Annotated in this window: 53 protein-coding genes, 4 tRNA genes, 2 pseudogenes and 3 riboswitches (2 of these 62 only partly in view); of the genes and pseudogenes, 16 read left to right on the top strand and 43 right to left on the bottom strand. The window is 41.0% G+C overall.

Going from position 1 to position 57,671, the window contains the following annotated elements; genetic code table 11:
• Positions 1-498 (bottom strand): annotated as a pseudogene (locus IHV11_RS15520) (MetQ/NlpA family ABC transporter substrate-binding protein); it reaches 312 nt to the left of the window's first position.
• A gap of 28 nt (positions 499-526) precedes the next feature.
• The gene (locus IHV11_RS15525) at positions 527-1,918 is read right to left on the bottom strand and encodes an LLM class flavin-dependent oxidoreductase (protein ID WP_197195421.1); all 1,392 of its coding nucleotides are present in this window, start codon (positions 1,916-1,918) and stop codon (positions 527-529) included.
• A 118-nt stretch (positions 1,919-2,036) separates the two neighbouring features.
• A riboswitch (SAM riboswitch) is annotated at positions 2,037-2,138 on the bottom strand.
• A 154-nt stretch (positions 2,139-2,292) separates the two neighbouring features.
• Positions 2,293-2,405: riboswitch (SAM riboswitch) on the top strand.
• Positions 2,406-2,687: 282 nt separating this feature from the next.
• Here IHV11_RS15525 and IHV11_RS15530 point away from each other — a divergent pair.
• The 4 genes from IHV11_RS15530 (at position 2,688) to IHV11_RS15545 (ending at position 6,757) form a co-directional block, all read left to right on the top strand.
• The gene (locus IHV11_RS15530; protein ID WP_197195422.1) at positions 2,688-3,845 is read left to right on the top strand and encodes an acyl-CoA dehydrogenase family protein; all 1,158 of its coding nucleotides are present in this window, start codon (positions 2,688-2,690) and stop codon (positions 3,843-3,845) included.
• 122 nt (positions 3,846-3,967) lie between these two features.
• Positions 3,968-4,750, top strand: coding sequence for a DUF817 domain-containing protein (locus tag IHV11_RS15535; RefSeq protein WP_231620349.1), 783 nt, complete (start codon positions 3,968-3,970; stop codon positions 4,748-4,750).
• Positions 4,751-4,880: 130 nt separating this feature from the next.
• Entirely contained in the window at positions 4,881-6,059 is a 1,179-nt protein-coding gene (locus IHV11_RS15540; RefSeq protein ID WP_305069365.1) for an oxalate decarboxylase family bicupin, read from the top strand.
• 200 nt (positions 6,060-6,259) lie between these two features.
• Complete coding sequence (locus IHV11_RS15545) at positions 6,260-6,757, top strand: C1q-like domain-containing protein (protein ID WP_197132834.1); 498 nt, start codon at positions 6,260-6,262, stop codon at positions 6,755-6,757.
• A gap of 72 nt (positions 6,758-6,829) precedes the next feature.
• Here IHV11_RS15545 and IHV11_RS15550 read toward each other — a convergent pair whose 3' ends face one another.
• Positions 6,830-7,228, bottom strand: a complete 399-nt coding sequence (locus IHV11_RS15550; RefSeq protein ID WP_197195423.1) for a hypothetical protein — start codon at positions 7,226-7,228, stop codon at positions 6,830-6,832.
• Between the two features lie 106 nt (positions 7,229-7,334).
• Between IHV11_RS15550 and IHV11_RS21530 the strand changes: the two are divergent.
• The 5 genes and pseudogenes from IHV11_RS21530 to IHV11_RS15570 form a co-directional block, all read left to right on the top strand.
• Positions 7,335-7,451 (top strand): annotated as a pseudogene (locus IHV11_RS21530) (VOC family protein); the annotation flags it as partial.
• 157 nt (positions 7,452-7,608) lie between these two features.
• Positions 7,609-8,298, top strand: coding sequence for a response regulator transcription factor (locus IHV11_RS15555; protein WP_197195481.1), 690 nt, complete (start codon positions 7,609-7,611; stop codon positions 8,296-8,298).
• Positions 8,295-9,299 (top strand): sensor histidine kinase, encoded by a 1,005-nt coding sequence (locus tag IHV11_RS15560; RefSeq protein ID WP_197195424.1) that lies wholly within the window; start codon positions 8,295-8,297, stop codon positions 9,297-9,299. The genes IHV11_RS15555 and IHV11_RS15560 overlap by 4 nt, the downstream gene beginning before the upstream one ends.
• Before the next feature lie 99 nt (positions 9,300-9,398).
• On the top strand, positions 9,399-10,160 hold the full coding sequence (locus tag IHV11_RS15565) for an ABC transporter ATP-binding protein (protein ID WP_197195425.1): 762 nt from the start codon (positions 9,399-9,401) through the stop codon (positions 10,158-10,160).
• Positions 10,150-12,096, top strand: coding sequence for an ABC transporter permease (locus tag IHV11_RS15570; RefSeq protein ID WP_197195426.1), 1,947 nt, complete (start codon positions 10,150-10,152; stop codon positions 12,094-12,096). Before IHV11_RS15565 ends, IHV11_RS15570 begins: the two co-directional genes overlap by 11 nt.
• 386 nt (positions 12,097-12,482) lie before the next feature.
• On the opposite strand, the gene IHV11_RS15575 is transcribed toward IHV11_RS15570, so the two are convergent.
• Entirely contained in the window at positions 12,483-13,259 is a 777-nt protein-coding gene (locus tag IHV11_RS15575; RefSeq protein WP_144696624.1) for a 3-hydroxybutyrate dehydrogenase, read from the bottom strand.
• Positions 13,260-13,281: 22 nt separating this feature from the next.
• Positions 13,282-14,568 carry a GntP family permease gene (locus IHV11_RS15580; protein WP_197195427.1) on the bottom strand — a complete coding sequence of 429 codons (1,287 nt, stop codon included), beginning with the start codon at positions 14,566-14,568 and terminating at the stop codon, positions 13,282-13,284.
• Between the two features lie 167 nt (positions 14,569-14,735).
• Between IHV11_RS15580 and IHV11_RS15585 the strand changes: the two genes are divergently transcribed.
• Positions 14,736-15,617: a LysR family transcriptional regulator gene (locus IHV11_RS15585; RefSeq protein WP_197195428.1), complete on the top strand. Its 882-nt coding sequence runs from the start codon at positions 14,736-14,738 to the stop codon at positions 15,615-15,617.
• Positions 15,618-15,726: 109 nt separating this feature from the next.
• Positions 15,727-16,143 carry a carboxymuconolactone decarboxylase family protein gene (locus IHV11_RS15590; RefSeq protein ID WP_197195429.1) on the top strand — a complete coding sequence of 139 codons (417 nt, stop codon included), beginning with the start codon at positions 15,727-15,729 and terminating at the stop codon, positions 16,141-16,143.
• A gap of 392 nt (positions 16,144-16,535) precedes the next feature.
• Here the strand turns inward: IHV11_RS15590 and IHV11_RS15595 are convergent, their stop codons facing one another.
• Positions 16,536-17,150: a hypothetical protein gene (locus IHV11_RS15595; protein ID WP_197195430.1), complete on the bottom strand. Its 615-nt coding sequence runs from the start codon at positions 17,148-17,150 to the stop codon at positions 16,536-16,538.
• Positions 17,151-17,317: 167 nt separating this feature from the next.
• Between IHV11_RS15595 and IHV11_RS15600 the strand changes: the two genes are divergently transcribed.
• On the top strand, positions 17,318-17,488 hold the full coding sequence (locus IHV11_RS15600; protein ID WP_197190295.1) for a hypothetical protein: 171 nt from the start codon (positions 17,318-17,320) through the stop codon (positions 17,486-17,488).
• A 41-nt stretch (positions 17,489-17,529) separates the two neighbouring features.
• Here the strand turns inward: IHV11_RS15600 and IHV11_RS15605 are convergent, their stop codons facing one another.
• Together IHV11_RS15605 and IHV11_RS15610 are read right to left on the bottom strand one after the other, a co-directional pair.
• Positions 17,530-19,092 (bottom strand): UDP-N-acetylmuramoyl-L-alanyl-D-glutamate--2,6-diaminopimelate ligase, encoded by a 1,563-nt coding sequence (locus IHV11_RS15605; RefSeq protein ID WP_197195431.1) that lies wholly within the window; start codon positions 19,090-19,092, stop codon positions 17,530-17,532.
• 268 nt (positions 19,093-19,360) lie between these two features.
• A complete protein-coding gene (locus tag IHV11_RS15610; protein ID WP_197195432.1) occupies positions 19,361-19,696 on the bottom strand; it encodes a zinc ribbon domain-containing protein YjdM in 336 nt (111 codons plus the stop codon).
• Positions 19,697-19,934: 238 nt separating this feature from the next.
• On the opposite strand from IHV11_RS15610, the gene katG reads away from it, so the two are divergent.
• A complete protein-coding gene (katG, locus tag IHV11_RS15615; protein ID WP_197195433.1) occupies positions 19,935-22,154 on the top strand; it encodes a catalase/peroxidase HPI in 2,220 nt (739 codons plus the stop codon).
• 136 nt (positions 22,155-22,290) lie between these two features.
• Here katG and IHV11_RS15620 read toward each other — a convergent pair whose 3' ends face one another.
• Positions 22,291-23,175 (bottom strand): radical SAM/SPASM domain-containing protein, encoded by an 885-nt coding sequence (locus IHV11_RS15620; RefSeq protein WP_197195434.1) that lies wholly within the window; start codon positions 23,173-23,175, stop codon positions 22,291-22,293.
• A 429-nt stretch (positions 23,176-23,604) separates the two neighbouring features.
• Here IHV11_RS15620 and IHV11_RS15625 point away from each other — a divergent pair, with 429 nt between their 5' ends.
• Complete coding sequence (locus IHV11_RS15625; RefSeq protein ID WP_197195435.1) at positions 23,605-24,528, top strand: DMT family transporter; 924 nt, start codon at positions 23,605-23,607, stop codon at positions 24,526-24,528.
• A 219-nt stretch (positions 24,529-24,747) separates the two neighbouring features.
• Here IHV11_RS15625 and IHV11_RS15630 read toward each other — a convergent pair whose 3' ends face one another.
• From IHV11_RS15630 to IHV11_RS15715, 18 genes are all read right to left on the bottom strand, one after another.
• On the bottom strand, positions 24,748-25,227 hold the full coding sequence (locus IHV11_RS15630; RefSeq protein ID WP_197195436.1) for an SRPBCC family protein: 480 nt from the start codon (positions 25,225-25,227) through the stop codon (positions 24,748-24,750).
• Between the two features lie 138 nt (positions 25,228-25,365).
• Positions 25,366-26,712: an amino acid permease gene (locus tag IHV11_RS15635; protein WP_197195437.1), complete on the bottom strand. Its 1,347-nt coding sequence runs from the start codon at positions 26,710-26,712 to the stop codon at positions 25,366-25,368.
• A gap of 130 nt (positions 26,713-26,842) precedes the next feature.
• Positions 26,843-26,921: riboswitch (glycine riboswitch) on the bottom strand.
• Positions 26,922-27,377: 456 nt separating this feature from the next.
• Entirely contained in the window at positions 27,378-27,566 is a 189-nt protein-coding gene (locus tag IHV11_RS15640) for a hypothetical protein (protein WP_197195438.1), read from the bottom strand.
• A 1,040-nt stretch (positions 27,567-28,606) separates the two neighbouring features.
• Positions 28,607-29,086 carry a 23S rRNA (pseudouridine(1915)-N(3))-methyltransferase RlmH gene (gene rlmH / locus IHV11_RS15645; protein ID WP_197195482.1) on the bottom strand — a complete coding sequence of 160 codons (480 nt, stop codon included), beginning with the start codon at positions 29,084-29,086 and terminating at the stop codon, positions 28,607-28,609.
• 80 nt (positions 29,087-29,166) lie between these two features.
• On the bottom strand, positions 29,167-29,331 hold the full coding sequence (locus IHV11_RS15650) for a CxxH/CxxC protein (protein ID WP_137791296.1): 165 nt from the start codon (positions 29,329-29,331) through the stop codon (positions 29,167-29,169).
• A 382-nt stretch (positions 29,332-29,713) separates the two neighbouring features.
• Positions 29,714-30,922: a S1C family serine protease gene (locus IHV11_RS15655; protein ID WP_197195439.1), complete on the bottom strand. Its 1,209-nt coding sequence runs from the start codon at positions 30,920-30,922 to the stop codon at positions 29,714-29,716.
• Between the two features lie 156 nt (positions 30,923-31,078).
• Positions 31,079-31,876, bottom strand: coding sequence for an MBL fold metallo-hydrolase (locus IHV11_RS15660; protein ID WP_197195440.1), 798 nt, complete (start codon positions 31,874-31,876; stop codon positions 31,079-31,081).
• A gap of 16 nt (positions 31,877-31,892) precedes the next feature.
• Positions 31,893-32,732, bottom strand: a complete 840-nt coding sequence (locus IHV11_RS15665; protein ID WP_197195441.1) for a two-component system regulatory protein YycI — start codon at positions 32,730-32,732, stop codon at positions 31,893-31,895.
• Complete coding sequence (locus IHV11_RS15670; RefSeq protein WP_197132772.1) at positions 32,733-34,136, bottom strand: YycH family regulatory protein; 1,404 nt, start codon at positions 34,134-34,136, stop codon at positions 32,733-32,735.
• Positions 34,133-35,962, bottom strand: a complete 1,830-nt coding sequence (gene walK / locus IHV11_RS15675; protein WP_197195442.1) for a cell wall metabolism sensor histidine kinase WalK — start codon at positions 35,960-35,962, stop codon at positions 34,133-34,135. The genes IHV11_RS15670 and walK overlap by 4 nt, the downstream gene beginning before the upstream one ends.
• A gap of 5 nt (positions 35,963-35,967) precedes the next feature.
• Positions 35,968-36,672 (bottom strand): response regulator YycF, encoded by a 705-nt coding sequence (gene yycF / locus IHV11_RS15680; protein WP_066244253.1) that lies wholly within the window; start codon positions 36,670-36,672, stop codon positions 35,968-35,970.
• A 560-nt stretch (positions 36,673-37,232) separates the two neighbouring features.
• A complete protein-coding gene (locus tag IHV11_RS21535) occupies positions 37,233-38,693 on the bottom strand; it encodes a peptidoglycan DD-metalloendopeptidase family protein (protein WP_197195443.1) in 1,461 nt (486 codons plus the stop codon).
• Between the two features lie 201 nt (positions 38,694-38,894).
• A complete protein-coding gene (locus IHV11_RS15690) occupies positions 38,895-39,482 on the bottom strand; it encodes a glycerol-3-phosphate acyltransferase (RefSeq protein WP_197195444.1) in 588 nt (195 codons plus the stop codon).
• Positions 39,483-39,926: 444 nt separating this feature from the next.
• Positions 39,927-40,002: transfer RNA gene (locus tag IHV11_RS15695), tRNA-Phe, on the bottom strand.
• A gap of 7 nt (positions 40,003-40,009) precedes the next feature.
• A tRNA-Asp gene (locus IHV11_RS15700) sits at positions 40,010-40,085 on the bottom strand.
• A gap of 39 nt (positions 40,086-40,124) precedes the next feature.
• Positions 40,125-40,199: transfer RNA gene (locus IHV11_RS15705), tRNA-Glu, on the bottom strand.
• Positions 40,200-40,215: 16 nt separating this feature from the next.
• Positions 40,216-40,291 (bottom strand) — tRNA-Lys (locus IHV11_RS15710).
• Between the two features lie 188 nt (positions 40,292-40,479).
• On the bottom strand, positions 40,480-41,766 hold the full coding sequence (locus tag IHV11_RS15715; protein WP_197132760.1) for an adenylosuccinate synthase: 1,287 nt from the start codon (positions 41,764-41,766) through the stop codon (positions 40,480-40,482).
• A 218-nt stretch (positions 41,767-41,984) separates the two neighbouring features.
• Between IHV11_RS15715 and IHV11_RS15720 the strand changes: the two genes are divergently transcribed.
• Positions 41,985-42,389: a UPF0158 family protein gene (locus IHV11_RS15720; protein WP_197195445.1), complete on the top strand. Its 405-nt coding sequence runs from the start codon at positions 41,985-41,987 to the stop codon at positions 42,387-42,389.
• A gap of 16 nt (positions 42,390-42,405) precedes the next feature.
• Here IHV11_RS15720 and dnaB read toward each other — a convergent pair whose 3' ends face one another.
• The 10 genes from dnaB to IHV11_RS15770 form a co-directional block, all read right to left on the bottom strand.
• On the bottom strand, positions 42,406-43,770 hold the full coding sequence (gene dnaB / locus IHV11_RS15725) for a replicative DNA helicase (protein WP_144696584.1): 1,365 nt from the start codon (positions 43,768-43,770) through the stop codon (positions 42,406-42,408).
• 252 nt (positions 43,771-44,022) lie between these two features.
• Positions 44,023-44,466, bottom strand: a complete 444-nt coding sequence (gene rplI, locus IHV11_RS15730; RefSeq protein ID WP_197195446.1) for a 50S ribosomal protein L9 — start codon at positions 44,464-44,466, stop codon at positions 44,023-44,025.
• The gene (locus IHV11_RS15735) at positions 44,463-46,436 is read right to left on the bottom strand and encodes a DHH family phosphoesterase (protein ID WP_197195447.1); all 1,974 of its coding nucleotides are present in this window, start codon (positions 46,434-46,436) and stop codon (positions 44,463-44,465) included. Before IHV11_RS15735 ends, rplI begins: the two co-directional genes overlap by 4 nt.
• Positions 46,437-46,447: 11 nt before the next feature.
• Positions 46,448-47,392 (bottom strand): YybS family protein, encoded by a 945-nt coding sequence (locus IHV11_RS15740; RefSeq protein WP_197195448.1) that lies wholly within the window; start codon positions 47,390-47,392, stop codon positions 46,448-46,450.
• A gap of 461 nt (positions 47,393-47,853) precedes the next feature.
• Entirely contained in the window at positions 47,854-48,087 is a 234-nt protein-coding gene (gene rpsR, locus IHV11_RS15745) for a 30S ribosomal protein S18 (protein ID WP_066399523.1), read from the bottom strand.
• A 57-nt stretch (positions 48,088-48,144) separates the two neighbouring features.
• Positions 48,145-48,690 (bottom strand): single-stranded DNA-binding protein, encoded by a 546-nt coding sequence (gene ssb, locus IHV11_RS15750; RefSeq protein ID WP_066399530.1) that lies wholly within the window; start codon positions 48,688-48,690, stop codon positions 48,145-48,147.
• A gap of 21 nt (positions 48,691-48,711) precedes the next feature.
• A complete protein-coding gene (rpsF, locus tag IHV11_RS15755) occupies positions 48,712-49,002 on the bottom strand; it encodes a 30S ribosomal protein S6 (RefSeq protein ID WP_066399533.1) in 291 nt (96 codons plus the stop codon).
• A 404-nt stretch (positions 49,003-49,406) separates the two neighbouring features.
• Positions 49,407-50,504 (bottom strand): redox-regulated ATPase YchF, encoded by a 1,098-nt coding sequence (ychF, locus tag IHV11_RS15760; RefSeq protein WP_137791310.1) that lies wholly within the window; start codon positions 50,502-50,504, stop codon positions 49,407-49,409.
• 197 nt (positions 50,505-50,701) lie between these two features.
• Positions 50,702-50,899, bottom strand: coding sequence for a DUF951 domain-containing protein (locus tag IHV11_RS15765; protein ID WP_066244210.1), 198 nt, complete (start codon positions 50,897-50,899; stop codon positions 50,702-50,704).
• Positions 50,900-50,913: 14 nt separating this feature from the next.
• Positions 50,914-51,798 carry a mechanosensitive ion channel family protein gene (locus IHV11_RS15770; RefSeq protein WP_231618389.1) on the bottom strand — a complete coding sequence of 295 codons (885 nt, stop codon included), beginning with the start codon at positions 51,796-51,798 and terminating at the stop codon, positions 50,914-50,916.
• 224 nt (positions 51,799-52,022) lie between these two features.
• Between IHV11_RS15770 and yyaC the strand changes: the two genes are divergently transcribed.
• A complete protein-coding gene (gene yyaC, locus IHV11_RS15775; RefSeq protein WP_197132746.1) occupies positions 52,023-52,655 on the top strand; it encodes a spore protease YyaC in 633 nt (210 codons plus the stop codon).
• A gap of 38 nt (positions 52,656-52,693) precedes the next feature.
• On the opposite strand, the gene IHV11_RS15780 is transcribed toward yyaC, so the two are convergent.
• From IHV11_RS15780 to mnmG, 6 genes are all read right to left on the bottom strand, one after another.
• On the bottom strand, positions 52,694-53,428 hold the full coding sequence (locus IHV11_RS15780) for a DUF554 domain-containing protein (RefSeq protein ID WP_197195449.1): 735 nt from the start codon (positions 53,426-53,428) through the stop codon (positions 52,694-52,696).
• A 155-nt stretch (positions 53,429-53,583) separates the two neighbouring features.
• A complete protein-coding gene (locus IHV11_RS15785; protein WP_197132744.1) occupies positions 53,584-54,426 on the bottom strand; it encodes a ParB/RepB/Spo0J family partition protein in 843 nt (280 codons plus the stop codon).
• Positions 54,407-55,180, bottom strand: coding sequence for a ParA family protein (locus IHV11_RS15790; protein ID WP_191755486.1), 774 nt, complete (start codon positions 55,178-55,180; stop codon positions 54,407-54,409). Before IHV11_RS15790 ends, IHV11_RS15785 begins: the two co-directional genes overlap by 20 nt.
• 460 nt (positions 55,181-55,640) lie before the next feature.
• Positions 55,641-56,504 (bottom strand): nucleoid occlusion protein, encoded by an 864-nt coding sequence (gene noc / locus IHV11_RS15795; RefSeq protein WP_197195450.1) that lies wholly within the window; start codon positions 56,502-56,504, stop codon positions 55,641-55,643.
• 127 nt (positions 56,505-56,631) lie between these two features.
• Positions 56,632-57,348: a 16S rRNA (guanine(527)-N(7))-methyltransferase RsmG gene (gene rsmG, locus IHV11_RS15800; protein WP_197195451.1), complete on the bottom strand. Its 717-nt coding sequence runs from the start codon at positions 57,346-57,348 to the stop codon at positions 56,632-56,634.
• 17 nt (positions 57,349-57,365) lie between these two features.
• A protein-coding gene (gene mnmG / locus IHV11_RS15805) for a tRNA uridine-5-carboxymethylaminomethyl(34) synthesis enzyme MnmG (RefSeq protein ID WP_197195452.1) crosses the window boundary here: on the bottom strand, positions 57,366-57,671 show its final stretch. 1,581 nt of this gene lie beyond the right edge of the window; 306 of the gene's 1,887 nt are visible here — the last part of the coding sequence; the start codon falls outside the window, past its right edge; its stop codon occupies positions 57,366-57,368.

The following is a 57,671-nucleotide window of genomic DNA, read 5'->3' on the forward strand; positions in this document are numbered from 1 at the left end:
TTTTTCTGAGACTCTTAACGGGTTTGCTGAAGAATCGATCTCAATTAGTCCATTGTCTCTCAAAACAGTAAGTCCTCTTGCTAAATTCGTAGGATCATTGGCTAGTGAAACCGTACTTCCAGGCTTGATTTCGTCTATAGACTTGAATTTTTTAGAATAGATACCGATTGGTGCAGTGGGTACGGTAACAACTTAAGCTAGTTTCATATCATTCTCTTCTGAAAAAGCGTCCATGTACACTTTATGCTGAAACAGGTTTGCATTTAGCGAACCGCTCTTTAAAGAGATGTTCGGTTGTACATAATCATTAAACTCTTTCACTTCAACGCTGTATCCTTTTTTCTCTAGGTATGGCTTCACACCTTTTTCAAGCATGTCGCTGTAAGGCACAGTTGCGCCGAGCGTGATCTCTTTACTTTCTTTTTCACCCGAAGCGCCACATCCCGCTAAAACGCCGATTAATAAAGCTGCTGTAAGAAATAAGTTAAATCGTTTCATATGTTTTCTCTCCTCACTCACTCTCTATTTATTTACTTTCCGTTAGCACCGGTCTAAATCTAGCTGCAGGATGATCGTTTGGCAGTAGCGGTTGTCCGGGTGAGAATAGTTTTTCACGAAGCGTGCCACTGTTGTACTCTTTTTTATAGAGTCCTCTTTCTTGAAGAACAGGTACAACAAGCTCCACGAAAGCTTCTAAGTCTCCTGGTGTTACGAGGTGATTAAGGTTGAAACCATCCACCCCAGACTCTTCGAACTGCTTTTGTATACCATCCGCTACCTCTTCTGGATTGCCGACTATAAAACTACCTCTGTCAGGTGACTCGAAGCGATTCAATACCTCACCTATTGTTAACGGTTTAGGAGCATCCGTAGTGAGCGTAGCGGCCTTGTAATGTCCGCCTTCTGTTGATTTATTGTACGAGAATGGAAGTTCCGGATCTAAATCTTCATATTCCGCGATATCATATCCACTTGCTCCATATTGAGCTTTTGCAGCATCAGCACTCCAAACACTTGCATACTCTTTAAATTTTTCCTCGGCTTCCTCAGTGGTTCTTCCTACCACCACGTTTAAAAAAGAAAAGATTTTAATGTTTTCTGGATTTCGGCCGTGTTTTGCAGCGAGCTTACGGATATCGTCAGCATAAAAGCGAATTCTCTCTGGTGTTGGACCACCTACAAAGATACACTCCGCATGCTTTGCCGCAAAATCACGGCCACGCTCAGACGTTCCCGCCTGGTAGATCACAGGTGTCCGCTGCAGAGAAGGCTCGCTTAAGTGAGGTCCTTCAACGCTGAAGTATTGCCCCTCATGATTGATCTCATGTACCTTACCGGGATCCACTAATTTATTGTTTTCAACATCTTCTACAACAGCTCCATCTTCCCAGCTGCTCTCCCAAAGCTTATACGAAACATCCAAATATTCATCCGCGATGTTATACCGTTCATCGTGCTTGATCATATTCTGCAATCCAAAATTCCTCGCCGCGTTTGGCAGATAAGAAGTGACTACATTCCATGCGATTCGCCCATTCGTTAGATGGTCTAAAGTAGAAAAACGACGCGCGTTGCCAAATGGCTGTTCATATGTTGTACTCACCGTCACGGCAAATGACAGGTTCGCTGTTACGCTTGCCATGGCCGACACGAGAAGTGCCGGATCGTTTAATGGAACTTGAAGCCCATCGCGAATAGAAGGAGCTTTACTTTGTTTATAAACGTCATAAATCCCTAACACATCCGCAAAAAATACAGCGTCAAACTTTCCTCTTTCTAAAAGCTTCGCATACTCGATCCAATAGTTCAGATCCTTATAACTTCTATGTCTCTTGTTCTCCGGGTGCTTCCAAAGGCCATGAGAATTGTGCATGGCACTTGTCATCTCAAACGCGTTTAACAAAATTTCTTTACTCAAAATAAATTCCTCCGTTCCAATTTTTTTTGTACCCCGCTCCAAGAGAAAATAAAAAAACCTCTTCAGTGATGAGAAGAGGTTTAAAAATACGTGAAATAAACATACGTATATAGATTTCCTCTTATCTTTCAAGCTTTCGCCTGCTGGAATTGGCACAATCCTAAAAATAGTTGTTGCCGAGGCTTCAAAGGGCCAGTCCCTCCACCTCTCTCGATAAGGAATCGATATTATTCAATTTAGTTACGAAATATACAGGAATAAAAATAGACTGTCAATGGAATTTATAGAAATAAAATAATTTTCTTAACAATCAGTTTTTAGTTGACAGTGGTTTGCTTTTTCCTCTATAGTGATGACTAATAATTAAATAATATATCTTATCAAGAGTCAGGGGAGGAACTGGTCCTACGATCCTGCAGCAACCGCTTTTTATAAAGAAAGGTGCTAATTCCAGCAGATGTTTTTTTGAATGTCTGATAGATGAGAGAGCGTGTAAGCATATGGAATCTACGTCCTCTTTCGTCTTTGAAAGAGGGCTTTTTTGTTTTTGGTGTCCTTCGCTGTACTTGTGAGCGTATGATTTGCGCTCCAGGTGCTCGCTTTCCGTGGGGCAATCGGTGAGCCCCTTGCCGCTTCGCGCCCTTAAGGGTCTCACCTGACCGCTTGTCCCACAGGAGTCTCGCACCTTGCGCTCCAATCAACCTATCAAAGATGTCTAATAACAAAACCAATCTACTAAAACCTTACTGAAAAAATTTAGGAGGGAACTATGAGCTTACCTTTGAGAAAAGCCACTGAGATAGATCATTTTGAAGAAGCGGTTAGTACCGCTCTAGGACTAAAAGAAATTTTTAAGAAACGTGCAGATTTTGTAGATCAAGAAGGCGTTTTTCCTTATGAGAACTTTCAAGATTTGAAGGATGCTGGCTTTCTTTCTCTTACCATTCCAAAAGAATATGGTGGTAAAGGGTTGAATCTACTTGAGTTCTTAACCATTCAAGAGCACTTAGCTGAGGGAGATGCTCCTACTGCCCTCTCTCTTGGGTGGCATCTCGGTACTCTTTTAGAGGCGGCAGAAAATCGGCATTGGAATGGTAACTCGTTCGCTGATCTTAGCCGGAAAATTGTTGAACAAAAAGCACTCATTAACTTGGCACAAACAGAGCGTGCGACGGGAAGTCCGTCTCGAGGCGGTATTCCTACAACAACAGCGGTCAAGAAAGCAGATGGATGGTTGATCAACGGAAGCAAAGCTTTTACTTCTATGGCAGAAGCTCTAGATTACTCAGTCATTACGGCTACCATCTCAGAAACTAATCATAAAGGATTTTTCTTAGTGGACCATCGGGAAAAAGGGGTTTTTGTAAAAGAAACATGGGACAGCATCTCTATGAGAGGAACAAAAAGTGATGACCTCCTTTTGAAAGACGTTTATGTACGTGAGGAAAATCTTCTAGTCGTAGAGGATGGGAAGAACCTCATACCTAAAGGCTGGTATCTTCAGGTGCCTGCTGTATACCTAGGCATCGCAAGAGCAGCGCGGAATTACGCGATTGAATTTGCGTCAGAGTATAGCCCTAACACTTTATCGGGACCTATCTCAGACGTACCAGAGGTGAGAAGAAAGATTGGAAAGATAGAACTTGAGCTATTCCAAGCTAGAACGATCCTTCATGCAGTTGCTGAAAAATGGGTAAACCACCCTGAACAACGTCAAAATCTAGGTACAGAACTCGCTGCCGTTAAACATTCTGTAACAAATAGTGCAAACAGGGTCGTTGATCTCGCGATGAGAATCGTTGGGGCTCGTAGTCTTTCTGTACAAAATCCGCTTCAGCGGCATTTTCGAGATGTAAGAGCCGGCCTTCATAATCCACCAACAGATGATGCGATCGTCTATTCGTTAGCGGATGCAGCGCTTAAGTAAAAGAAGTCAACTGACAGATTCATGTTAAACTAAACATTTTTTTATATGATGAGATTTAGATCACCATAGGTTATTATGGATACAATATATTTCCATATCAACTCATAAAAGGGTGGTTTAATTTGAGAGCGCTTCTTACATTCACTTATTTACAAGCACTTTCTTGCATCTTTCCAGTCATCATCTTTGGTGCGTTAGCTCTTTCAAAATTCGTCAGCATTCCGTTCATCCCTCGATACGATTTCATACTCCTTCTTTGTCTCCTTACACAAGTTGCCATGATCGTAACGAAACTTGAAACGATAGATGAACTTAAAGTCATCTGTGTCTTTCACTTGATCGGACTTGCTCTAGAGCTATTTAAAGTTCACATGGGGTCTTGGAGCTATCCTGAAGAGGCTTATTCTAAGATCTACGGTGTACCTCTTTACAGCGGTTTTATGTATGCAAGTGTTGCGAGTTATATTTGCCAAAGCTGGCGGAGGTTAGACCTTCAGATTAAGGGCTGGCCGAATCCCCTCTTTTCTTTTGGAATATGCGTACTAATCTACTTTAACTTTTTTACTCATCATTACTTATTTGATGCCAGATGGATTCTAATTCTGCTTTTATTCCCTATCTTTTATAAGACGGTTGTTCATTATACGATCAACGAACGCGTCTATAGAATGCCGATCCTTCTTTCCTTTTTGTTGATCGGATTTTTTATCTGGATCGCTGAAAACATTACAACGTTTCTCGGAGCCTGGCAGTATCCCAATCAAGAAGCCTCTTGGTCACTTGTGCATATTGGTAAGATCAGCTCCTGGTTCTTGCTCGTGATCATCAGCATTATTATCGTGGCACAATTAAAACGCATTAAAAGCCACCAAGATGAGATTTTCACGCATACGAAACACCTTTAAGCTGCCGTAGGCTTTTTAGGTGTTTTTTCTTTGTGTGGCTCCTTCTCAAGAAATCTGCATGTTCAAGATGTCCGCTCCATATGCATACATAGATGACGTTTGAACCTTCTATAAGAGAGGAGCTCATCACATGGATAAGAACAATAAAGATCAACAGCAACGAAGACCAATGCAGATTCCGCAACCAATTCGCAGTGATGGTGCGGGTGCGACCGACTTAGGACCTCGCGACGTTATGCGTGACATACAAAATCCCGATATGTTAGTTTCACCTGCAACAGATGCGGGAACTGTCCCAAATTTACGGTTTTCCTATTCTGATACACATATGCAATTGAATTTTGGGGGCTGGTCGAGAGAGATTACGGTCCGGGAGCTTCCTGTCGCCAAGACACTTGCCGGAGTAAACATGCGGCTGACTCCAGGCGGTGTAAGGGAGCTTCATTGGCATCAAGAAGCGGAATGGGCTTATATGATATTAGGCCGTGCTCGAATTACCTCGGTTGATCAAAACGGCAGAAATTTCATCGCCGATGTTGGTGAAGGTGATCTTTGGTACTTCCCTCCCGGCATTCCTCATTCGATTCAAGGACTTGAAGAAGGTTGTGAGTTTTTACTCGTATTCGATGATGGAAATTTCTCCGATCTGAGCACATTCTCTATTTCAGATTGGTTTGCACATACACCGAAAGAGGTTCTTTCAGCAAATTTCGGTATACCGGAAAGCGCATTCGCAAACATTCCGACTGAACAACGTTATATTTATCAGTCTACGGTTCCCGGTCCGATTGAAACACAAGCCGTACCTGATCCATATGGAACTGTACCGTTGAGCTTCACGCACCGTTTAATGGCTCAAAAACCACTCGTTACACCCGGTGGTACCGTTCGTATCGTAGATTCTACGAACTTTCCGATCTCACAGAGAATTGCTGCCGCTTTAGTAGAAATAAAACCCGGCGGAATGAGAGAGTTGCATTGGCATCCGAATAATGATGAGTGGCAATATTATTTAGCCGGTCAAGGGCGGATGACCGCTTTCGCTGGAAATGGAACGGCACGAACTTTTGACGTACGAGCGGGAGATGTAGGATATGTTCCGTTCGCATTTGGTCATTATGTGCAGAATACCGGAAATAAGAGTTTATGGTTTTTAGAGATTTTTAAAAGTGACCGTTTTGCAGATGTTTCATTGAACCAATGGATGGCTTTAACACCTAAAGAAATCGTGCAGAGTAATTTAAACGCTAGCCCTGAACTCATGAATTCCCTTCGCAAAGAAAAATGGCCAGTTGTGAAATATGATTAGCAAGAATATGCGATGCCACCTTTAAACAGCGATTAGAACTCTCTAATCGCTTTCTTTCAGTCTTTCTAGTAAAACACCTTCCCCTACTCTATTCATATACACCACTTACAACTTGTCCGCATAATCTACTAGTAATAATCTATTAGATTATTCTCTGATCTATTTTCTAGATTAGAGTGAAAATAGGAGGGAAAGTTTGTATGTACTACCATTATGATCAGAATCCGTACGCACATATGAAAAGAGATTGTGAATGCAAGCATAGAAAGGTTCAGCCTTGCCAAAAGGTTTCTGCCTTTAAAGCGGTTAAAGATTTGTTTCAATTTATATTAGGCTCCACACCAAATCAAGTGATATATCCGGTAGAGGTTTTTGATAGCAACAATGAATACAATCCAGATACATCAACGTTTGTTCCAAAGAGCAACGGAATATATACGTTTACAGCTAGTATCTTTTTGCCGATTTATACTGGAACACCCTATTCTGCATTCGTTGGCATTCGTGTAAACGGCGAGATTGTTGCAGGAAATCAAGAAATGATTACATCGCCAAACGCGATTGTAGCTACTTCATCACTCGTCGAGTTAAGAAGAGGCGACGAAGTTCAAGTAGTCGCCTCAAGTCCATCAGGCGCAACGATAGAAATAGAAGTTAATCCAATCGCAACTCGTTTTGAGGGTGCGAAGATAGGTTAAGCAGGTTTTAAATACAGACATGCAAAATAAACCGCAACGAACCTTGTTGCGGTTTATTTTTCCTAAATTTAATCAATGTCTATTAATTTTTATTAAAGTTTTTGATGGAGTAATATATTCCGTAGCATCAATCGAAAAATCCGATTGGTTACGTTTTATTTCCGCATACTGTACAACCTTTTCGTTATTAAGAAAGACTAATAGATAGATGTCATCTCTGCTATAAATATTACTTCGGTCTTTAAAATTCACGCCCATCTGTTTCTCCATACTTTCTTCTGCTGTATATGGTGGAAATAAATATCCCTTGTCCCATTCAAAATTTGCTAAAGAGTCTATGTTTATCTGACTTTTATTTTTGTCTTTTACAATAGACTGAATGGAATTCTCCAAATCCGTATTATGCGTTACTTCGCTACACCCTGTTAATAATAAGAATAGAGATAAAAACGCAAATGTAATATTCCTCATTTTTTTTCCCACCCTATCAGAATTTCTTTGGATTTACTTTACCATGATTTAGAACATTTTTATTGTTTCATGTGGAACATTAATTTAAAACTCTCTCTCAAGACTTTTCCTAGACTCCCCTCATATTGTTGCTAAGATGGAGCATACGGAGACATGGATGGTATTTTATAAGGATTTAGAAGGAAATACCCATGCTTTGATGAGTGAGGTAATACCTTCATAAGTTATTTCAGAAACGGTGCCTAAATTGGGCATCTTTTTTTGATAACGATATTATACAGACGAGTTGGTTGCGGAGTGAAAAAAATGCACATCCTAGAAAATATCCAAGTTTTGCTATAGACTGAAAAACATATCAAGTAATGATGTGGTGATAAATGATGTTTAAGATTTTGCTTATCGAAGATGATTCGACACTGTTCAGCGAGATAAAAGAGCGATTGTCCCAATGGTCGTATGAAGTGTATGGCATTACTGACTTTGGACGAGTGATGCAGGAGTTTACAGAGGTTAAACCTGACCTTGTTGTAATCGATATACAGCTACCGAAGTTTGATGGCTTTCATTGGTGCCGAAATATTCGAACGCATTCTAATGTACCGATCATCTTTCTGTCTTCGCGTGATCATCCGAGCGATATGGTTCTATCCATGCAGCTTGGAGCAGATGACTTTGTTCAAAAACCGTTTCATTTTGAAGTATTGATCGCCAAGATTCATGCGATTCTTCGACGTGTTTATAATTACAATACAGACACCGTTAGTCTCAAAACGTGGTGTGGCGCTCAAATCGATTATGAAAAGAATATCGTAACGAACGAAAAAGGTTCCGTCGAACTAACTAAGAATGAAGTATTCATTCTGAAACTCTTAATCGAGCAGAAGAATAAGATTGTAAGTCGTGATAATCTCATCAACAGCTTATGGGATGATAAAAAGTTCATTAGTGATAATACACTCACCGTAAATGTGAATCGATTAAGAAAACGTCTAGAGGAAATCGAACTCGGACAATTCATCGAGACAAAAGTCGGACAAGGCTATCGTGCAATAGAAGAGGATTCTATATGATCAAACGCTATTTGATCGAACGCAGCAGCTGGATATTTTTGTTTTTATTACAACAGCTGATCCTTCTCTTGATCGCCTATCTAGATCCAGCAATTCCCCTTTCTGCTGTTGGCTATATCGTTTTTATTTCACTTATTGTCTTTGTCCTCTTTCTATTTTATCGGTATCAGAAGGAAACAGACTTCTTCCAACAGCTTGAGGAAAGAGAAAATGATTTTGATCTTTCTAATATGTCATCACCTTCTACACCTTTTGAAAAAATCGTTAAAAACAGCATTACCGAACAAACAAAGCATTTAAAACAAACAGCTTCTGAAAACCGTTTACTGATCGAACAGGAAAAGGACGATCTCCTTGCTTGGATTCATGAGGTGAAAACGCCGCTGACGGCCATGCATCTCATGATACAGCGGATGGACGATACGCCATTAAAAGGAGATCTGACCTACGAATGGCTTCGTATCCACCTTCTGCTCGATCAACAGCTTCATCAAAAAAGAATTCCTTTTATTAAGAACGATCTTTATATGGAAGTGACTGATCTTGAGACGCTGCTTTTTTCCGAACTTAAAACGCTGCAGTCATGGTGCATTCAAAAAGGAATCGGCTTTGATTTTAACCTTGAAGTCACCCATGTCTTAAGTGATACCAAATGGCTAGCATTTATCATTCGCCAGATCTTAACGAATGCTGTGAAATACAGCCATTCATCAGAGATTATCATCAACTCTTATAAGATGAACGACAGAAACTATTTATCGATTCAAGACTTTGGTCGAGGAATTGATACAAAAGATATGCCTCGTATCTTTGATAAAGGGTTCACGTCAACGACAGACCATCAGGATCAAGCTTCCACCGGCATGGGCTTATATTTAGCCAAAAAAGCGGCAGACTCTTTACATATTCAACTCTCTGTAGGGTCAAAACGGAATGAAGGAACAACGGTCACGCTCGCTTTCCCAAAAAGAAATGAGTTTGATCAAACGATGGGCATGTGACGAAAGTGTCACATGCTTTTCTGTTTTGTTCGTTGAACAGAAGGAAAAGAGCTGAAATGCTTTCTATAATGAAACTATCAGAGAGGGGTTAATAAAATCATGAGTATATTGAAAGCCGTTAAGCTTCATAAGAGCTATGGAAATAAAAATAATAAACAGCACGTCCTTAAAGGCATCGATCTTTCTGTTGAAAAAGGTGAGTTCATCAGTATTATGGGAGCATCTGGCTCTGGTAAAACGACATTGTTGAACGTCCTATCCTCTATCGATCAAGTGAGCGAAGGTACGATTCATATCAACTCATTTGAGATGACAGCCATGAAAGAAAAACAGCTGGCAGAGTTCAGAAAGAACCACCTTGGTTTCATCTTCCAAGATTACAACCTTTTAGATACATTGACCGTTAAAGAAAATATTCTGCTGCCGCTTTCGATAACGAAAACACCGAAAAAGGAAGCTGAAAAGAAATTTGAGCAAGTCGCAACCGAGCTTGGTATTTCCGAGATAAAAGATAAATATCCGAACGAGATCTCAGGTGGACAAAAGCAACGAACATCTGCGGCTCGTGCATTCATTCATGAGCCAAGTATCATCTTCGCCGATGAACCGACCGGCGCTCTCGATTCCAAGTCTGCGTCTGACCTTCTAAACAAATTAAGCGGTCTTAACGAGAACAGACAAGCAACCATTCTTATGGTAACGCATGATCCTGTAGCAGCAAGCTATTGCAGCCGTGTGGTGTTTATAAAAGACGGACAGATCTACACGCAGCTTATGAAAGGAGAGCAAGATCGACAAAGTTTCTTTAAGGATATTATGAAAACGCAAGGTGTTTTAGGTGGTGTTCATCATGAACATTAATCAGCTCATCTTTCGCAACTTAAAGAAAAACTTAAGAAACTATTATTTATATGTTTTTGCTTTAGTATTCAGTTCTGCTCTTTACTTTGCATTTGTAACGCTTCAATATGATCCGTCGATGGATGCTGTTGAAGGTTCAGTAAAAGGTGAAGCCGCGATTCGAGCCGCTTCTATCCTACTTGTTGTAATCGTATCCGTCTTTCTGCTTTACGCGAACAACATCTTTATCAAACGACGCAGCAAAGAAATCGGGCTGTTCCAATTGATCGGGATGACGAAAAGTAAGATCTTTCGCATTCTTTCCATTGAAAACTTATTCCTCTACTTTGGTTCTCTTTTGATCGGAATCTTTGCAGGATTTTCGTTTTCAAAATTAATGATTCTCGTTTTGTTCAAAACGACTGGTGTAGATTCGATCGCATCTCTAAGGTTTTCACCACAAGCACTCCTACAAACCGTTCTCGTTTTTACAGCAATCTATCTGTTAATCATGATCATGAACTACACATTCATTAAAAGGCAGACCATACTATCTCTATTCCGTGTCACCTCTTCTACTGAGATCACTGTGAAAAAACTTTCTCGCTTTGAGATGGTGATGGGAATCGTGGGTCTCGTTCTAATCACGACAGGTTATATCGTATCTTCCAAACTGTTTGGCGGCGATTTTACAACGATGCCTCAATTATTTGGAGCAATGATCTTTATTTTGACAGCCGTCATTTTAGGTACGTATTTCTTTTACAAAGGCTCTGTCAGTTTTCTGCTGAACCTAGTGAGAAAACGAAAAGGTGGCTATCTATCGATCAACGAAGTGATGTCGCTCGCATCTGTCATGTTCCGCATGAAGTCGAATGCCCTTCTGCTTATGATCATTACGACCGTTTCAGCGCTCTCGATCGCTTTGTTGTGCCTTGCTTATATCTCGTATTATTCGGCAGAGAAAACTGCTGAAAAAAATGTTCCGCATGACTTTTCAATCATTGATAGAGAGTCCGCTGATACGTTCCAATCCGCTTTAAAGAAGAACAATATTCCGTATTCGGAAAAATCGATTGAAGTGATTCAGGTGACGGTTAACGCCTCGCAGCTTATTGATCGAAGCTTAGATGAACTCACTATCAATCCGAAAGCGATGCCGCTTCCTTTAATCAGCGAAAAGTCAGTATCTGGCATGGAAGTTTCACGGGATGAAGTGGTCTTTACTGGCTATGACGATCTGCTTCAAAAGTTTATGCCATTAAAGAAATCTGGAACCATCAAAATAAAAGGAAAGACCGAAACGCTCACTCAACGTTATGTAGGCTTAGAAGATATTTATCCCGTATCCTGGTATTTCACAGCTGGAGGTGTTCCAACCGCAATCGTTGATGATGCTATTTTTAAGAAGATGAAAAAAGATATCGATCCTAAGGTACAAAAAGAATCAAGCCTCTATATTGGGGTTGATATTAAGAATAAAGAACAACTGGAAAAGGCAGATAAACTGTTTAAATCAACCGAAACGTATAAAAAGCTATACAATGAATCTCGTCATGAAATCAGCACGAACCAAAAGAAAAACATGGGACTCATGATGTTTATCGTAAGTTTCCTAGGACTGACTTTCCTCGTCACCTCTGGATGTATCCTCTACTTCAAACAGATGGACGAGGGAGAAAGTGAAAAGCCAAACTATATGATTCTGCGAAAACTAGGTTACACGCAGAGCGACCTGTTAAAGGGTATTCAGTATAAGCAGCTCTTTAACTTTGGAATCCCACTAGTGGTCGGCTTGCTTCATAGCTATTTCGCCGTACAATCTGGGTGGTTCCTGTTCGGAGCTGAACTTTGGACACCGATGATCATCGTCATGGTCATGTATACGATCCTCTATTCGATCTTTGGCGTGTTGTCAGTTCTCTATTATAAGAAAGTGGTTAGAGAAGCACTTTAGCTTGATGCTCGCTTTGCTATAAAGGCGATAAATTGAATAAAAAGAACAAAATCGACTAAAACATGATGATTTTAGTCGGTTTTTTCTATGGTATACAAATCTTAAGCTTCACTTTGTGTCTCATAAGTGATTTTAATTGATACCATAAGGGGTATATGGCAAGATTATTCTGGAAAATTCGGTCCTGATTCGTAAAATATTGGGATTAATTCCGATAGTTTCGTCTATAATTTCACAAGTTTTGCTCATATATTGACGAGTCGACATTAATCGACTGCTATCGCCTATTTATATACCCTCAACCCTGATAAACAAAGGCCGCCTCTTACAACACCCAAAAAGAAAACCCCAGCCAATAAAATGGCTGAGGTTCATCAAAACTAAGATTATTGAGCAGTATAACCGCCATCGATTACGATTGCTTGTCCTGTAACACTTTTCGCTTTGTCGCTTGACAAGAACATCGCATAGTCTGCGATCTCGCTAACTTCCATCAGACGTTTTTGAGGAACTAATGGATAGATAACTTCTTCAAGTACTTTATCTAATGAAACGTTTCTTGTTTTTGCTAAATCTTCCATCTGGCCACGAACAAGTGGTGTGTCCACATAACCTGGGCAAAGTGCGTTAACTGTAACACCTTCTGCTGCTGATTCTAATGCTGCTACTTTTGTAAGACCGATTACACCATGTTTCGCACTGTTATAAGCTGCTTTTCCAGCAAATCCGATTAAACCATTGATGGATGAGATGTTGATGATACGTCCGAAACCTTGTTGCTTCATGATCGGCATTACATGCTTTGTTGCGATGAATGGTGCAGTTAGCATGATTTTGATCATAAGTTCGAATTTAGCTGTTGGAAACTCTTCGATTGGTGAAACGTGCTGAAGACCAGCGTTGTTGATCAGAACGTCAACACGTCCATACTCTTTGTGTGCAGTTTCGATCATGCTCTTGATGTCTTCTTCACTTGTAACGTCAGCTTTAAGACCGATCGCTTCAAGTCCAAGACCTTTTAATTCTTCTGCAGCCTTTTTAACGCCTTCTTCATTAAGGTCAGTTAAGACTACTTTGCTTCCGTTTTGAGCGAATGTTTTTCCGATTTCAAATCCGATTCCACTTGCAGAACCTGTAATAACGACTACTTTATTTTCTACCATACTACTCACTCCTAAAAAGTTTTTATATAATACCCATGCTTGCCATAATGATTCCTACGATTACGGCAATGGTAGGGATAATTAAAGCGACTACAAATACATCTTTGTACGTTTCCTTATGCGTTAACTGTGTTACCGCAAGAAGGGTTAACAATGCTCCGTTATGAGGCAGGATCGATGCTCCAGAGGCAATGGATGCCATTCTATGGAACGCTTCAGGACTCATGCCTGTTGACTGAGACAAATCATAATACGTTCCGCCAAGAGCTTGTAACGCGATTCCCATACCGCCTGATGCTGAACCTGTGATCATCGCTAAAAGCTGTACGACTAAGGATTCAGATACGAGCGGGTTGCTTGAGATTCCTAAAAGCATATCAGTAATTTTGTCGAAGTCCGGTACACTCGTTACAACCGCACCGAATCCAACGGCAGCACTCGTATTGATGATGGCCATAACAGAACCTTTAGCACCTTCATTCATAGAAGGAATGAACGTTTTGTATTGCTTGATATTGATAATAAGAATAGCTAGAATTCCCGCTAATAACGAAGGAATTGGAGCGATTTTTAAGAAATTAAGTAAAATAACAACAACGATTAAAGGAACTAATGAAAGAATCCAGTTTGGAAGGTTCTCCTCATTTTCATCTTCATTCTCTTTTGATTTATTTGGTTCTGTATACTTTTCACCAGCTGCTGTTAAACGGTTCTCTCTGAACTTCAGCCAGAAATAGCCGCCAACTGCCATAATCAGCGTAGCTACAATACCGATAATGGTACCCGCCATAGGGGTTGTCTTAAACGTGTTCATCGGAATTAAGTTTTGAATCTGTGGTGTTCCTGGTACAGCAGTCATCGTAAACGTGAATGCCCCAAGAACGATCGTAGGTGCGATCAATCTTCTAGAGATATCTGCTTTTTTAAACAATGCCAATGCGATCGGATAGATAGCAAACACAACCACAAACAGACTCACGCCACCGTAAGTTAAGACAGCTGATGCTACCAAAACTCCAAGAATCGCACGTTTTTCACCAATAAACTTCGTGAACTGAATCGCAACCGATTTAGCAGCTCCCGTATCTTCCATCAACTTACCGAGTACAGCTCCTAATAAGAAGATCGGAAACCATGCTTTTGCGAAATCTACAAAGCCGGTCATATACGTATTGGTATACGCGTCCATCAAGTCCAAACCACTCATTAGAGCAACAATACCCGCTACGATTGGAGCAACCCAGATGATCGACCAGCCGAGGTACGCAAAAAACATGAGTAGAGCCAGACCTATTATGATACTAATCAAAATCTTTCCTCCTTTTTTATATAGAAAGAGTGCGCTTTCATCTATTAGCACTTACTTTTCAAAAGTTTTCTTTGCACGAAGGACATTTTACTCCTGTGTATTTATTAAGTAAAATGAATTATAACTATAGATAGTATGCACAAAAGTTATAGAATGGAGTTCTCTCTATGGATATTCGACAATTGACCTATTTTCATGCTGTGGCCAAGCACAAAAGCTTCACGAAAGCTTCTACCGTACTGCATTTATCTCAGCCTAGTCTTAGTAAAATGGTAAAAAGTTTAGAAGACGAACTTGAGATGGAACTAATCGATCGTTCTTCCAGGCAGATCGAACTAACAGAAGCCGGCGAGATCGTGTTTGAGCAAAGCAAGATGATTCTAGAGTCTTTGGACAACCTATCATCAAACCTTTACGACTTAATGAACTTAAAAAAAGGGAAAATCAAAATTGGAATTCCCCCGCTTATCGGCTTTTTATTTTTCCCTAAAATCATCAAGAAATTCAAAGCTTCTTATCCGGAAATACAGATTCAGCTCGTCGAACATGGCGCGAACCGTGTTCAACAAGAAGTGAATGACGGACTCTTAGATCTCGGGGTTGTCGTCATGCCCTTAAATGAAGATAAACTTGAGATTGTTTCTTTCTTAACGGAGCAGCTCATGTTGTTTGTTCATCACTCACATCCGCTCGCGAAAAGAGAAAAAGTAATGATGAAAGAATTGGAGAATGAATCTTTTATTATTTTTAAAGAAGGCTTTACCTTACATGATCGTGTAATCGAAGAGTGTATTACAGCTGGTTTTCATCCGAAGATATCCTATGAAAGCTCACAATGGGACTTTATCAGCGGTATGATCGGGGAGAACTTGGGGGTTTCGATCTTTCCAGAGTCAATTGCAAAAAAGGTAGATCAAACATTGGTTAAAGCCATTCCGATCGTTGATCCTTCACTGCCTTATAAGCTAGGTATAATAAAAAAGAAAGATAAATACGTTACGTATGCGACTCGAGAATTTATTAATATGCTTTCACCATTTAGCGAATAAGGTCTAAAATTATAAAAAAAATGCATACTTTAAATATATTATATGTATTTTACGAATAATTTGAAGTGAGATAAAGTAGTTCCTATACAGATTATAGGAGGCACTACTCATGGAAAAAGATCGTTTTCAAAATGGATTAGATAAGTTAATGGAGTATACGTTAACGGATAACAAAGACATTTCAACGCACTTAAAAATCTCAGATGACCTGCAAGATATCGCGCCAGATGTAGGGAAATACATTATTGAATTTGCGTACGGCGAGATTTATTCACGAGCAGGACTCACGAACAAACAGAGAGCGCTTGTAACGATTTCTTCTCTAGTGACACAAGGAACGGAGCCTCAATTGGAGCTTCATATCAATACGGGGCTGACGGCGGGACTGACAAAAGAAGAGATCGTGGAGAGCATCACGCACTTGATTCCATATACAGGTTTTCCTCGTGTGTTGAACGCGTTAACGGTTGCTAAGAAAGTTTTTGCAGTGCGTGATGAAGAAGTGAGTGAATCAAAGGCACATTAAGAAAAAGTAGCTATCCTTTTTTATAGGGTAGCTACTTTTTTTTGTAAAATTTGCAGGTGTTTTGGTGAGAGTTGATTTCCGTTTCAGGTGCTCGCTTTCCGGGGGGTGTGCGATGAGCCATCTCGACGCTTTGCGCCCTGAGCTGTCTCATCTGTCTAGTTGCAGTGGCTAGCCCCTCGAGGTCAAAAGTTAAATGGCTAAGAAGGCAAAGTGCGCCTTCAAACCCATTCATCTTTTGCTTGTCGGGGCTGAACAAGCCACCTCCACTTTTCGAACTGTCCCGCTGATCCCCCAGGAGTCTCCCACCTTCCACTCCAATCAACTTGTCCATGATGTCTTAGTAAGTCTATGTTCTGGCACTAACCCAAATAATTAGATTAGCGACGTAGCATTTACAAGAAATCGCCTTCTTCTGTTTGCTCCATTTGCTCTGATTGACTTGGAGCATCTTTATATTCGATGTCGTATTTTTTGCTCAACAACTCCATCTCTGCGTGGTAAGCGTCTACCAACTGAAAGTATTCTTTTAATTTCAGATTAGACTGTGTCATCAGATTTTCATCTTGTTGTTCTAACGCTTGTCTTTGAAGAATTAAACCTTCGTAAAATGTTTCGGTAGCTTTTACGATTTGCCTTTTCATACCCACTAATTCTTCTCCTTGAACATCGATGGTTTTTGCTTGGGAAACTGCTTTTTCATAGGCAGGAATCGTCGTTTCCACTAACTCCAAATACATCGTTTCGTCGTCTGTATAGTTTGCACCTGAAACGCTAGCTAAAGAATCAAAGGCTTGTACTTCGTAAGTAGATACTGCTGCCACGTCCACATTGATGAATTTTAAGACAGCCTCTTGCTGTTCTTCCGTATTGATAGGCTCAGAAAAGCTCTGTGATTCCTCTTCGGTCTGGGTTACATCATTGCTCGTCCGATTTAAGGTCATTTCGCTCGAGTTCGCTCCTGTCACAATCGAACTCACTAAAAAAGAAACTAAGAAAAGTGTATTCACGCTGTCAGCTCCCTCAACATTTTGTAAGTATTAACCAATACCCGGGTTGTTCAGGGGTTATGCGTTCAAACTGCATTTTGCACGTATAAGTATTCAATAAATAGTCTTACTTACTCATATCCGAATATATTATTATGATAAGATTACATTAGAGAGGTGGTTATTTGATGAAGAAACGAAAATTTTTGATTCTCTTTCCTCCATTTGTAATCATCGGATTTTTGCTGCTACTCTATCTACCAAAAGATTTAAAACCATTTTCATTACTTACTGCGCTTTTTTTCTGGACGACGTACGAAAGCTGGACCTTAATCGAGAAAAAGAAAAAATCCAGTTGAAAACCCCTGCTAATCTACAGCAGGGGTTCGTTTTATAGCTTTTATAGTACATTCTTTTTTTGTGTCTGCACCCATCTTATCTTAGAAGAAGCAAACATTCTCCCACTCTTCGCCACTTTTTTACTTCTAAAAAAGTCAGCAATGATGTCTTTGTCAGAGTGAGGGATCTTCTCACCTTTTACAATTTGAGCCCCATTGATGCAGCCGCTCGTGAGGAGAACAATGTCATTCTCTTCACTCAGAGACAATGCCTTAATCACTGCATCATGTCGCGTAAGTTCTGAATGAATGTTAGGTGCGTCAGGATTTTTGAACCCTTTCATCACGTGACCAACGATCTCACTCGGATCGTTGTATCCTGGATGATCAACAGACACGACGATTTCATCCGCTTGGTTCTCAATCGTTTCTGCCATTTTTGGCATCTTCTCTTTATCTCTTATTCCGATACCCATGACTAACACGATCAGTCGACTGTATGGCAGCTTTTTCACTTCTGTTACAAGGTTTTGTAACGCAACCGGTGTGTGCGCGTAATCCAAAATAATCTTTCGCTTTTGCTTATGGATGATTTCAAATCTTCCTTCTGGTCCTGTCATTTCAGGAAGAACTTGAAGCATTTTTTCTAGTGGTATTCCAATATGCAAACCTGTACAGATGGCAGAAAGGAGGTTCGCTATATTATATGATCCATAAAATGGTGTTATGACAGAATAATGTTTTCCGTGAACAGATAAGGTAAACGAAGTACCGTTCGCTACCTGCTTAACAGCCGTCGCGATAACATCCGCACCGCTTTCTTCATTCATGCTGTACGTTAGCAAAGGACCTGTAAACAACTCTACGATTTCTTTACCCATACCTTCGTCATCTATGTTCACAACCGCTTTTTTTGCTTGTTTAAACAACTTTAGCTTCGCTTGTTTGTAGTTTTCAAACGTATGGTGAAACTCTAAATGTTCTGGTGACAAGTTTGTGTGAATGGCTACATCAAAATGAATACCTGCTGTTCTTTTTTGTTCAATTCCAACAGAAGTAACTTCCATCGCAGCGAGCTGATCACCATTCTCTACAAACTGTTTGAAGATGTGATGAAGATCAGGCGCTTCAGGCGTTGTTGGCGTTGACTGTTTTATGTCCAGATTTCCTGTAGAGGAAATCATACCGGTAGTTCCGATCGAACCGGATTTTACATCACAAAGGTTCATCAACGATCTAACATAAGCTGCGACCGTCGTTTTACCATTCGTACCAGTAATACCAACTGTTATTAATTGTTCATGTATACGTTCGTTAAAAAGGATAGATAATTGAGCCAAAAATACGCGAGCATCTTCAACGAGTAAGAATGTACGATCTCTATAAACTTCGCTCGCCTCTTTTAAAACCTTCTTATTTTCACCGGCCACCACAACTGCACCGTTCTGAATAGCACTTTCAATAAAGGTGTGACCGTCAAATTGTTCTCCAGTTATACAGACAAAGGAAGAGTTATTGGTTACGTTTCTGGAATCAAAGCAGACAGAAGAAATGGTTTGCTGTTTGCTTCCCCAAATTTCCCGAATACCTAATTGCTGCTTTTTTTGTTCAAAATGTATATTCATTCTGCCTCTCCTTTTGCGATCAATCTATGAATAATTACTATAGTAGAATATAAAGGTTTGTATTTAAAATTTTTATGCACACATACTTTCTTTAAATACCCTAAGTATTCGATTGTTAACCTTTTTTTATTTATGTTTCTTCAGCTTTTTTTGAGAGAAAATAAGCGTTAAATACTGGAAGGACAAGGATTAACCAATTAGAATCTTGAGGAGTAGGATTATTTTACGAAAAAAATAACCACCGGAGAATGGTGGTTATTCTGAATCTCTATATCTTTTTTACAAACTCGGACTTCAATTTCATCGCGCCAAATCCGTCGATCTTACAATCAATATCATGATCGCCTTCAACGAGACGAATGCCTTTTACTTTCGTGCCGATCTTAATAACAGAAGATGTCCCTTTGACTTTAAGGTCTTTAATAACAGATACAGAGTCACCATCTTGAAGGATGTTTCCGTTGGAATCTTTTACAACCTTTTCGTCAGATTCACTCTCTGTTTCCGGAGACCATTCATGAGCACATTCCGGGCATACGAGAAAAGCTCCGTCCTCATAAACATAAGCAGAGCTGCATTTCGGGCAGCTGGGTAGGTTAGACATTCCGGTGTTCCTCATTTCTTAGAATTATTTTTCATTTTACCATACTTAGTTGTGGCTCAAGATTGCTTTCAGAGCAGTCGTTTCATACAAATCCTTAATGTGAACATTAAAAGTGCATTACGCTTTGAATACACATACCTGTCCTCTATAATTGAGTTATCATAATTATCAAATATTTAACATCATGGCTTTTCGTGTTTTGCAATTTTAAGTTCCAAAAAAGGAAGGGGAAATTGTAATGGAAAACAACAACAAGCCCGATCAAAAAGAACACACATCAGCAGGTCAATGTCCTGTCACACACCACAAGGATAGTGCAATTACGACTTCAAGAGCGCCACATGGTACGACGAATAAGGATTGGTGGCCGAACCAACTCAATTTAAATGTTCTTCGCCAGCATGACAAAAAATCGAATCCGTTGGGAGACGATTTTAATTATCGTGAAGAGTTCTCCAAACTAGATTATGACGCGCTAAAAAAAGATCTTCATGCGTTGATGACCGACAGCCAAGATTGGTGGCCAGCAGATTATGGTCACTATGGTCCTTTCTTCATCCGTATGTCTTGGCATGCGGCAGGTACATACCGTACAGCTGATGGACGCGGCGGGGGTGGATCAGGTTCTCAACGCTTCGCACCTCTAAACAGTTGGCCAGATAACGTAAACCTTGATAAAGCTCGCCGTCTGTTATGGCCGATCAAACAAAAATACGGCAACAAGATCTCATGGGCAGATCTCCTTGTTTTCACGGGTAACGTAGCCATTGAATCCATGGGGTTAAAAACGTTTGGTTTTGCTGGTGGACGTGAAGATATTTGGCATGCAGAAGAAGATGTTTATTGGGGAACGGAAAAAGAATGGCTAGCGGACAACCGTTATTCGGGTGACCGTGAACTTGAAGACCCGCTTGCTGCTGTTCAGATGGGTCTGATCTATGTGAATCCTGAAGGGCCGAACGGAAAGCCTGATCCGCTCGCAAGTGCTCGTGATATTCGTGATACGTTCAGCCGTATGGCGATGAATGATGAAGAAACTGTTGCGCTTATCGCAGGTGGACATACGTTTGGAAAAGCACATGGCGCAGGGGACCCTTCTCTTGTAGGAGACGATCCGGAAGCAGCAGACATCGAAACGCAAGGACTAGGCTGGCTAAGCCGTCACGGCAGCGGAAAAGGCCGCGACACCATTTCGAGTGGTATTGATGGAGCATGGACGTCTAACCCAACACAATGGGATAACGGATACTTTGATCTTCTGTTCGGTTACGAGTGGGAGTTAACGAAAAGTAGAGCAGGCGCTTACCAATGGAGTCCAGTAGATGTGACAGAAGAGCACATGGCTCCAGATGCAGAAGATCCATCCATCAAAGTGAAAACGATGATGACAACAGCTGATATGGCATTGCGTATGGATCCGGAGTATGAAAAAATTTCTCGTCGTTATTACGAGAATCCAGATGAATTCGCTGATGCTTTTGCACGAGCGTGGTTCAAGCTTCTTCACCGTGACATGGGGCCGAAAGTTCGTTATCTCGGTCCAGAGGTTCCAGACGAAGAACTCATCTGGCAAGACCCTGTTCCAAGTGTAGATTATGATCTATCAGCATCTGACATCGCTCAGTTAAAAGAAAAGATCCTTAATACAGGATTATCGGTGAGTGAGCTCGTCAAAACGGCATGGGCTTCAGCTAGTACGTACCGCGTTTCTGATATGCGTGGAGGTGCGAACGGTTCACGCATCCGCCTAGCTCCTCAGAAAGGTTGGGAAGCGAACGAACCTGAGCAACTGGAGAAAGTGCTAGGAATCTATCAAGATCTACAAAACAAGCTCGACACGAAGGTGAGCCTAGCCGATTTAATCGTTCTTGGCGGAAGTGCAGCCGTCGAAAAGGCAGCAAAAGATGCGGGCTTTGATGTGACGGTTCCATTTACACCGGGACGCGGTGATGCAACGCCTGAACAAACGGACGATGTTTCGTTTGATGTCTTAGAGCCGGTATCAGACGGGTTCCGAAACTATCAAAGGAAAGAATATAGTACAAGCCCTGAAGAGATGTTCGTAGACAAAGCACAGCTACTAGGTCTGTCTGCTCCTGAAATGACTGTCCTTGTCGGAGGTCTGCGTGTTCTTGGGACAAACTATAAGAATACGAAACACGGTGTATTCACCGACCGCGTTGGCACGTTAACGAACGACTTTTTCGTAAACTTGCTCGACATGGGCGTAGAGTGGAAATCAACAGGATTTAACGAGTACGAAGGCCGCGACCGTAAATCAGGTGAAGTGAAGCGAACAGCTTCCCGCTTTGATCTCGTGTTCGGATCCAACTCAGAACTTCGTGCACTCGCTGAAGTGTATGCGCAGAATGACAACCAAGAAAAATTCGTTCGCGACTTTGTCGCAGCATGGGTAAAAGTGATGGACGCTGATCGATTTGATGTTAAATTAAAATAATAAATAATGAACGCACTTAATCACAATGCTGATGCAGAATTTGCTGCTTCAAAGCTCTTGAGATTAGGTGCGTTTTTTTGCCCAAAAAAAAGACAGGGTAACTCCCCGTCTTAAATGTCTTGCATATGTTTTCGTACTATTTACCAAACCGCTTACGATAACCACACTTTCTGCAAAGTTCCTCAACCGCTTCTCTTCGCGAAAAACCATCTACAAGATTATTTGCTCGATCACCTTCAATAATAGTTGAGAAGTCTGTTTCATTAATATTTCCTAAGTTAATGACCCCTTCTCCATCTAGGCAGCATGGAATGACTGTACCGTTCGCCAAAATACCCGCTTGATTGCGTAGGCCGTAGCAGAATCCTTTTCCGTCGTCCTCTTCTTCATGCAGTGCTGGCCATTTAAACTCGTAATCTTGATTGATGAAAATTTGATCCGCTAGTTTGATACCTTTACCCGGCGTGAGCTTTTCTTCAATTTTAAATGTGAGATTAAATTCGTTTTCAATAATCTCAAGCAGCTGACGATTACGCTGTTTCTCCAAGTTCGTTGCATTGTCTTGCGTCAGGTTCCAAAGCCTTAAAGAAACAAATAACGACGACTCTCTCGTTGCTTCTTGTACAAAAGAAAGAATCGTTCTAACGTATTCTTCTTTATCCGTCATACTCTGCCCGACGTGGCCATCGAAGCTATGAAGGGAGAAATTCATCTGTCTCAGCGCAGGCTTATTGATAAGCTTGTCCCAGTTCTTTTTGATGAGTGTCCCATTCGTCGTGATATTAACTTTAAATCCTCTTTCATGGGCTATGTCCAATAGCTGATCGATTTTAGGATGAAGCAGCGGCTCACCTTTTACATGCAAATAGATGAAATCGGTATACGGCTTGATCTGGTCTAAACGCTTCGTAAAATCATCAATGGAGATGAACTGTTTAGCTCGTTCCGTTGGAGGACAAAAATGACACGCCAAATTACAGATGCTCGTAATCTCTATATAAAACTTCTTAAATCTTTTCATGGGTATTCCTCATTTCGCAAACTCTTGATACATACACTAATGCTCACCTAAGCCACAGCGCACCATAAACTACCTGCTTTTTTAACTCTTTCTTATTAGAGCACAATTCATTAAAAAGATAAACGTGTTATGAGGAAATTAACAGATAGAAACGAAAGGTTGGTCGTTCGGTTGTTCTTTAACTATCTAAACGAAAAAGCAAAAAGAAGAGAACTCCTTTTGTTTCCCTTCTTCGTCAGTCACTATTTCATCAACTTTTTTCTATCACCTTTGCGCTTGTATGATTATTAGATATCTGCGCGTTCTGCCGCTTCCTTCTCCTCGTTTCACAAGAACTTTCTTGACCCTAGCTAAGCTTCTCATCCTCATGTTTCTTCGAGGACAAGCATAAGATGGTAGAACAATTGACTGGGAAAGGAAAGCCTATCTATGATTTCATATCGAAAAATGCTGGGAGCCTCATTGTATGCCACCATGTCCATCAGCCTTTGGGGAATATCCTTTGTCTCGACTAAAGCGGTACTGGACAAGCTTGATCCCTTTACTCTTCTGGTCATCCGTTTTGGTATAGGTGCATTATTTTTATTAGTACTTATCCTTGTAAAAAAGGAACATTCCATAAAGCTGCCGATACAGTATATCCCTCACTTAATCGTATTAGGGATTCTTGGTGTTTTTCTTCATCAAGTTATTCAGGCAAGCGCGCTTTTATCCATTGATGCATCCTCTGCAGGCTGGCTCATTACGTTATCCCCGATTTTCACCGTCGTTCTTTCCATGGTCTTTCTGCATGAAAAGATGACATTTCCAAAGGCTATTGGAATTATTTTGGCCATTAGTGGTGTATTGCTGGTCACAACAGCAGGTGGAGACAGGTCATTAGGATTCTCGATCAACATCGGGTATCTACTGATGGTTCTCAGTACTTTAAATTGGGCCATTTATTCAGTTTTACTAAAAAGCCTAAAAGTGCCATTGCCTGCATTGGTACTCACCTTTTACATGAGTACTTTGGGACTTTTGCTTACTCTCCCATTCATCTTTCAGAACAAAAGCTGGGAAAAGCTTACTCTTCTAGATGGAGTAGAATGGGCTCATCTTATCTTCCTTGGAGTCTTTGTATCCGGTATTGCCTACTGGTACTGGGCAAAAGCATTAGAGGTGTTGGAGGCCACTCAAGTATCTGTTTTCTTATACCTTGAACCAGTCTCTACACTGATAGCAGCCGTGCTACTTCTACATGAAAAGGTTATTTATACCAGTATTCTAGGTGGAGCAATCATTATCCTTGGGGTCATTTTCGTAAATGGTCATCTCGTTGGACTGATAAATCGATGGAGTGCGAGGAGGTAGGGAAAGCAAAGGGACGGTTCTGCTGCTTCCTAACTTACAACTGTAAACACTAAAGGATTCACCTTTCTATCTAATTATAGAATAAGAAGCACGAGAACCGTGCCCGCGCCCCTAAACTAAAAAACTAAAAGATACGCGCTAATCAATAAAATAACTGAAACAAGCCAGAGATTTTAAAAAATCTCTGGCTTGTTCATCAGATAAATTCCATGTATCTATTTACAATTTCTCAGTAAAAGCAGCAAGATTTTCTAGCGTGGACCTTAGTCCAGTGTCGTGATCTTCCTTACGAATACCTTCTGGTACGTTTTCACAAACGATTGTAACATTAGTGCCTCCTGAAACATCTTCCAATATCCATTTCTGTATCATCTCACCCGAGAAAGCAGGATCTTCGGAATTGAAGTTAACAGATTGGACAATTCGCTGGTTTGGGACCAGCTCCAAAAATGTTCCTTCCGCCACATCGGTGTTATCCGACGTTTTGCCAAGAATCAACTCATCCAATTCATACGTTAGCGTCATTTTATAAGCTCCTCCTTCACGGCAATCATAGGTATCAATTTTACCCGACATCCCTTCAGGCGGAAGCCATTGAATTAGTGAATCCGGATTTATAATAGCTAGATAGACGATTTGAGGTGGAACTGAGATCACTTTTGAAGCAGTATCTGTTCTCCGATATCTTGACAAATTCACCCTAAAAACCTCCTTGTAATTAACTCTAAAGGAAAATTCGTCGCTTCCTGCTTATCACCTGCTTAAAGATGCTACTTATAAAATGTAAGATGTCTCTAAAGATCCAGATCACTGATGCATTCCAAATAACCAATCCTTTTATTTCAGCATAGGTTTTTTAAAAGCATACAAGAAAAATAATAAAATAAACCAAACGGGTGTCAGCAATAACGCCGGACGTGTAGCTTCTGCCACAAGTAAGACGATTAATATTAACCCGAACAAGGCGAGCACCACATAATTAATGAATGGAGCAAAAGGTGCTTTAAAAGCTGACTTTTTGTGCAAATCAGATCGTGTTTTACGGTATTTAATATGGCTGATCAAGATCACGCTCCACACCCAGATGAAGCAGATGGCACTTATTGTTGTTACGATGCCAAAAGCTTGCTCCGGAATCAACTTACTGAGGAGCGCTCCCACTGAAACAACAACAGTGGAAACCCAAAGGGCGTTTCCAGGTACAGCATTTTTCGTTAGTTTTTTGAAAGATCGAGGTGCCTGTTCACTCTTGCTTAACGTAAATAAAATGCGGCTCGTTGAGAACAAACCACTGTTACAAGCAGATGCCGCTGAAGTCAGTACAACAAAATTAATAATCCCAGCTGCAAGCGGAATCCCTATCAAACTGAACGTTTTAACGAACGGACTTTCCGTTGCGTTTAACTCTGTCCAAGGATTGATGCATAGCAATACAATCAATGCGCCAACGTAGAAAAAGAGAATCCGAAGTGGAATCTTATTGATCGCAGACGGAATATTCTTTCTCGGATCAGATGTTTCTGCTGCCGCTACACCGACCAATTCAACCCCGACAAACGCGAACACGACCATTTGGAACGAGAGTAGGAAACCAGTCACACCATTAGGAAACAAACCTCCATGATTCCACAGGTTGTCTAAGGAAACCGTTCCCGCATCCGTCTGGTAACCCATAATGAGTAGAACAACGCCTATCACAATTAACGCTAGAATCGTAATCACCTTGATTAATGCGAACCAAAACTCTAATTCACCGAAAAGCTTTACCGTTAATAGATTCAGCCCCAGTAAAAGAAGCAAACAGACAATCGCTGGAACCCACTGCGGTATGTCAAACCAATATTGAACATAAACACCGACCGCAATCACATCGGCCATCGCCGTCATAATCCAGCAGAACCAATACGTCCAGCCTGTGATGAAAGCAGCTCGCGGACCAAGATAGTCCTCCGCTATATCGGTAAACGACTCATAACCTGCGTTCGAAAGCAGCAGTTCCCCTAGCGCTCTCATCATGAAAAACAATGCGACCCCAACGATCAAATAAGCAAATATAACAGACGGCCCGGCAAGCTGAATCGCTTTTCCTGAACCTAAAAATAACCCCGTACCAATCGTTCCGCCAATAGCAATCAGCTGCACATGACGGTTAGCCAAATCCCTCTTCAACTCTTGCTGTGACACGTATGAATCCTCCTTCTAAGATGCAAATCAAACAAAAAAGAGACTGGAGGAATCTCCAATCTCTTGTACATTAGAATATGAAAAAAGCATTCACTGCGCTAGATATGACAGGCACAACAAAGTCAAAATTCGATACTCTTCTGTCCGTTTGCCTGAGATTGTGAACCCTTCGGCGCCGCTATTGAGGCGGTCTCTCCAGAAGCTGCTCCTGCTGTAGTACGACCTACAGCGATTATAGCTTGCTATCTATAAGTTTTTTAGTAGTTCTGAATATAATTTTCAATACTATTATGGAGTTGGGGTTTTGTCAAATGGTTATTCTTGTGTAGCAATAACTACCATTTAATTATGGTACGGTTTACCGTAACGTTGGATAGGGTAAAATAGATAAATAAAAAAGGTAGCGGGAAAAAGTAACGGGTTCAGTTTCTGGAGGGAAAATTGCTAATAGCAACATAAAAAAATAATAATTCGCAAACATTCTAACGATAATTAACAGTATAAACAGCAAGCAAAAACGCTCAGAAAGATTTTCCTGAGCGTTTTTATCGTATTATTTACTATTCTTCTTCAACTAAAGCACACAATATATAGTAATCAAAGAAATAATAAAAATTCTTAACCAACTATATTGGGGTTTATTCTTAATACTTCTGTTATTTTAATTAATGTCCATTTTTGTCCCAGTCTTCATACGAATCAAAATTATGATTAGGATCTACAAAGTCTCTTCCAGCTTCCATTAAGCTTCTAGCACATGCTTTGCAGAAAGACTCACCATCTACCAGTAATTCTGAATCGAGTTGATTTTTGGAGAATTCTCCTCCACACTCGTTACAAATATACTTTTTCATAAGTTTCCTCCTTTTCTAATATAAATAGTTAAACAAGCCTATCCTGTTTCTTTATCTGCATTTTAACATAAAATCCCATAAAACCTTTATGAAAAATAGAAATAGTCATAACTAACATCACAAATAGCAACGAAAATCACATAGGGACGATTTAGCACTTTAATTCCAAGTTGTACATAATTCTATGTACCTTTGTTAAAATGCTTGCTATTTACTATGTGAATTCAAGTGTAAAAATTTAATAAATGTTGTTATTTCAATGGAAATAGAGTTATGAAATAGTTGCTGCAAAAGCACGAGGGGAAAATGGAGCTGTCTATCGTCTCTATCAGTGTGGACAATACAAAAATAAAGGTCTCACTGTCTGCGAGGCAAATACAATAAATGCTGATAAAGCAGAAATGTATGTGATTGAGGAAATTAAGCGTGTAGTTATGGAACCCTATTTTATTGAAAAACTAGTAGGGAGAATGAACTCAGAACGTTCCAATGTAGAACGCCCTCTTCAAGAAGAAAAGAAACGCCTATTTTCTAACAAACAAAAAATAGAAAAACATATTGATAACCTTGTAACGATGATAATGGATGATCCAGATCTTCGAGACATCTATAGTAATAAACTGAAGGATCAGAAACAGCATCTTAATTCTATAGAGGAAAGAATTCTAACAGCAGATTCACAGCTAACAAACGTTAACACAGATCCGATCGATACAGAATCACTCAAGCACCTTCTTCAAAACCTTGATTCTGTTTTAGAGCATACAGATGCAGCAGAGAAAAAGGAACTCCTTGCCTTATTCATTAAAGATATTCAGATTTCAAAAGAAAAGGTTTCCTTTAAAAAAGGTCGCCAAATTAAAGCCATCAAATTAATGTTTGATTTTACAATTGATGCTCTTCAAGGGAGTACCGGTTCATTAGTAAATCAAATGGGTGAAATAAACTGTGTTGTTCCTGTGGATTTTTCATTTATGAACGATCTTTCTTATAAAGAAAATGCAATGAGGGAAGCACTCGCCTCCCTCAACCTTTTACCCTTATTTATGATACGGTTCCCCTCGATTAATCCGAAAAGCCCGATAAATCTGCTCAACCAACACCAACTTCATCAGCTGATGCGGATAGGTAATCTTTCCAAACGATATCTTCTCATTCGCCCGCTTCATAACAGCATCACTCAAGCCTAAAGAGCCTCCTATGACAAATGCCACTTTGCTTTTTCCATACGTTGCAAGCTGATCTAGGTTCTTAGCCAGATCTTCAGATGAAACAGCTTTTCCCTCGATTGCCATCGCAATCACATGCACATCTTGACCGATCTTTGCTAGAATTCTTTCACCTTCAGCATTTTTGACCATGACCATCTCTTGATCACTTAAGGTTTCAGGTGCTTTTTCATCAGGAACCTCGATAATTTCTACTTTTGCATAAGGTCCTAGTCGCTTTAAGTATTCATCAATACCTAGTTTTAAGTATTTTTCTTTTAATTTCCCTACGGAAATGATTGAAATATTCACTTGTTGAAAACTTCCTTTCAAATAAGTTATCCCCAGAACTTATCCACATATGCACAATTAGTGCTATATCTTGTAGGCGTTCATATGTTCGATACTTTATATGCACCTTTGTTATCACAGTATTCACAACCTGTTGATAACTCATCATTCTCTGTTAGTAACTCAACTACAGGAGGCGTTTCGAACTCATCCACAATGATGTCAATCGCAAGCTCAGCATGGTCTTTGCAGCAAATAATAACCAAATCTTTTCACTCCTAACTTATCCACAATCCTTCTTATTACACTAACGAATTTACAGCTGTGTGTAAACAATCCAATAAAATAAAGTTGTCCACATATGGAATCAACCATTAGATTTTTCTTAAATGGTAGGGGTATTTGTATTTCTTATCTTTTGTCTTTTATTTTCATTCTTCACCGTCAAGTTGATTGAAGTGTAAGGTGCGAGACTCCTGCGGGACAGGTGGGCAGGTGAGACACTTATACGTGAAACGTACGAATGTGGCTCACCGCCTGCCCCGCGGAAAGCGAGCAACCTGAAACAGAAATCAACTCACTCCCAAAAGACACCTTAGCACCAACAAACAAAAAAACAGGAGACCCTAAAGCCCCCTGTTCCCACTTTTATTGAGATTGATTACCACCGCTCAATTCAACTTTCACGGTCTTCTTCTTCCCATCACGATAGAACGTCACATCCACCTCATCACCAATCTTCGCTTTTGTATAAAGGAACTTACGAAGTGCGATTGGGTCTTTGATCTTCTCTCCACCCATCTCGACAATAACGTCCATTTCCTTAATACCTGCACGCGCTGCTGGTGAAGCTGACGTGATCTCCATAACAACGACACCTTCTTGCACGCTGTTTGGAATCTTCAGTGTCTGCTCACGTTGATACGTGTTCACTTGAGAAAGCGGAATGATGTTAACGCCTAAGAACGGTCTGCGTGTCTCACCATATTTCTCAAGGTCTTCGATGATCGGTTTTGCTACATCAGATGGAATAGCGAATCCGATTCCTTCTACTTCGTTCTGCGCGATTTTAGAAGAGTTGATCCCTATCACCTGACCGGAGATATTAATTAAAGCACCTCCGCTGTTACCGGGATTGATCGCTGCATCCGTTTGAATAACTTCAGCTTGCCAATCTGGGTTTCCGTCTTGATCCAGATCAACGGGAATCGAACGGTCCGCACTTGATACGATACCTTGTGTAACAGATCCAGGAAAGTTTCCTAGCGGGTTACCGATTGCGATTGCCGGTTCACCACGTTTTAAGTCACCTGACACGCCAAATTCCGCTACACTATCCACTTTGCTGCCATCGATTTCAACAACAGCTAAGTCCATGAGAGGATCTGTTCCACGTAAAGTACCTTTAAGCTTCGTGCCGTTGCTAAGTGTAATTTCGATCTGGTTCGCATCGGCAACAACGTGGTCATTTGTAACTACATACGCTTTGTTGCCTTCTTTTTTATAAATAACACCTGATCCTGTGCCCGCTGGCTGCTGGCTCCAAAAATCAGTCTGCTGAATGTTGATAACTTCCACTACCGCTCCAGATGCTTTATCAACCGCATCCGTTACATTCGTAGTGAGATCGACATCCACTTTTCGCTGTTCCACATTTTCGTCAGTACCTAACCCATTTTCCTCTTCGTTCGGAGGATACAGATTATCTGGCAAAAGACCAGCTCCTCCTAGTGCAGGTACTGTAAATAAGACAAGCAAGCCGCCTAGAATAGCTCCTAGCAACGCTGGTAGAAACTTTCCTCCGCGGTTTCCTTTTTGTCGAGATGGTGATTCATAATCATCATCGTAATAGCCCATATGCTCCTCACCGTTCCTTTCAACAATAAAATGGATGAATTCATAACCTAGTATAAGCAATTAGTCCTGAAATTATGGACATTTTGGGTTATTTTTCATAATTTCCCACACTTATTGTTATTTCCGGAAACGGCTTACTTTAAACAAGTAAGTATTTTAGACTAAAACCAATTTTGTTGGCTGACTCGCATCTGTATCGTGCAGAATAACTTGTTCACCCGCTGAAATATCGTACGTTTTTAACGTCTGCTCAACCGCTAAACGAGCAATATCCTTCATGTTGTTATCTTTACTCAAGTGAGCAAGATAGATATGTTTCGTGCCGTCCCCGATTACATCAGCGAGAGCATGTCCACAATCTTCGTTCGAAATGTGACCATGGTCCCCTAAAATACGGCGTTTAATGTTCCACGGATACCGTCCCATCATGAGCATGTTGATGTCATGGTTCGATTCGATCACCAGCGAGTGGCTGTCACGAATGATACCTTTCATACGATCGCTCACATAGCCCGTATCCGTCATGAGCGCAAGCTTTCTTCCGTTGTGATGAAACACGTAGAACATCGGTTCCGCCGCATCATGTGACACACCAAAGGATTCAACTTCTAGATCGTTGAACGTTTTCACACTTTCCATTTCAAACTCAAACTTTTGCTCGGTCGCCACTTCACCAATCAAACCGTTCATGGCATTCCACGTATTTTTGTTCGCATAGATCGGCAGCTTGAACTTCCGAGCCAGCACACCGAGTCCTTTTATGTGATCGCTATGTTCATGCGTGACGAGGATGCCGTCAATGTCAGCCACCTCACCGCATGCTGCTTTTTCAAATAATATTTGAATCTGTTTGGCACTTAAGCCCGCATCGACGAGCAAGCGTGTTTGTTCGGTTTCAACGTAAACGGCGTTGCCCGAACTGCCGCTTGCAAGAACGCTAAATTTTAAACTCATAACCGCATGTTCCTCTCTACTCTGCCTTTTCCGTCAAAACTTGAATGGAACTGTCAGTCGCATTAACTAAATACTGTCCGTCCTTGGTTTCTATGAACCATGTAGGTGTATAAACCTGAACTTCCCCTTCACCTACAAGGCTATAGTGGCCAAGCTCCACTTTTTGTATATGATCACCTTTTTGAAGGTTTGTTTCTAATAGTTTCTCAAGTGCTTTGCTAGGTGAGATGATTTGTTGAAAAGCTCCTTGTCTCGTAATAAAGAGATAAGTTTGCGTAAAACTAGTAAGGTTTCCTTTATCATCGAGCGTGAACTTGATCATTCCGTTCGGCACATCGTAATCTTTTGCATCCGCAACAATACCAAAATTAGTAGGGTTATAGAAGACCTTTTTCTCTTGGTAGACCTGCGTAAACCAGACGATGTTACTCTCTTTATCCCATTCGTAAAAAGCGTATTCTTTACCGCGTGAGATGTTTTCTTCTGCAAATTGATTAAGATCTGAGATCAAATCTTTTGAATCCTTTTTCGGAAGATCCATCGGTTTACTAAGATCATAGTGAAGGGTGATGTCTGTGCTAGCTTCCTTATCCAGCGATACATTTTTTGCAGGAGATTTCTTCTCATCTTCAGAAAACTTGTAACGCTGAGCACTGATCAAGGTTTGTTTTTCTTTATATCTCGGCAACTTTTCTGAAAGTGAAATTTCGTTATTCGCCAAACGCTCTTCTAGAGGCTGATCAGTAAGTCTCGAGATGTTGTTAATGTCGTTCTTTTGATAGAGCTGATACCCCAAAAATAGATTTAAGATAAGAAAGGTAAGGATAAAAATGCTTTTTGTTCTTTGCCAATTCAATTAATATCCTTCCTTTCCCGTCTCTGTAAATAATGGCTGCCATCCTTTAGCATCATAGTTAATAAACCATTGCGGCTCTAGCTTATATACGTGAGGTTCTTTTTGTTTTTTCATCGTAAATCCAATACGAACATCTTGAACATAGTTCTTGTTGTAATCTTTTTCTTCGAGCTCTTTCTTAACTTCTAATCCTGACTGAATGTTGACTTTCTGTGAGAGATAAGACTTTTGGTCGAGTTGTAACTGAACGAGTGAGCGCTGATATTCCTTAAGCTCATTTTCATACCACACTAGGCTCATCTGCATCTCCGGATCCAACACAGGCAAATTCTCAACAAATAGCCAGAAGTTTGCTGAGTACGTTGATAGAGCGGAAAGGATATACGGGTTTCCCCACCCTGCGTGCGTATTGATATAGTCTAAGGATTGATAAAGTGGTGAAATGTTTGGTGTTGTATTTGGATTCCGATTTCCCGCAAAGTTTGTAAACGCGAAACGATTTTGCACCTCATTTACAACCATTGCAGCTGTTCCATCAGCATACGTGATCTGATTTTTATCAGAAGCACTTTTTACGGCTAACGGATCTTTGAACAGCGCTTTTTTATACATTTCATACGTATCCTCACCTGTTGCTTTTGAAAGGTACGTATAGCGAGTTAAAGCTAGCGAGTCTTTAGGAAAATAGAATCTTCTAAGGATCTCTGCTTGTCCTTCTTTCCCGTCATCCTCAATATCATGCTGGATATAAGGAATTAAATTCCCCGTATCGACCCACTTATCCATATCTCTTATTAATGGATTTAGCTGGTTATTTGTTGCCCTAATCTTTTGCATCTTTTTATTTTGATAAGAAACAAGATAGCCTTCAATACTATCTGTCATTTTATCTTGGTATAAGAAGATTCGATCAACATTTTGTGGTTTAGTAGCTTGTATCTCGGATTCAAACGAGAAGATCTCTTTGTATATATCCTGACTCATACCTACTGGAAAAATAATCTCCACGTACTTGTTGTCTCGTAGGAATTTTTCATCTGGATCGAAAGCTCGATTATTTTTTGAACCTGTATCAAACGTAAATTTCGTTTCGTTCAAGCCCATATGAAACTCTTTCAATAAGTTGTTCGCTTCAAGTCCGTATAACTCGTCTCCACTGTGGTAGATCACTTGTGTAGGATAGACGAGTTGTTTCACGCCGGCTTCAATATCAACTTCTTGCTTCTTAACGATACGAGCTCCTTCAAGTGATGGATAGCTTGGCTTGAATGTCCACAAGCTCCATGTAAGGACAAGGCTCATGCCGATCAAGACAGTGAGCGCGATAGACTTAATATGTTCGTAATTCTTCTTGAAAAAGGTGATCACTTCTTTTGCATGTGTAATCCACTTTAACCAGTTCATTGCAGCCCCTCCTTAACCTTTTTTAAAGGAAGAGTAAAGTGGATGGTCGTTCCTTGGCCCCATTCACTTTCTGCCCAGATGTCTCCACCATGCGCAAGTACGATCTCTTTTGCAATAGCAAGACCTAGGCCGGTGCCTCCGATATCTCGAGAACGAGCACGGTCTACCCTAAAGAAACGATCAAAGATCTTAGAAACGTTGTTCTTCGGAATTCCGACGCCTTGATCTGAGATACTTACCTTCACTTTGCGTCCAATAACAGCCGCTGTAAAGGTAATCGTTCCACCTTCAGGAGAATACTTCATCGCGTTCGAGATGATGTTATCAAGCACTTGTGTCATCTTATCGGTATCCAGCTGAACATTGATCTTATGTGTTGGCAACGAGCGAGATAATTCAATGTTTTCTTTTTCAAGCATCTCAAAGCGATCGATGATGCCATTTAAAAACTCGACAAGATCAATCTCAAAAAAGTTAAATCGATAATCTTTGCTGTCCATCTTGGATAATTGAAGGAGATCCGTTACGAGCCTTATCATTCGTTCTGTCTCATTCTGAGTAACCTCTAAGAAACGCGGAGCGATGTTTTCGTCCTGCCACGCCCCTTCAGCCAGTGCCTCTAGATAACTTCTCATCGTCGTCAGTGGTGTTCTAAGCTCATGTGAAACGTTGAATACAAACTCTCTTCGTTCGTTATCGATCTGTTCTTGCTCTGTAACATCATGAAGAACACAAATAAGACCATTGATTGGCCCGTCATCTTTTTGTATCGTTGAGAAGTTTGCTCGCACCACATAGTGCATATCGTCTGTACTAAAATCGAGCAGCATGGATTCGTATTCGTTATAAAGCTCTTCCCACGTGTATTCCGTATTTAAGCGCAATAGCTCCATAAGAGGCGTTCCTAATGCGTTCTGCCTGGAGATGTTCAGCATCTCTTCAGAACGGTCGTTCATGAGGATAATCGCTCCGTCACGATCTGTCGCAATCACACCGTCTGTCATATACGTAAGAACGGAACGCAGCTTTCTACGCTCACTCTCTGTAATAGCCGTTGCTTCTTGCAGCTTTGTTGTTAAGTTGTTAAAGGTCATAGCGAGCTGACCGATCTCATCATCTCCATACAGCTGAACTTTACGAGAAAAGTCTCCTCTCGCCATAACAAGAGCTTGCTTTCTCATATCTGCCATAGGCCGTGTGATCGTACGCGCCAAAAAGACACCTAGAAGCCCTGTAATAATAAGAGCGATTACGGTTCCGGTCACTAGAATGCTATTGATACGAGAGATTTGTTTAAAGATGCCTTCAATAGAAGCGACTAAATAGATAGCCCCAATATTCTCACCGGTAGCATCAATTTTGATCGGTTTTGCGAGCACCATGACCCGCTCGCCTTCATGAAGCATGATCTCATCATCGACCGTTCCTTCAAGAGCAAGCTTGATCTTCGGGTTGAAGCTGATCTGCCCCACTAACTGCCGTTTATTGCTCGCAAGTACCATGCCATCTTCATTAAGTACTTGAATCTCTTTCTCTTCAAATTCCTCGTCAATTAACGCTTGAATATCATCTTCAAGCGTTATCGGCTCTTCACCATCGTCAGTCTTTTTATCTTTGTACCGATCTTTGTCTTTCATCTTTTGCTCAACGTTAAACTCTAATAAATTCACTCTATCGTAAAGTGATTTAGAGAAGCTCTGCCGAAGATCAGATTCTAAGTTGTTGATAAAATAAACGCTGATCACTTGCATGGCTATTAAAATGAGCAATACATAAATCAATACAAACTTAACGTGTATTGATTTAAAAAAATTGACTTTATCCATCATGACTACTCCTGATCAGGATTTCTTAAGTAATACCCCACTCCGCGTCTTGTAATGATCCATAATGGGTGACTTGGGTTATCTTCAACCTTTTCGCGCAGACGACGAACCGTTACATCGACCGTTCTTACATCACCAAAGTAGTCGTATCCCCATACGGTTTGGAGTAAGTGTTCACGCGTCATCACTTGTCCGATATGTTTTGCTAAATAATGCAGCAGTTCAAATTCACGATGTGTTAACTCGATCGTTTCGCCACGTTTGGTCACGATATAAGCATCAGGATGAATCGTGAGAGAACCGATCGTGATCTCATTGTTCTCGTCTACTTCACGCTCTGATTCCTGCTGATGACGGCGCAGGTTAGCCTTAACACGTGCAATTAATTCACGCGTGCTGAACGGCTTCGTCACGTAATCATCGGCCCCAAGCTCTAAACCTAATACTTTATCAATTTCAGAGTCTTTTGCTGTAAGCATGATGATCGGCATATCGTACTTTTTACGGATCTCACGGCATACTTCCATACCGTCTTTTAGTGGAAGCATGATATCTAGTAAAATCATATCCGGCTTCTCTTTTTCTACCTTTTCTAACGCATTAATGCCATCATATGCGCAACTTACAGTAAAACCTTCTTTTTCAAGATTAAACTGCAGAATATCTGCAATGGGTTTTTCATCATCCACAACGAGAATTTTCTTATCCATGAGAACGCTCCTTCTTCGGAAACTCTATTTTATATATAGCAGAATATTTTGTAGTATCGATTATATGGTATCTCTACTATTTTATCACAGTTGAAACTTTCTCCATACTACTAGCAAAACCTTCTAATTTTTGACAAAGAAAAGTTGGTATCACATAAAATCGCCGTCGAAAGTTCGCTGTGTGAAATACATCCGGAAAGTAATTCATTTCGTTTTGAGCATGAAAAACCTCCCAGGAAGCTGTTACTCCTAAGAGGTTTTTGACATTTTGTTTATTACTTTTCATCAATGAATAGTTGATTGGAGTGAAAGGTGCGAGACTCCTGCGGGACAAGCGGTCAGTCCGAAGAGTGAAGTGGCTCGTTCAGACCCGACAAGCAAAAGATGAATGGATTTGAAGGTGCACTTTGCCTTCTGAGCCATTTAACTTTTGACCTCGAGGGTCTAGCCACTGCAACTTGACAGGTGAGACCCTTAAGGGCGCGAAGCGGCAAGGGGCTCACCGCCTGCCCCGCGGAAAGCGAGCAAACTGTAACGGAAATCAACCATCTTTCATAACTTCAATTTTTACTTATATAATGTGCTGGATCCTTCAGAACACCGTTCTCATAGACTTCAAAATGCAAATGAACACCAGTCGATTGACCTGTTGTACCCATCACACCAATCTTTGATCCTTTCTGCACAACATCACCTGTTGTAACAGACATCGAATCAAGATGCGCATAAATGGTTCTCATGCCATTGTTGTGATCAATAATAATCTTGTTTCCATAATCTCCATCCCACCCAGCAGAAACAACTTTACCGTTATCAGCTGCTAGGATCGATCGTTCTGAAGGTCGAGCAATATCCATCCCTTTATGCTCTTTACCCCAGCGCGTGCCTTTATGGCTAGAAATATATCCACCTACAGCCGGCCATGAAAGAGTGCCTGTCCCTTTAGAAGGAATCACTTTCGTACCAATCTTTTGAATTTCTGTAACCGGAGTCTTCACTTGCTTTTTCTCTAAAATTTCTTTTTGTAGCACTTTGTTATCGGCTTTTCTTGTTGTATACGTAATATCTTCTAAGCCAACTTGTCCTTTTTGAACGGTTTTAACCTGTCCTTTTTCCAATGTACTATCTTCTTGCTTCTCAACCTGGAAAGGAAGTTCATTCTGAACACGTGTTGCTTCGTACACAAGGACCTCGGTATAAGGCTCTTTTTCAGTAACGGTTACTGTCTGTCCTGTACGAACAACGGGTACTAACATAAGCCTTGGGTTTAACGTGAATAACTGATCCATCGTTAAGTGATATTTTTCTAGGATAGATTGAACCGTTTCTCCTTTTTGTACCATATGCTCTTTTTTGTGCAGACTGCCTTCTTTCAAAGAAGAAATGGCATCATCTACCGTAACGAGCTTACTGATAGATGTTTGCGCTTTTTGAATAAGAACTGGCGCTGAAAAGTCGATATCAATCACTTTACGTTCTCCCGGTTTTAAGTCCGGTACTTCAAGCTTTTCGTGCTCAGCTTTCTTTTTTTCGATGTCATCTAGCTCGGCTTTTGAAACATGTTCGAGCTTTAGCTTCAGCAACGTATCTTTCGCTTCTTTTTTGCTTGAAACATACGCAACAGTTTGTCCGCCAACGACTAAACGATAAGCCTCAACTTCAACCGTTAGCTGCTTCTTCAAGTTCTCTCTTACTTCTTCGTTATCGAACTCTGGTCTGAACATCTTTTCAGGCTTAAGCTCGATAGACTCTCTCACCGCAAAAGCAAAGTTATTCTTTCTACCTTTTGCCTGTTGGAGAATTTGGTCGACTGTCTCGTCGACAACACTCTCTTCACGAACCGTTCCAACCTTCTTTCCATCTACATAAACGTGATAAACCGTCTTGATCAACTGGTTATCGTCGCTACTCGCAGATGTGCTTGATGGATTCATCGTGAATGCTGACACTATTAAAATCACTGCGACAAACGACAGTGCGATATATTTAATAAATCTTTCAGTGGTTTTTCGACTGTTCACTTTTTCTATTTCCCCCTAAAGATTCTCTCTATGATCTCTAAATATGCCTAAAGACCTACTACTCTTTATGCCTTTAGCACCTCTAGTATCCTATCACAAGGAATTTCGCTTTGTCAGAATTTCAGGGATTTTGTAATGCAACTGTAAAAAAACGACATAAAAAAGAGTATAAATTCACCGATTTATACCCTTATTTAACACCTATTCCGTTAATTTGATGCGCTCTTTTATATCTTCTTTTTGAACATACACAACAAGGAAGCTAATCGGAATCAAGAGCAACGTCTCTAGCCACTGCTTTTCAAACAGCCAGTAGAAGAAAGGAGTGAGTGCAAAAGCAAAGAGTCCCGCTACGGTTAGACTTCTTTTAATTCCATAAAAGAGCAGAAATGCAGCTGCTACAAGAACAGCAGATATGGGGTGAAAAATAATCATCCCTCCGATAAAAGAAGCCACTCCCTTCCCACCATGAAAACGAAGAAAGACGGGATAGAGATGTCCGAGAATCACCGCTAAAAAACCGAGAAGCTGTATATATGGGGGATATTGAAATTGTATGCCTGCCCAAACGACCGCAGCCGCTTTTAAGATGTCGCCAGCTAACGTGAGTACGAATCCTGATGGCCCTAATACTCTTCCAGCATTCCGTGCTCCTATATTTCCGCTTCCTAACAATCGTAAATCAACGCCTTTTATAAGCTTTGCTACAAGAAACCCTGTCATGATGCAACCAACAAGGTAACTCGCGATCAAATACAGCGCCCATTCAAATTCCATCTGTATGATCACTACCTTCCTCATCCCAATTGATACACTATATTCGAACGATTGAGTACTTATCCCTCTTTATCAGCATTAAAAGTATATGGTTGGAGAGAAAATGTTATAAATCTTAGTGCGGATAAGCTGATTTGTGCTGTGCATGTCTCTGTGCATGCTTTTTTGGAGGTGTATCGGTGTTGTTTCTGCTGCCGGAAGGGGTTAGTGTTGATATCCCACGGGGTACTTGAGCTGTTAATTAAGTCTAATCTTGATGCAATTAAGTCGAAATAAAAAAAATTAAGTCAAAATCGATAGCAATTAAGTCTAAGAAACAAAATAAAGGCCATTCGATCATTCTCGACAAAGACGTCCTTGCTATATACCCTCCACTAACGGCGACCGACCGTACGCAAAAAAAAAGCATGCTCCTTTTCAAGGAACATGCAACATGTTTTAGGATTTAAAGTAAAATGGTGGCTCGAGACGGAATCGAACCGCCGACACGAGGATTTTCAGTCCTCTGCTCTACCATCTGAGCTATCGAGCCATAAAAGTGGCGGACCCGACCGGGGTCGAACCGGCGATCTCCTGCGTGACAGGCAGGCATGTTAACCACTACACCACGAGTCCACTTTTAAATGCTTTTATTTACTTTACTTAAAGAAATAATGGTGACCCGTACGGGATTCGAACCCGTGTTACCGCCGTGAAAGGGCGGTGTCTTAACCGCTTGACCAACGGGCCACTTTTTTAAAAAAAGTGGTGAGCCATGAAGGATTCGAACCTTCGACCCTCTGATTAAAAGTCAGATGCTCTACCAACTGAGCTAATGGCTCGTGCTTTGTTTTAAAACGTTTGTCGTTTTTTCACGACAAGTGTTACTTTATCACGATATTGAAGCTTTGGCAATATGTTTTCTGTAGATTTTTCAAAAAAAACTTTGGAATCCTTAAAAATACTCACAAAAGCATTTCTAATTCATCAAAAATAAAGCCCCTCGTTTCACCAAGGGGCTACTAATTTTTTAAGCGAATACGCCTCGTACCATGTTTGTTTGGTTACGGTCTGGTCCAACTGAGAAGATAGAAAGTGGAATACCAGTTACTTGCGAGATACGCTCTACATAATGACGCGCGTTCTCTGGAAGTTCTCCAAGATCTTTCACACCTGTAATATCTTCTGTCCAGCCTGGCATTTCTTCGAATACAGGCTCACATTGAGCAAGCTCTTTAAGGCTCGCTGGGAATTCATACGTTAGTTCACCTTTGTATTTGTACGCTACACAGATTTTCAACGTTTCAATACCTGTTAGAACGTCGATTGAGTTCAAAGAAAGATCTGTGATACCTGAAACACGGCGAGCATGACGAACAACTACTGCGTCAAACCAACCTACACGACGCGGACGTCCTGTCGTTGTACCGTACTCACGGCCAACTTCACGAATTTGGTTACCGATCTCATCATGAAGCTCAGTTGGGAACGGACCATCTCCAACACGTGTTGTATACGCTTTTGAAACACCTACAACATGGTTGATCTTAGAAGGACCAACACCAGAACCAATTGTTACTCCCCCTGCGATAGGGTTTGAAGACGTAACGAATGGATATGTTCCTTGGTCGATATCAAGCATAACACCTTGTGCGCCTTCAAAAAGAACACGACGTCCATCGTCCAATGCATCGTTAAGAACAACTGATGTATCGACTACATATTTTTTAATTTGTTGACCGTATTCATAATACTCATCTAAGATCTGCTCTTTCGTGAAGCCTTCTGATTCATAGATGCGTTCGAATAAACGATTCTTTTCCGCTAAGTTGCGCTCTAACTTCTCTTCAAATTCTTCACGATCTAAAAGGTCAGCGATACGGATTCCGATACGAGCTGCTTTATCCATGTATGCAGGACCGATTCCTTTTTTCGTTGTGCCGATCTTGTTGGCACCCTTGCTCTCTTCCTCTAAGATATCTTGACGAAGGTGATAAGGAAGAATCACGTGCGCACGGTTAGAAATACGAAGGTTGTCCGTACTTACTCCGTGGCCGTGAAGATAAGCAAGCTCTTCAAGAACTGCTTTCGGATCGACAACCATTCCATTTCCGATCACGCAGATTTTATCTTTATAAAAGATTCCAGATGGAATAAGGTGAAGCTTATACTTCTTACCTTCAAATACGATTGTATGACCAGCGTTGTTACCGCCTTGGTATCTAGCTACTACTTCTGCTTTTTCTGAGAGATAATCGGTAATCTTACCTTTTCCTTCATCTCCCCATTGTGTTCCTACTACTACTACTGATGACATGGTTGCACCTCCATGAAATTAACGATTGACGAATTTATCATCTAATCTTGAAAACCAAGCTTAGTTTAGCAATATATCTGATAGAAGTCAATCAAAAACACGAACATTAAAAGATGAATTAATATTTTCGTTCGTAATAATTTTACATTTCTATAGCCAAAAGATCGAAAACCTTATCGTATCCTGTAGTATTCACCTTTTTTAGGAGGTACGATTACTTGCTTATCGAAAAATTAATGGTGGCTTATATGGATACAAAAGCAAACCACATCTATTATTTAGACAAAAATGAACAAACGATACTGCTTGATGCGATCGAAACCGGTGGCCTTCCCAACCTAGAATTTCTAGATGCCGAAGAACCAGACCGATTTATTGAGATTCCAAAGGTGATGAACGTTGAATCCTTCAGCTGGATGGTTGAATTTGAGAGCTTTCATCAAAACAGCGAACTGCTTCACGCTTTAAATGAGGATGAGCCTTTCAAACGTTTTACCGATAAAGTGATTGAGCTCGGTTTACATGAGAAATGGCAGACGTTTCAAAAAGATAAAGTGAAAAACAGAATAGAAATGTGGTTAATAGAAAATAAAGTAATAGAAATGCAAAAGCAGCCGGAATAATTTCCAGCTGCTTTTTTTATGCGCCAGGCGGTATGGCACTCTCATCGTGCCGCCTGTCCAGGTTAACGAACTTATTATATTCTTTTACGAAAGCGAGCTCTACCGTTCCTGTTGGACCGTTACGCTGCTTAGCGATGATGATCTCAATGATGTTCTTGGCTTCTGATTCTTTATCGTAGTAATCGTCACGATATAGAAAGGCAACGATATCGGCATCCTGCTCGATGGAACCTGATTCACGGATATCGGACATCATCGGACGCTTGTCCTGACGGGATTCAACACCACGAGATAGCTGAGAAAGAGCGATAACCGGCACTTCCAGCTCACGAGCAAGTGCTTTTAGTGAACGAGAGATCTCAGAAACCTCCTGTTGGCGGTTTTCGCCTGACTTCCCGCTACCCATAATAAGCTGCAGATAATCGATCAAAATCATACCAAGACCCTTCTCTTGCTTCAGGCGACGGCATTTAGCACGAATATCATTAATACGAATACCTGGTGTATCATCGATGTAGATACCAGCTGCTGACAGGCTTCCCATAGCCATCGTAAGCTTTTGCCAGTCTTCGGGTAACAAAGACCCTGTACGAAGTCGCTGTGCATCTAGATTACCCTCTGCACAAAGCATACGCATAACAAGCTGTTCAGCACCCATCTCTAGACTGAATATGGCCACATTCTCCTCTGTCTTTGTTGCAACGTTCTGCGCGATGTTCAGAGCAAACGCGGTTTTACCTACGGATGGACGAGCGGCAACGATGATTAGATCGTTTCGCTGAAAGCCAGCCGTCATTCGGTCCAAGTCATTAAAGCCAGTCGGAATCCCCGTAATATCACCTTTACGGTTATGAAGAGCTTCAATGTTATCGTAAGCGTGAACCAAAACATCCTTAATCGCTGTAAAAGCACTCGTGTTCTTCCGGTTCGCTACTTCTAAGATCGACTTTTCCGCTTCGTTTAAGATCGCCTCTACTTCTTCCTCACGCGCATAGCTGTTAGCTGTTATATCAGTCGCTGTACGAATCAACCGGCGAAGAAGAGATTTCTCTTCAACGATCTTGCTGTAATACTCAATGTTCGCAGCCGTCGGAGAACTATCAGCTAACTCCGTTAAGAAGGACAAGCCGCCGACTTCATCCAGCTGGTTCTTATCCTGAAGCTCTGACGTAACCGTGATCAGATCGACCGGCTCGCCTTTTGCGTTAAGATCGAGCATCACGCGATAGATTCTTTGATGAGTAGCACGGTAAAAATCTTCCGGAAGCAGAATCTCAGATGCCGTAATAAGAGCTTCGGGCTCTAAAAAGATCGCACCAAGAACAGCCTGCTCCGCTTCAATATTCTGCGGCGGTATACGGTCAGCAAATAAATCACTCATGTTAGTTCCTCCTTTCCTTACTAGTAATCGTTCGTATATGGTTTAAGAGCTTTAAATTAGTTTGGTTTTGGCTCCATGAATAGGTTGATCGGAGTGTAAGATGCGAGACTCCTGGGGGATCAGCGGGACAGGTGAGACTCTTAACAGCGCTATGCGCTAAGAGGCTCACCGCACGCCCCCCGGAAAGCGAGCATCTGAAACGGAGATCAACGCTTTCTTGGCCCGCAAAAAAACCGGGAAAACCCGGCTCTTTTATTCTTCTGTTACGTGTACTTTTACAGTCGCCGTAACTTGTTGATGCACTTTAATCGAAACATTCGTGTACCCAAGTGCTTTAATCGGCTCAGGAAGCTCGATCTTACGCTTATCAATCTTGATCCCTTGCTCTTTCAAGCCATCAGCGATCTGTTTGCTTGTAACAGAACCGAAAACGCGGCCACCTTCACCTGTTTTCGTTTTGATCGTAACCGTCATCTCAGCAAGCTTTGCTTTTAACGCTTCAGCCTCTTCTAATTGAGCTTGTTGTTTCTTCTCTTCGCTCTTCTGTTGGCCTTGAAGTGTTGCCATAGCGCCTGATGTAGCTTCTGAAGCTAAGTTCTTCGGAAATAAGAAGTTTCGTGCATAGCCTTCAGAAACGTTTTTCACTTCGCCTTTTTTGCCTTTACCCTTTACATCTTGAAGAAAAATTACTTTCATTCCTCTTCTCCCCCTTCAATATACTCATCAATAATACGTTTTAAATGTATCTCTGCTTCATCAATCGAGCTGTTCTCAATCTGGCAGGCAGCGTTCGTAAGATGTCCTCCGCCTTCCAGTCTCTCCATGATCATCTGCACGTTGATGTCCCCAAGCGAACGAGCACTGATGCTTACTTTGCCGTCAATGCGATTTGCAATAACAAAGGATGCTTGAATGCCGTTCATGGTTAATAGTATATCTGCCGCTTGAGCGATCACGACTTGATTGTACGCATCCTCAGGAGAGCTCTTGGCAATAACGATGCCTTTTTTATAAACATCCGCACTCTCAATGAGCTTGGAACGTCTTGTATACGTGTTTAAATCTTCTTTTAAAAACTTTTGAACAAGAATCGTGTCCGCACCATGCGCTCTTAAATAAGATGCAGCATCAAACGTACGAGATCCTGTTCTGAGGGTGAAACTCTTCGTATCAACGATAATACCTGCAAGAAGGGCTGTTGCTTCAAGCATACGCATCTTCAGTCTCTTCGGCTGGTATTCGAGAAGTTCCGTTACGAGTTCTGCTGTAGATGAAGCATACGGTTCCATGTAGACAAGCACCGGATCTTTAATAAACTCCTCACCACGGCGATGGTGATCGATGACCACGACATGATCAAGCTTGGATAACAGTTTCTCTTCAATAACCATCGTCGGTTTATGTGTATCAACTACGACTAGAAGCGTGTCTCTCGATGCGAGCTCGAGTGCTTCTTCAGGCGAGATGAAAAACTTCCAAATCGATTCTGTTTCTTTCAGCTCATCCATCAAGCGCTGAACCCCGATGTCGATATTCGTTTGATCGAGTACGATATATCCGTCTTTTCCATTTACTTGCGCGACCTTCAAAATCCCGATTGCAGAACCGATTGAGTCCATATCCGGATTCTTATGCCCCATGATAATCACCTTGTCACTATCTGCTACCAATTCACTCAGAGCATGTGAGATGACGCGGGCACGTACGCGCGTACGTTTTTCAACAGGATTTGTTTTTCCTCCATAGAAACGTACTTTTCCGTTCGTTTGCTTGATCGCAACCTGGTCGCCTCCGCGTCCAAGAGCAAGATCTAGACTCGATTGAGATAGCTGTCCGAGCTCAGGCAGTGACGAAGTCCCAGCTGCAACCCCGATACTGAGCGTAAGGGAGATATTCTGCTTAGCTGTAGATTCTCTAACCTCATCAAGAACGCTGAATTTATTTTTCTCCAACTCATAAAGAATTCGTTGGTTGAATACAGCTAAAAATCGCTCAGAAGACGTTCGTTTTAAGAAGATGCCGTGTACGTTCGCCCATTCATTCAACACAGACGTAACTTTTGAATTGATCGTTGATCGAAACTGGTCATCTAGTCCTTGCGTTACTTCTTCATAGTTATCGAGATAGATAATCGCCATGACCGTTTGTTCTTCATCATACAAACGTTCAAGATCTAACTGCTCGGTCACATCAAAAAAGTAAAGCAGTCTATCTTCTTTTTTGAAGTTAACTTGAAATCTATGTGTATTAATCTTTATAACTTCTTCCTTCGCATCACTCTTGATATGAGGAATCAGTTCTTCTGAAACATGGTTTAGAGAATGGCCGATAAAGGACTCTTCTTCAATAAGGGCTCCCATGTATGGATTCGCCCATTCGATCTTAAAATCCTCATCATACAAAATAATCCCGATCGGCATTTCCATCAACGCTTCTTCTCCCACCTTCTTCAAGCGGTGAGAAAGCGTCGAAATATAATCGCCCAGCTCCTCCTGAAAACTAGCTTCGGCTTTCATGGCATAATAAAACAATCCACCGAGCAGCACGAAGCCTGCCATTCCGATCATCCAATGAAAATACGTGATGATGCTTACCAGAACAACAGAAGTTACAAATAAGGCGATGACGGGATAACCATGCCACCGTTTTAGTAAAAACTTTGGCATACTTTCAGCTCCTACTGTTTTGGTTTCAACCGTTTTTTGATCATAAACCCTAAATCAATTATACCTAAGAATTTAACGACTTCCAGAGGAATCGGCAGGAAAGAGTTTAGCAAAAACAAGAGTATAATCAACAATATGATTCTTTTTCTCTTCCAATTCTTTATCCAGGCATAATAAAAAATAACTGTGAAACCTTGTATTATAAGTACAAACGATAATATCATATACAAATTTATCGTTACAATATATAAAGACGTACCCTTTTCAGGCATACTGAATGTTAAAACAATCGCTATAATATAATACCACAAAAACGATTTTGGCAGGTTCCACTCACGAAACGGAGGGAACGACGGAACATCATAACGCATTCTTTTCATCAGCATTCTTGCTGCGATATGCGTTAAAAAGGCAAGGATGACAGCTCCTCCAATAATATATGTCGGAAGCATCATCGGAATTAACTCCGCTTGCTCTTTTAATTTCTCAATCTGTGTAGGATCTTGTCCACCCGATTTATATAAATCTTCGGCTGTGCCTATCGCACTTTGAAACTGAGTCTCTAATTCTTTTACAAAATTGATACCCATGAAAACTTGAGCGATAGCGAGCGTTCCTAACATGTTCACGATGTTTGACAGACTCGCCCCAAGGAGAACCGCAAACGCAGGTTTTTTTCTTCTATAAAGTTCCCCCATCACGATTCCTGTCAAACCAACAAATAGGGTAACGATGATACCGTTAAGCCCCGCAAATGCCAGAGACACACCAAATGTGACCGCCCATAGGAGTAATCCCGCTTTAAGATCTTGCCGGTACAGATAAATGATAAACGGGAGCGGCAAAATAAATAACGAGACCAAGCTAAATAACGGTATGTACATACTGATCAAAAAAAGAAGCGTATAAATGCCTGAAACAACGGCACCTTCCACCAATACTTTAGTATTGCGCATGATTCACCTCATAAAATTCTTCATATGTTCTAATTGTAGTGACATAACCGCTGTAATTCAACTTAAACGATAATTCTAGCATAGACGTACTTGAAGAGAAGTAAACAAATTATGGAAGGTTTGCTTGAGCTGGGTCAGAAATAGGTGATATTCACGTGTTTTCATGGAAATGATGTGTGAAAATGTTATGAGATGGTGTGGGAATCTACTACGATGGTTCAATAGAGGCTGATTCGGCCATTTCACTGCCGTTTTTTCATATGTGAAGATGAGGAATCCAAAAGTTTCGAGCTCCAATCCACATATTTCATGCCTGAATCCTAAAGTTTTAGCGGTTTATCCACGAGTTTTAGGCTTTTATCCACGAGTCTACAATCCTCGACAAAAGTCGACGCCCTACTGCTACCTTTTAATCACAAAAAAACGCAGCCAGGAAACCCAGCTGCGTTCTTTAAACGATCTTATTCAGATACATATGGTAACAATGCCATGTGACGAGAGCGTTTGATCGCACGAGTCAATTGACGTTGATATTTAGCAGATGTACCAGTTACACGACGAGGAAGAATCTTACCGCGCTCAGAAACGAAACGCTTTAAAAGATCAGTGTCCTTGTAGTCGATGTAAGTGATTTTGTTTACAGTGAAGAAACAAACCTTACGACGCTTTTGGCGTCCACCACGACGTCCAGCCATAGTTGGTCCCCTCCTTTAGTTTTATTTTATATATTCCGATTCATAGTTTACGTTAGTTTAAAATGGCAAATCGTCATCAGAGATGTCGATCGGCGTGCCATCATTTGCAAACGGGTCATCGTTGAAGTTATTACGTTTTGGATTCTGCTGTTGTTGCTGTCCTCCAAAGCCGTTGTCACTTCCATAGCTGCGGTTCTGATTTTGCTGCCCAAATCCGCGGTCATTTGATGGTCCACCAAAGTTGTTGCTGTTGCCTTGATATTGCTGGCCTCCAGCATTAGCGTTTTTAGGTTCAAGGAATTGAACACTTTCTGCCATTACTTCAGTAACATACACTCTTTGACCCTGCTGGTTCTCGTAGGAACGAGTTTGCAAACGTCCATCCACTCCTGCAAGCGATCCCTTTTTCAAGAAGTTCGCTACATTTTCAGCGGGCTTACGCCATACGACACAGTTAATGAAATCTGCTTCGCGCTCACCTTGCTGATTCGAAAAAGGTCGATTGACAGCAAGTGTGAAGTTAGCAACTGCCACACCGTTTGGAGTGTACTTTAATTCTGGGTCTTTTGTTAAACGTCCCACCAGTACTACTCGATTTAGCATTCAGAACCACTCCTTAAAGGATTAATTTCTTTCGTCTACGATTGTCATGAAACGAAGAACATCTTCGTTGATCTTCATAAGACGGTCGAATTCATTAATCGCTTCGTTTGGAGCGTTAACTTCCAATAGCGTGTAATATCCATCGCGGAAGTCATTGATTTCGTAAGCTAAACGCTTTTTACCCATTTCCTTTTCGTTCGCGATCTCCGCACCGTTGTCAGTTAGGATGCTTTTCGCACGCTCTTTCGTTGCCTTAAGAGCTTCCTCTTCGATATTCGGACGGACGATGTACATAATTTCGTACTTTTTCATTCCGTTCACCTCCTTTTGGTCTAAGCGGCCCAAAAACAAATATTTAAGGGCAAGGAGAAAATCATCATAACAGTATTTGTTGACAATTAACTCACAATAAAGAATTATATCAAAACATCTTCCATAAAACAAGCACCTCTTAAAAGAAAGCATAAAAAAGAGGAAAAGCGATTGCTTTTCCTTCGTTTTTCTAGATTACTCGGGCTGTATTCTTTAAACTGCTCTGAGATTAGTGTTGTAAAAAACTACACTGACAAGTTGATTGAAGTGGAAGGTGCGAGACTCCTGGGGGATCAGCGGGACAGGTGAGCCACCTAACAGCGCAAAGCGCTAGGTGGCTCACCGCACGCCCCCCCGGAAAGCGAAGCACCTGCAACGTAAATCAACCTCTTCCTGTCGTTTTTTTAAACATTAAAACGGAAATGAACAACATCTCCATCTTTCATCTCATATTCCTTACCTTCAAGACGCACCTTACCTTTTTCTTTAGCAGCTGCCATGTTGCCAGCAGCCATCAGATCATCATAAGCCACAATCTCTGCACGAATAAATCCTCTTTCAAAGTCCGTGTGAATGATTCCTGCACATGCAGGAGCCTTCATCCCTTTACGGAACGTCCATGCGCGTACTTCTTGAACTCCCGCTGTAAAGTAAGTAGCTAGACCAAGAAGAGAATATGAAGCACGGATCAGCTTATCAAGACCTGCTTCTTCAATGCCTAGTTCACCTAAGAATGCCATCTTTTCGTCGCCATCAAGCTCAGCGATTTCTTCTTCTACTTTTGCACAGATTACGATAACTTCTGCATTTTCACGAGCCGCATATTCTTTAACCGCTTCAACATGCTCGTTCGTTCCTTCTAAAAGCTCATCTTCACTTACGTTAGCAACGTAAAGGATCGGCTTCATTGTAAGAAGGTGCATCGTGTGAACAATCTTCTTCTCTTCAGGTGTTAGATCAACACTTCGTGCAGGAAGTTCTTGCATAAGAGCTTCTTTGATCTTTGAAAGAACAGCAAACTCAGCTACAGCTTCTTTGTCTTTAGACTTTGCAAGCTTTTCAACACGTGCAACACGCTTATCAATAGACTCAAGGTCTGCAAAGATAAGCTCTAGGTTGATAACTTCAATATCATCGATCGGATTAACTTTTCCGTGAACGTGCGTGATGTTTTCATCATCAAAACAACGAACAACTTGAAGGATCGCATCTGTTTGACGGATGTGAGATAAGAATTTGTTTCCTAACCCTTCTCCTTTACTCGCACCTTTTACGATTCCAGCGATGTCTGTAAACTCAAAAGTTGTAGGTACTACTTTTTTCGGCTGTACCATCTCTGTTAATTTTTGAAGACGGTGGTCAGGTACTTCAACGATTCCAACGTTTGGATCGATCGTACAGAACGGATAGTTAGCAGATTCAGCACCTGCTTGTGTAATAGCATTAAACAATGTAGATTTACCAACGTTCGGTAAACCAACGATTCCAGTTGTAAGAGCCACTGTTCATTCACTCCTCTGTTTTATATAAAGCTTAGAAATCCTAAGACTTTTCATCGTAATAAAAAAATATCCTTCCCAATTATAGGTTTTATCATCTTAAAAAACAAGAAGAACCGGGTCGTGTAACCCGGTTCGAACGTTTAATCATTTTTTAAAATTATATCGCGTGTTTTTTGTTTCACGTGAAACAGGAATTGTTACTCGCCTGGAGAGGATAAGACTTTCTTAATTTTCTTAGCGAACTCCGCTCTTGGCAGCATCACGCTATGCTGACATCCCATGCATTTAATCCTTATATCCGCACCCATACGAATCACTTTCCAACGATTCGTTCCACATGGATGCTGCTTCTTCATTTCTACTTCATCGTGAAGTTGAAATTCTTTTTGCTGCATACTTCAGCTCTCCCTTATTTATTTTCTTTTGGCACTGGTTCTTTTTGATACGTGACCATTTTAGGATAAGGAATCTCAATCCCTGCTCTTTCAAGCTCGTGTTTTAACGTTTTACGGAGTTCACGTGCGATCTTAAAGTGTGTCATCGGAAGTACCTCTGCTGTAACACGGATTACAACTTCTGATGCACCAAGCATCTGAACACCTAATACTTCTGGTTCTTTAACCATCTCAGGATAGTTTGGTTTAGCGTTCTTCACGACATCCTGGATAATGTTTTGCGCTTTATCGATATCCTCTTCATAAGCAATACTCAAGTCAACGACCGCAATACTGTTATGAACAGAAAAATTCGTAACTTCTGTGATAGACGAATTCGGCAGGATATGCAATTCTCCTGTCCAGCTTTTAATTTTTGTCGTTCTTAATCCGATTTCTTCAACGGTTCCTTCAAAGTTTGTGATCCGTACCGTATCTCCAACAGAGAACTGGTTCTCGAAAATGATGAAAAATCCTGTAATGATATCTTTCACAAGACTTTGGGCACCAAAACCGATCGCTAGACCAACCACTCCAGCACCAGCAAGAATCGCTTTAATATCTACACCGAACTCCGTTAATATGGTTAAGATCGCCACAAAATAAATAACATAAGAAGCAACATTATCTAACAGTCTAAATAGGGTGTTCTCTCTTCTTTCACTTAAACGCAGAGGAGATTTCAGCCGGACTTTAAAAACATTAGCAATCGCTGCTTTTACGATGTATTTGAAAATAATAGCGAGTAATATGATTCCTACGATCTTTAAGCTCGTCGTAGCAATGCCTGTCCACCATTCTTTATCGGAAAAAATCGTGACAGCTTTTTCTGCTGTTTCCGGTAAGTTAGCACCTGCCAATGGGTCATCTTCCTCTCTTTGATTATGAAATTATTTAATCAGCTTTTGCTGAGAATATCAAATGTAAATATGTGATTTACTTTTAAGAAAAACTTCTAGAGTTACGAGTGCATAGGAAACGGGTATAGACTTTAAACAAAAGTCTGTGATTATTGTATTCTACCATGTATAAGAAAAGGATTTCTTCCGTATACTAGTAGAACCATTATAAAGGAGAGGATGTCATGTTCCTCAAACGGAAGCTGGGATTAGGGAAACCCATTCAATATAAATTGCACCACGAAGACAAGGAAGCGATGCTCAGAATCACCGAACAAATATTACCTATGCTTCCGGAATCAACTCATCAGCCAGTTGTCGTTGTCTGTATAGGAACAGACAGATCGACAGGCGATGCATTAGGCCCGCTTGTTGGTACAAAATTGCATAATAAAGATACTTTCCCGTTCTTTGTTTACGGCACACTAGATGACCCCGTTCACGCGGTTAATTTAGAAGAAAAGCTAAAGATGATTGCGATTGAGCATCCAGGTGCTTTTGTTATAGGAATTGATGCTTGCTTGGGTCGATTAAACCACGTAGGCATGGTCTCGATCAACGATGGTCCTGTTAAACCAGGAGCTGGCGTTAACAAACAGCTGCCTCCAGTGGGTGATATGCACATTACAGGTATCGTAAATGTAAGTGGGTTTATGGAGTATTTTGTCCTTCAAAACACACGACTCAGCATTGTGATGAAGATGGCTGATCTGATCGCTGATTCTCTTCATATGGCTTGTTTACGCAAAAAGATTCAACAAAAAAACATGATAGCAAGCACCGAATCTCGTTCACAAGACATTTATAAAATTCAATAACAAAAGCCGCTTCTACGATCAAATAGAAGCGGCTTTTTTTACATCAATCCTTGCGAGAACGCTAAAATTCTTTCCCACTTTTCCACGATACAAACAAGAATCGTTGCGATGAGTAGACCTGGCAGAAGGTTCGCGACACGAATCTTAGTGATGCCAAGCAAATTCAGTCCGATCGCGACGATCATGATTCCACCCGTTCCCGTTATCTCTACAATCAAGGCGTCCATCAATTCTTGAGAAACGAAGCGATCAATCTGTGTAGCCATCAAGGCGATTATTCCTTGGTATAAAACGACGGGTATGGCAGAGAACATGACTCCGATGCCAAGCGTTGAAGTAAATAGAATCGCACAGAATCCGTCGATCAATGCCTTTGTATATAGAACATCATGCTGTTGTCTTAGCCCGCTATCGAGAGCACCTACGATCGACATCGCTCCAACAACAAAAACAAGTGTCGCTGTCACAAAACCGGTAGCAACCGATCCCTTGTCTTGCTTCCCTATCTTCGCCTCGAGCCACTTTCCGATCGCGTTCAATCGCTCTTCAAGATTCCACCACTCACCGAGAGCGCCGCCGACCGCTAAACTTGCGATCACGATTAAGAACTGTTCACTCTTCAGCCCCATTCCGATTCCCAAAATCGTAACAGCCAAAGCCATCGCTTGTAAGATCGTATCTTTATAACGATCAGAAATATTTGTCCAAAATAATCCTAAAAAGCTTCCTGCAATAATGGCAATACCGTTTACTATCGTTCCTAACAGTGACATTTTTTTATGCTCTCCTATCTAAGCAGTTCCTCTTTGATTACTATAACGAAAGAATCAAGGTGCATACTTTCAATTGAATCAATAGTGCTAAGCTGTTAATCAAAACTCTTTTAGAAATACCAAAAAAGAAAACCACCTCAGCGATGGTTTTCTGCTTACTTTTCTAACAGTTCTAAAATGCGTTCTAGATCATCTTGTGAAAAGAACTCGATCTCGATCTTACCTTTTCGTTTTGATTTCTTAATCGAAACAGAAGTACCAAAACGATCTCGTAATGAAGATTCTTTTTCTTGGAAGAAAACGTTCGCTGGTACTGTTTTTTTCTTTGTTCCACGTGAAACATTCATATTAATATCAGAGATTAATTTTTCAAGCTGTCTCACGTTTAAGTTTTCATTCATTACCCGTTCAACGACTGGCTGCATCTTCGTCTTTTTCTTAAGACCGAGCAGTGCTCGTCCATGCCCCATTGATAGTTGTCCGTTGGATAAAAGTTCAAGAACAGGTTTTGGAAGCTGAAGCAAACGAATATGGTTTGCGATATGAGGACGGCTCTTCCCAACGCGGGAAGCTAACTCTTCTTGCGTGAGTTTTAAGTGTTCCATCAGCTTCTGATACGCTTGAGCCTCTTCAACAGGATTCAAATCTTCCCGTTGCAAGTTCTCAATAAGAGCAACTTCCATCATTTTTTGTTCGTCATAATCTTTTACGATTACAGGGATCTCTTTTAATCCGGCTTCTGAAGCTGCGCGGAATCGTCTTTCCCCTAGAACGATTTCAAATCCTTTAATACTTTTCCGTACAACAATTGGTTGAAGAATGCCATGTTCGATAATAGATTCTTTTAATTCTTCAATGGCTTTTTGGTCAAAAACTTTTCGGGGCTGATACGGATTTGGCCTTAGCTCTGATATACTGACTTCTTTTATCTGCTCTTCTTCTCCTGCCTCTGTTGGAGGAAAGAAGGCATGCAGCCCTTTACCTAACCCTTTCACCAATGCCGATCACTTCCTTCGCAAAATCTAAATAAACATCAGCACCTCGGGATTTTGGATCATAAATAATAATCGGTTTCCCGTGACTCGGCGCTTCTGATAGTCTGACGTTTCTTGGTATGATTGTTTCATACACTTTATCTTGAAAATATTTTTTTACTTCTTCAATAACTTGAATACCTAAGTTTGTACGTGCATCGAGCATAGTAAGCAGCACGCCATCAATCATCAAGTCGGTATTTAAGTGTTTTTGTACAAGTCGTACTGTGTTTAAAAGCTGGCTTAATCCCTCTAGTGCGTAATATTCACACTGTACAGGTATGATGACTGAGTCAGAAGCCGTTAATGAATTAATGGTAAGCAGCCCTAATGATGGCGGGCAATCAATAATAATAAAATCATAATTGGAACTTACCTTTTCTAACGCTCTTTTTAACCGAACTTCACGAGAGATCGTGGGTACGAGTTCGATCTCGGCTCCAGCAAGCTGTATCGTCGACGGGAGGATATGTAAACCTTCACAGATGGTCTCGACGATTACATCTTTAACTTCCACATCCTCAACAAGAACGTTGTAGATACATTGGTCAATATCCCCTTTATCTACACCTACACCACTTGTTGCGTTCCCTTGAGGATCTATGTCTACGAGCAATACTTTTTTACCGAAATATGCTAAGCATGCACCAAGGTTGACCGACGTAGTCGTTTTTCCGACTCCGCCTTTCTGGTTGGCTACTGCAATGGTCTTGGCCACGTTGTCACCTACCTCACTTAAAAACATTCATTATCTATTATTCTATCATGAAGAAAATAAAATGACGTACGGAATTCTAGAAAAAGAAGGATTTATTTTGTCCGGTTCTCAACTTATTACTTCTAAAATCCGGCCACTTCAGGAATTTAAGTTAGAAAGAATTGAAAAATGGCTTTTTAGGCTTCAGAAGCTGATTACCACCTATACGGAGAGGGGTATTCCACCTAAGAATCCCTCAAATTTTAGCATCAATTCAAGAAATTTCCGACTTAATTCCGCGAGTTTTGGCGATAATTCCACGAATTTTTCCTGTTTATCCACGAGTCTACATCAATCGACAATCACAGAATGCCGGATACCCCACACCCATCCCATTTGAGCATTACTTGGTCCGCTCCTCAGCACTCAAAAAGCCAACAAAAAACCACCAGCTCCCATTCAAGCTGATGGCCTTCTCTTTTTATTTTTTTGGAATACGAATCGTGAACTGATAGAACTCCTCATGCTCTTCTTCTTCAGTATCGATCGATAGCCCGCTTTGCACGACCATGTCTACCGATTGTCTGACCGTATTGATCGCTAGTCGCATATCTTTGCTATAGGATTTACGGCGCGACTGAGGCTTCTTTTCTGCTGTCTCAGATTCGATCATTCGTTTCACACGTTCTTCTGTTTGCTTCACGTTCAATTGCTTTTCGATGATTTCTTGAAGAACGGCATCCATCTTTTCAGGAGATTTCAAAACGATCAATGCCCGAGCATGACGTTCTGTCACTTTTTTCTGCAAAAGTGCATCTTGAATAGACTGCGGAAGCTTTAACAGACGCAGCTTATTTGCAATGGTAGACTGACCCTTCCCTAACTTTTGAGCAAGGCCTTCTTGTGTAAGTCCGTGCAATTCTAGAAGCTTAGCATATGCCATCGCTTCTTCAATAGCGGTTAACTCTTCTCGCTGAAGGTTCTCGATAAGTGCTACAGAAGCCGTTTGCGAGTCGTCCATCTCTTTAATGATCGCAGGAATCTTTTCCCACCCGAGCTTTTGGACAGCACGCCACCTACGTTCGCCTGCGATCAGCTCGTATTTGTCGTCGCCGATACCTCGAACGACGATGGGCTGAATGATTCCGTGAGCTTCGATCGTCTGTGATAACTCTTCAATTCGTTCATCTATAAAAACCGTACGAGGCTGAAACCGGTTGGGTATGATTCTTTGAACCGGAAGTTGAAGTACTTCTTCGTTGTCGTTTTTTTCAGCTGGTTCTGGATCTAAGGTTTGCTGGCTCTTTTCGCCGATGCCGAATAAACGTGAAAAAGGATGCTTCATGCGAATACACCACCTTTTGTAATCTGCCTGTTAACTAATTCTTCTCTCTAGTTCAATAATCCTGCAAGTCTGTAAAAATCTTTCTTTTATGTAACAGCTGTGTTTCACATAGAAACACAGCATCAGATTATGAAATAGGAGATTTGTTTGGCGTTCCTGGTTTACGCGGAAATTTCTTTGGTGTTTCTTTTACTTTATCAATAACAATGATATTACGTTCACTCTCTTCGATCGGTAATACGAACGAATGAATATCTTTTACTTTACCGCCTAAAAGTTTGACTGCTTTTTCTCCGTCTCTCACTTCCTCAGGAAGGTTAGCACCTTTCATTCCTAAGAAGTGTCCACCAATTTTTACGAGTGGTAAGCAGAGTTCAGATAGTACAGATAGTCTAGCAACCGCACGAGCCGTCACAAGGTCGAACGTCTGTCTAAACTCCGGACGGTGAGCAAATGTTTCTGCACGATCATGATAAAGAGATACTTCTTCTAAACCAAGTTCATCTACTACGTGCTGTAAAAAACCAATGCGTTTATTCAGAGAATCAACGACTGTTAGCTTGATCTCTGGAAATGCAATCTTTAGTGGTATGGCTGGAAACCCAGCTCCAGCCCCAACGTCACACACCGTAATGTCTTGCTTGAAATTAAAATAAAAACCTGCCGTCACAGAATCATAAAAGTGTTTCAAATACACTTCTTCTTTTTCTGTGATCGCTGTAAGATTCATTTTTTCGTTCCACTCAACGAGCAGGTTATAATACGTTTCGAACTGTGATAGCTGCTTTTCTGATAATTGGACTCCCTTTTCTTTTAAGGAAGTTTGAAACAATTCTATATTCATAATTTTCACGTTCCCCCTCAACGGGCGATCTTCGCCAGTTTACCTTGTTCGAGATAGATCAACAGAATAGAGATATCTGCTGGGTTTACCCCTGATACACGTGATGCCTGCCCGACAGAAAGAGGCCGAACTTCGTGAAGTTTTTGTTTTGCTTCTGTAGCTAGTCCGTTGATTGCCATGTAATCAAGATCTACAGGAAGCTTTTTATTTTCCATCTTGCGCATCTTTTCTACTTGCGCGAGCTGTTTATCGATATATCCTGCATATTTTACCTGAATCTCAACCTGCTCCATCACCGTCTCCGGTAAGGCAGTTTCTGCTGG

Source organism: Fictibacillus sp. 26RED30 (assembly GCF_015903845.1).
GTDB classification, from domain to species: domain Bacteria; phylum Bacillota; class Bacilli; order Bacillales; family Fictibacillaceae; genus Fictibacillus; species Fictibacillus phosphorivorans.

Excerpts from the sequence above, each read along its gene's own strand:
- IHV11_RS15640 (WP_197195438.1), bottom strand. The coding sequence starts at position 27,566 with ATGAAAAAGTATATTTGTAACGAGTGTGGAGGAGAATTCTCCAAAAAT.
- IHV11_RS15540 (WP_305069365.1), top strand. The coding sequence starts at position 4,881 with ATGGATAAGAACAATAAAGATCAACAGCAACGAAGACCAATGCAGATT.
- IHV11_RS15555 (WP_197195481.1), top strand. The coding sequence starts at position 7,609 with ATGTTTAAGATTTTGCTTATCGAAGATGATTCGACACTGTTCAGCGAG.
- IHV11_RS15655 (WP_197195439.1), bottom strand. The coding sequence starts at position 30,922 with ATGGGCTATTACGATGATGATTATGAATCACCATCTCGACAAAAAGGA.
- IHV11_RS15560 (WP_197195424.1), top strand. The coding sequence starts at position 8,295 with ATGATCAAACGCTATTTGATCGAACGCAGCAGCTGGATATTTTTGTTT.
- IHV11_RS15565 (WP_197195425.1), top strand. The coding sequence starts at position 9,399 with ATGAGTATATTGAAAGCCGTTAAGCTTCATAAGAGCTATGGAAATAAA.
- IHV11_RS15590 (WP_197195429.1), top strand. The coding sequence starts at position 15,727 with ATGGAAAAAGATCGTTTTCAAAATGGATTAGATAAGTTAATGGAGTAT.
- IHV11_RS15670 (WP_197132772.1), bottom strand. The coding sequence starts at position 34,136 with ATGAACTGGTTAAAGTGGATTACACATGCAAAAGAAGTGATCACCTTT.
- IHV11_RS15780 (WP_197195449.1), bottom strand. The coding sequence starts at position 53,428 with ATGTCACTGTTAGGAACGATAGTAAACGGTATTGCCATTATTGCAGGA.
- IHV11_RS15620 (WP_197195434.1), bottom strand. The coding sequence starts at position 23,175 with ATGAAAAGATTTAAGAAGTTTTATATAGAGATTACGAGCATCTGTAAT.
- IHV11_RS15545 (WP_197132834.1), top strand. The coding sequence starts at position 6,260 with ATGTACTACCATTATGATCAGAATCCGTACGCACATATGAAAAGAGAT.
- IHV11_RS15575 (WP_144696624.1), bottom strand. The coding sequence starts at position 13,259 with ATGGTAGAAAATAAAGTAGTCGTTATTACAGGTTCTGCAAGTGGAATC.
- IHV11_RS15570 (WP_197195426.1), top strand. The coding sequence starts at position 10,150 with ATGAACATTAATCAGCTCATCTTTCGCAACTTAAAGAAAAACTTAAGA.
- IHV11_RS15585 (WP_197195428.1), top strand. The coding sequence starts at position 14,736 with ATGGATATTCGACAATTGACCTATTTTCATGCTGTGGCCAAGCACAAA.
- IHV11_RS15530 (WP_197195422.1), top strand. The coding sequence starts at position 2,688 with ATGAGCTTACCTTTGAGAAAAGCCACTGAGATAGATCATTTTGAAGAA.
- IHV11_RS15625 (WP_197195435.1), top strand. The coding sequence starts at position 23,605 with ATGATTTCATATCGAAAAATGCTGGGAGCCTCATTGTATGCCACCATG.
- walK (WP_197195442.1), bottom strand. The coding sequence starts at position 35,962 with ATGGATAAAGTCAATTTTTTTAAATCAATACACGTTAAGTTTGTATTG.
- katG (WP_197195433.1), top strand. The coding sequence starts at position 19,935 with ATGGAAAACAACAACAAGCCCGATCAAAAAGAACACACATCAGCAGGT.
- IHV11_RS15550 (WP_197195423.1), bottom strand. The coding sequence starts at position 7,228 with ATGAGGAATATTACATTTGCGTTTTTATCTCTATTCTTATTATTAACA.
- rpsR (WP_066399523.1), bottom strand. The coding sequence starts at position 48,087 with ATGGCTGGACGTCGTGGTGGACGCCAAAAGCGTCGTAAGGTTTGTTTC.
- rpsF (WP_066399533.1), bottom strand. The coding sequence starts at position 49,002 with ATGAAAAAGTACGAAATTATGTACATCGTCCGTCCGAATATCGAAGAG.
- IHV11_RS15740 (WP_197195448.1), bottom strand. The coding sequence starts at position 47,392 with ATGCGCAATACTAAAGTATTGGTGGAAGGTGCCGTTGTTTCAGGCATT.
- ssb (WP_066399530.1), bottom strand. The coding sequence starts at position 48,690 with ATGCTAAATCGAGTAGTACTGGTGGGACGTTTAACAAAAGACCCAGAA.
- yycF (WP_066244253.1), bottom strand. The coding sequence starts at position 36,672 with ATGGATAAGAAAATTCTCGTTGTGGATGATGAAAAACCCATTGCAGAT.
- yyaC (WP_197132746.1), top strand. The coding sequence starts at position 52,023 with ATGTTCCTCAAACGGAAGCTGGGATTAGGGAAACCCATTCAATATAAA.
- IHV11_RS15600 (WP_197190295.1), top strand. The coding sequence starts at position 17,318 with ATGAAGAAACGAAAATTTTTGATTCTCTTTCCTCCATTTGTAATCATC.
- noc (WP_197195450.1), bottom strand. The coding sequence starts at position 56,504 with ATGAAGCATCCTTTTTCACGTTTATTCGGCATCGGCGAAAAGAGCCAG.
- IHV11_RS15765 (WP_066244210.1), bottom strand. The coding sequence starts at position 50,899 with ATGCAGCAAAAAGAATTTCAACTTCACGATGAAGTAGAAATGAAGAAG.
- IHV11_RS15610 (WP_197195432.1), bottom strand. The coding sequence starts at position 19,696 with ATGTCTAACCTACCCAGCTGCCCGAAATGCAGCTCTGCTTATGTTTAT.
- IHV11_RS15735 (WP_197195447.1), bottom strand. The coding sequence starts at position 46,436 with ATGCCAAAGTTTTTACTAAAACGGTGGCATGGTTATCCCGTCATCGCC.
- IHV11_RS15605 (WP_197195431.1), bottom strand. The coding sequence starts at position 19,092 with ATGAATATACATTTTGAACAAAAAAAGCAGCAATTAGGTATTCGGGAA.
- IHV11_RS15715 (WP_197132760.1), bottom strand. The coding sequence starts at position 41,766 with ATGTCATCAGTAGTAGTAGTAGGAACACAATGGGGAGATGAAGGAAAA.
- IHV11_RS15660 (WP_197195440.1), bottom strand. The coding sequence starts at position 31,876 with ATGAGTTTAAAATTTAGCGTTCTTGCAAGCGGCAGTTCGGGCAACGCC.
- dnaB (WP_144696584.1), bottom strand. The coding sequence starts at position 43,770 with ATGAGTGATTTATTTGCTGACCGTATACCGCCGCAGAATATTGAAGCG.
- rplI (WP_197195446.1), bottom strand. The coding sequence starts at position 44,466 with ATGAAAGTAATTTTTCTTCAAGATGTAAAGGGTAAAGGCAAAAAAGGC.
- rsmG (WP_197195451.1), bottom strand. The coding sequence starts at position 57,348 with ATGAATATAGAATTGTTTCAAACTTCCTTAAAAGAAAAGGGAGTCCAA.